53 protein-coding genes and 1 pseudogene are annotated in these 53,625 nt (G+C 70.0%); 35 read left to right on the top strand and 19 right to left on the bottom strand.

Features of this window, described 5'->3' with window-relative positions:
• Positions 1 to 315 (bottom strand): annotated as a pseudogene (locus tag RBXJA2T_RS09970) (hypothetical protein); the annotation flags it as partial.
• A gap of 40 nt (positions 316 to 355) precedes the next feature.
• Positions 356 to 1,297 carry a LysR substrate-binding domain-containing protein gene (locus RBXJA2T_RS09965; protein ID WP_009857234.1) on the bottom strand — a complete coding sequence of 314 codons (942 nt, stop codon included), beginning with the start codon at positions 1,295 to 1,297 and terminating at the stop codon, positions 356 to 358.
• Positions 1,298 to 1,421: 124 nt separating this feature from the next.
• On the opposite strand from RBXJA2T_RS09965, the gene scpC reads away from it, so the two are divergent.
• The 6 genes from scpC to RBXJA2T_RS09935 all read left to right on the top strand — a co-directional run bounded on the left by scpC (position 1,422) and on the right by RBXJA2T_RS09935 (position 8,018).
• Positions 1,422 to 2,936 (top strand): succinyl-CoA:acetate CoA-transferase ScpC, encoded by a 1,515-nt coding sequence (gene scpC / locus RBXJA2T_RS09960; protein ID WP_029718979.1) that lies wholly within the window; start codon positions 1,422 to 1,424, stop codon positions 2,934 to 2,936.
• 182 nt (positions 2,937 to 3,118) lie between these two features.
• On the top strand, positions 3,119 to 4,885 hold the full coding sequence (locus RBXJA2T_RS09955; protein WP_029718980.1) for a S8 family serine peptidase: 1,767 nt from the start codon (positions 3,119 to 3,121) through the stop codon (positions 4,883 to 4,885).
• Positions 4,886 to 5,031: 146 nt separating this feature from the next.
• Positions 5,032 to 5,796, top strand: coding sequence for an XDD4 family exosortase-dependent surface protein (locus RBXJA2T_RS09950; protein WP_009857231.1), 765 nt, complete (start codon positions 5,032 to 5,034; stop codon positions 5,794 to 5,796).
• A gap of 160 nt (positions 5,797 to 5,956) precedes the next feature.
• The gene (locus RBXJA2T_RS09945) at positions 5,957 to 7,090 is read left to right on the top strand and encodes an aminotransferase class V-fold PLP-dependent enzyme (RefSeq protein WP_029718981.1); all 1,134 of its coding nucleotides are present in this window, start codon (positions 5,957 to 5,959) and stop codon (positions 7,088 to 7,090) included.
• A gap of 77 nt (positions 7,091 to 7,167) precedes the next feature.
• Positions 7,168 to 7,638, top strand: a complete 471-nt coding sequence (locus RBXJA2T_RS09940) for a hypothetical protein (RefSeq protein WP_009857229.1) — start codon at positions 7,168 to 7,170, stop codon at positions 7,636 to 7,638.
• 38 nt (positions 7,639 to 7,676) lie between these two features.
• Entirely contained in the window at positions 7,677 to 8,018 is a 342-nt protein-coding gene (locus tag RBXJA2T_RS09935; RefSeq protein ID WP_009857228.1) for an ArsC family reductase, read from the top strand.
• Here RBXJA2T_RS09935 and RBXJA2T_RS09930 read toward each other — a convergent pair.
• The gene (locus RBXJA2T_RS09930; protein ID WP_009857227.1) at positions 8,015 to 9,106 is read right to left on the bottom strand and encodes a DNA alkylation repair protein; all 1,092 of its coding nucleotides are present in this window, start codon (positions 9,104 to 9,106) and stop codon (positions 8,015 to 8,017) included. The genes RBXJA2T_RS09935 and RBXJA2T_RS09930 overlap by 4 nt on opposite strands.
• Positions 9,107 to 9,186: 80 nt before the next feature.
• On the opposite strand from RBXJA2T_RS09930, the gene RBXJA2T_RS09925 reads away from it, so the two are divergent.
• Both RBXJA2T_RS09925 and argG read left to right on the top strand, forming a co-directional pair.
• Positions 9,187 to 9,894 (top strand): riboflavin synthase, encoded by a 708-nt coding sequence (locus tag RBXJA2T_RS09925; RefSeq protein WP_009857226.1) that lies wholly within the window; start codon positions 9,187 to 9,189, stop codon positions 9,892 to 9,894.
• Positions 9,895 to 10,261: 367 nt separating this feature from the next.
• Positions 10,262 to 11,605, top strand: a complete 1,344-nt coding sequence (argG, locus tag RBXJA2T_RS09920; protein WP_009857225.1) for an argininosuccinate synthase — start codon at positions 10,262 to 10,264, stop codon at positions 11,603 to 11,605.
• 169 nt (positions 11,606 to 11,774) lie between these two features.
• Here argG and RBXJA2T_RS09915 read toward each other — a convergent pair whose 3' ends face one another.
• On the bottom strand, positions 11,775 to 12,224 hold the full coding sequence (locus RBXJA2T_RS09915) for an OmpA family protein (protein WP_009857224.1): 450 nt from the start codon (positions 12,222 to 12,224) through the stop codon (positions 11,775 to 11,777).
• A 269-nt stretch (positions 12,225 to 12,493) separates the two neighbouring features.
• Here RBXJA2T_RS09915 and RBXJA2T_RS09910 point away from each other — a divergent pair, with 269 nt between their 5' ends.
• Positions 12,494 to 12,964 (top strand): hypothetical protein, encoded by a 471-nt coding sequence (locus tag RBXJA2T_RS09910; protein ID WP_009857223.1) that lies wholly within the window; start codon positions 12,494 to 12,496, stop codon positions 12,962 to 12,964.
• 34 nt (positions 12,965 to 12,998) lie between these two features.
• Here the strand turns inward: RBXJA2T_RS09910 and serC are convergent, their stop codons facing one another.
• Entirely contained in the window at positions 12,999 to 14,081 is a 1,083-nt protein-coding gene (gene serC, locus RBXJA2T_RS09905; protein ID WP_009857222.1) for a 3-phosphoserine/phosphohydroxythreonine transaminase, read from the bottom strand.
• Positions 14,082 to 14,278: 197 nt separating this feature from the next.
• On the opposite strand from serC, the gene RBXJA2T_RS09900 reads away from it, so the two are divergent.
• The gene (locus RBXJA2T_RS09900) at positions 14,279 to 14,722 is read left to right on the top strand and encodes a universal stress protein (protein ID WP_009857221.1); all 444 of its coding nucleotides are present in this window, start codon (positions 14,279 to 14,281) and stop codon (positions 14,720 to 14,722) included.
• 35 nt (positions 14,723 to 14,757) lie between these two features.
• Here RBXJA2T_RS09900 and RBXJA2T_RS09895 read toward each other — a convergent pair whose 3' ends face one another.
• On the bottom strand, positions 14,758 to 15,831 hold the full coding sequence (locus tag RBXJA2T_RS09895; RefSeq protein ID WP_237704877.1) for an integron integrase: 1,074 nt from the start codon (positions 15,829 to 15,831) through the stop codon (positions 14,758 to 14,760).
• Positions 15,832 to 16,043: 212 nt separating this feature from the next.
• On the opposite strand from RBXJA2T_RS09895, the gene RBXJA2T_RS09890 reads away from it, so the two are divergent.
• Entirely contained in the window at positions 16,044 to 16,478 is a 435-nt protein-coding gene (locus tag RBXJA2T_RS09890; RefSeq protein ID WP_009857219.1) for a hypothetical protein, read from the top strand.
• Between the two features lie 164 nt (positions 16,479 to 16,642).
• Positions 16,643 to 17,095 (top strand): hypothetical protein, encoded by a 453-nt coding sequence (locus tag RBXJA2T_RS20135; protein WP_138938833.1) that lies wholly within the window; start codon positions 16,643 to 16,645, stop codon positions 17,093 to 17,095.
• A gap of 412 nt (positions 17,096 to 17,507) precedes the next feature.
• On the opposite strand, the gene RBXJA2T_RS09885 is transcribed toward RBXJA2T_RS20135, so the two are convergent.
• Positions 17,508 to 18,524 (bottom strand): IS110 family RNA-guided transposase, encoded by a 1,017-nt coding sequence (locus tag RBXJA2T_RS09885; RefSeq protein ID WP_009857218.1) that lies wholly within the window; start codon positions 18,522 to 18,524, stop codon positions 17,508 to 17,510.
• Between the two features lie 238 nt (positions 18,525 to 18,762).
• Here RBXJA2T_RS09885 and RBXJA2T_RS20125 point away from each other — a divergent pair, with 238 nt between their 5' ends.
• Together RBXJA2T_RS20125 and RBXJA2T_RS20120 are read left to right on the top strand one after the other, a co-directional pair.
• Positions 18,763 to 19,335 (top strand): hypothetical protein, encoded by a 573-nt coding sequence (locus RBXJA2T_RS20125; protein ID WP_138938832.1) that lies wholly within the window; start codon positions 18,763 to 18,765, stop codon positions 19,333 to 19,335.
• Positions 19,328 to 19,861: a hypothetical protein gene (locus RBXJA2T_RS20120; protein ID WP_138938831.1), complete on the top strand. Its 534-nt coding sequence runs from the start codon at positions 19,328 to 19,330 to the stop codon at positions 19,859 to 19,861. Before RBXJA2T_RS20125 ends, RBXJA2T_RS20120 begins: the two co-directional genes overlap by 8 nt.
• A gap of 82 nt (positions 19,862 to 19,943) precedes the next feature.
• Here RBXJA2T_RS20120 and RBXJA2T_RS20365 read toward each other — a convergent pair whose 3' ends face one another.
• The gene (locus RBXJA2T_RS20365; RefSeq protein WP_009857217.1) at positions 19,944 to 20,117 is read right to left on the bottom strand and encodes a hypothetical protein; all 174 of its coding nucleotides are present in this window, start codon (positions 20,115 to 20,117) and stop codon (positions 19,944 to 19,946) included.
• A gap of 124 nt (positions 20,118 to 20,241) precedes the next feature.
• Between RBXJA2T_RS20365 and RBXJA2T_RS09880 the strand changes: the two genes are divergently transcribed.
• The 7 genes from RBXJA2T_RS09880 (at position 20,242) to RBXJA2T_RS09850 (ending at position 24,684) form a co-directional block, all read left to right on the top strand.
• On the top strand, positions 20,242 to 20,832 hold the full coding sequence (locus RBXJA2T_RS09880) for a lysophospholipid acyltransferase family protein (protein ID WP_009857216.1): 591 nt from the start codon (positions 20,242 to 20,244) through the stop codon (positions 20,830 to 20,832).
• Between the two features lie 112 nt (positions 20,833 to 20,944).
• Positions 20,945 to 21,412, top strand: a complete 468-nt coding sequence (locus RBXJA2T_RS09875) for a hypothetical protein (protein ID WP_009857215.1) — start codon at positions 20,945 to 20,947, stop codon at positions 21,410 to 21,412.
• Positions 21,413 to 21,525: 113 nt separating this feature from the next.
• Positions 21,526 to 21,735 (top strand): hypothetical protein, encoded by a 210-nt coding sequence (locus RBXJA2T_RS09870; protein ID WP_009857214.1) that lies wholly within the window; start codon positions 21,526 to 21,528, stop codon positions 21,733 to 21,735.
• 123 nt (positions 21,736 to 21,858) lie between these two features.
• Complete coding sequence (locus RBXJA2T_RS09865) at positions 21,859 to 22,119, top strand: hypothetical protein (RefSeq protein ID WP_138938830.1); 261 nt, start codon at positions 21,859 to 21,861, stop codon at positions 22,117 to 22,119.
• An 88-nt stretch (positions 22,120 to 22,207) separates the two neighbouring features.
• Positions 22,208 to 22,987, top strand: coding sequence for an SAM-dependent methyltransferase (locus RBXJA2T_RS09860; RefSeq protein ID WP_009857212.1), 780 nt, complete (start codon positions 22,208 to 22,210; stop codon positions 22,985 to 22,987).
• A 63-nt stretch (positions 22,988 to 23,050) separates the two neighbouring features.
• Entirely contained in the window at positions 23,051 to 24,037 is a 987-nt protein-coding gene (locus RBXJA2T_RS20360; RefSeq protein WP_155983605.1) for a hypothetical protein, read from the top strand.
• A gap of 167 nt (positions 24,038 to 24,204) precedes the next feature.
• A complete protein-coding gene (locus tag RBXJA2T_RS09850) occupies positions 24,205 to 24,684 on the top strand; it encodes a DUF1648 domain-containing protein (protein ID WP_050801754.1) in 480 nt (159 codons plus the stop codon).
• 22 nt (positions 24,685 to 24,706) lie between these two features.
• On the opposite strand, the gene RBXJA2T_RS09845 is transcribed toward RBXJA2T_RS09850, so the two are convergent.
• The 4 genes from RBXJA2T_RS09845 to RBXJA2T_RS09830 all read right to left on the bottom strand — a co-directional run bounded on the left by RBXJA2T_RS09845 (position 24,707) and on the right by RBXJA2T_RS09830 (position 27,972).
• A complete protein-coding gene (locus RBXJA2T_RS09845) occupies positions 24,707 to 25,414 on the bottom strand; it encodes an EAL domain-containing protein (protein WP_009857209.1) in 708 nt (235 codons plus the stop codon).
• 17 nt (positions 25,415 to 25,431) lie between these two features.
• Entirely contained in the window at positions 25,432 to 25,887 is a 456-nt protein-coding gene (locus RBXJA2T_RS09840) for a BLUF domain-containing protein (protein ID WP_037291058.1), read from the bottom strand.
• Positions 25,888 to 26,159: 272 nt separating this feature from the next.
• A complete protein-coding gene (gene gstA / locus RBXJA2T_RS09835; protein ID WP_009857207.1) occupies positions 26,160 to 26,774 on the bottom strand; it encodes a glutathione transferase GstA in 615 nt (204 codons plus the stop codon).
• A 106-nt stretch (positions 26,775 to 26,880) separates the two neighbouring features.
• Positions 26,881 to 27,972, bottom strand: a complete 1,092-nt coding sequence (locus RBXJA2T_RS09830) for an Acg family FMN-binding oxidoreductase (protein WP_029719078.1) — start codon at positions 27,970 to 27,972, stop codon at positions 26,881 to 26,883.
• 145 nt (positions 27,973 to 28,117) lie between these two features.
• Between RBXJA2T_RS09830 and RBXJA2T_RS09825 the strand changes: the two genes are divergently transcribed.
• The 3 genes from RBXJA2T_RS09825 (at position 28,118) to RBXJA2T_RS09815 (ending at position 31,322) form a co-directional block, all read left to right on the top strand.
• Positions 28,118 to 28,831 (top strand): DUF6781 family protein, encoded by a 714-nt coding sequence (locus RBXJA2T_RS09825; RefSeq protein ID WP_009857205.1) that lies wholly within the window; start codon positions 28,118 to 28,120, stop codon positions 28,829 to 28,831.
• A gap of 56 nt (positions 28,832 to 28,887) precedes the next feature.
• Entirely contained in the window at positions 28,888 to 30,327 is a 1,440-nt protein-coding gene (gene sbcB, locus RBXJA2T_RS09820; RefSeq protein ID WP_029719077.1) for an exodeoxyribonuclease I, read from the top strand.
• A 266-nt stretch (positions 30,328 to 30,593) separates the two neighbouring features.
• Positions 30,594 to 31,322 carry a P-loop NTPase family protein gene (locus tag RBXJA2T_RS09815; RefSeq protein ID WP_009857203.1) on the top strand — a complete coding sequence of 243 codons (729 nt, stop codon included), beginning with the start codon at positions 30,594 to 30,596 and terminating at the stop codon, positions 31,320 to 31,322.
• A 16-nt stretch (positions 31,323 to 31,338) separates the two neighbouring features.
• Here the strand turns inward: RBXJA2T_RS09815 and RBXJA2T_RS09810 are convergent, their stop codons facing one another.
• The 4 genes from RBXJA2T_RS09810 to RBXJA2T_RS09795 all read right to left on the bottom strand — a co-directional run bounded on the left by RBXJA2T_RS09810 (position 31,339) and on the right by RBXJA2T_RS09795 (position 38,780).
• A complete protein-coding gene (locus tag RBXJA2T_RS09810; RefSeq protein ID WP_009857202.1) occupies positions 31,339 to 33,675 on the bottom strand; it encodes a penicillin-binding protein 1A in 2,337 nt (778 codons plus the stop codon).
• A gap of 307 nt (positions 33,676 to 33,982) precedes the next feature.
• Positions 33,983 to 36,574, bottom strand: a complete 2,592-nt coding sequence (acnB, locus tag RBXJA2T_RS09805) for a bifunctional aconitate hydratase 2/2-methylisocitrate dehydratase (RefSeq protein ID WP_009857201.1) — start codon at positions 36,572 to 36,574, stop codon at positions 33,983 to 33,985.
• A gap of 107 nt (positions 36,575 to 36,681) precedes the next feature.
• A complete protein-coding gene (locus tag RBXJA2T_RS09800) occupies positions 36,682 to 37,695 on the bottom strand; it encodes an HpcH/HpaI aldolase/citrate lyase family protein (protein WP_009857200.1) in 1,014 nt (337 codons plus the stop codon).
• A gap of 98 nt (positions 37,696 to 37,793) precedes the next feature.
• Complete coding sequence (locus RBXJA2T_RS09795; protein ID WP_009857199.1) at positions 37,794 to 38,780, bottom strand: malate dehydrogenase; 987 nt, start codon at positions 38,778 to 38,780, stop codon at positions 37,794 to 37,796.
• Between the two features lie 96 nt (positions 38,781 to 38,876).
• Between RBXJA2T_RS09795 and RBXJA2T_RS09790 the strand changes: the two genes are divergently transcribed.
• The 8 genes from RBXJA2T_RS09790 (at position 38,877) to RBXJA2T_RS09755 (ending at position 45,590) form a co-directional block, all read left to right on the top strand.
• Positions 38,877 to 39,623, top strand: coding sequence for a GntR family transcriptional regulator (locus RBXJA2T_RS09790; protein WP_009857198.1), 747 nt, complete (start codon positions 38,877 to 38,879; stop codon positions 39,621 to 39,623).
• Positions 39,624 to 39,718: 95 nt separating this feature from the next.
• Entirely contained in the window at positions 39,719 to 40,141 is a 423-nt protein-coding gene (gene sdhC, locus RBXJA2T_RS09785) for a succinate dehydrogenase, cytochrome b556 subunit (protein WP_009857197.1), read from the top strand.
• Between the two features lie 10 nt (positions 40,142 to 40,151).
• The gene (sdhD, locus tag RBXJA2T_RS09780) at positions 40,152 to 40,514 is read left to right on the top strand and encodes a succinate dehydrogenase, hydrophobic membrane anchor protein (RefSeq protein WP_009857196.1); all 363 of its coding nucleotides are present in this window, start codon (positions 40,152 to 40,154) and stop codon (positions 40,512 to 40,514) included.
• A 2-nt stretch (positions 40,515 to 40,516) separates the two neighbouring features.
• The gene (gene sdhA, locus RBXJA2T_RS09775; protein WP_009857195.1) at positions 40,517 to 42,310 is read left to right on the top strand and encodes a succinate dehydrogenase flavoprotein subunit; all 1,794 of its coding nucleotides are present in this window, start codon (positions 40,517 to 40,519) and stop codon (positions 42,308 to 42,310) included.
• Positions 42,311 to 42,325: 15 nt separating this feature from the next.
• Positions 42,326 to 43,030, top strand: a complete 705-nt coding sequence (locus RBXJA2T_RS09770; RefSeq protein ID WP_009857194.1) for a succinate dehydrogenase iron-sulfur subunit — start codon at positions 42,326 to 42,328, stop codon at positions 43,028 to 43,030.
• A 23-nt stretch (positions 43,031 to 43,053) separates the two neighbouring features.
• Complete coding sequence (locus tag RBXJA2T_RS09765) at positions 43,054 to 43,335, top strand: FAD assembly factor SdhE (protein ID WP_009857193.1); 282 nt, start codon at positions 43,054 to 43,056, stop codon at positions 43,333 to 43,335.
• Positions 43,336 to 43,354: 19 nt separating this feature from the next.
• Positions 43,355 to 44,665, top strand: a complete 1,311-nt coding sequence (gene gltA / locus RBXJA2T_RS09760; RefSeq protein WP_009857192.1) for a citrate synthase — start codon at positions 43,355 to 43,357, stop codon at positions 44,663 to 44,665.
• A gap of 10 nt (positions 44,666 to 44,675) precedes the next feature.
• Complete coding sequence (locus RBXJA2T_RS09755) at positions 44,676 to 45,590, top strand: HDOD domain-containing protein (RefSeq protein ID WP_009857191.1); 915 nt, start codon at positions 44,676 to 44,678, stop codon at positions 45,588 to 45,590.
• Between the two features lie 51 nt (positions 45,591 to 45,641).
• Here the strand turns inward: RBXJA2T_RS09755 and sucD are convergent, their stop codons facing one another.
• From sucD to RBXJA2T_RS09740, 3 genes are all read right to left on the bottom strand, one after another.
• Positions 45,642 to 46,535: a succinate--CoA ligase subunit alpha gene (gene sucD, locus RBXJA2T_RS09750; RefSeq protein ID WP_009857190.1), complete on the bottom strand. Its 894-nt coding sequence runs from the start codon at positions 46,533 to 46,535 to the stop codon at positions 45,642 to 45,644.
• Positions 46,536 to 46,556: 21 nt separating this feature from the next.
• Positions 46,557 to 47,717 (bottom strand): ADP-forming succinate--CoA ligase subunit beta, encoded by a 1,161-nt coding sequence (gene sucC, locus RBXJA2T_RS09745; protein WP_009857189.1) that lies wholly within the window; start codon positions 47,715 to 47,717, stop codon positions 46,557 to 46,559.
• Positions 47,718 to 47,784: 67 nt separating this feature from the next.
• Positions 47,785 to 48,441, bottom strand: coding sequence for a GntR family transcriptional regulator (locus tag RBXJA2T_RS09740; RefSeq protein ID WP_009857188.1), 657 nt, complete (start codon positions 48,439 to 48,441; stop codon positions 47,785 to 47,787).
• Between the two features lie 391 nt (positions 48,442 to 48,832).
• Here RBXJA2T_RS09740 and scpA point away from each other — a divergent pair, with 391 nt between their 5' ends.
• From scpA to RBXJA2T_RS09725, 3 genes are read left to right on the top strand one after another with little or no spacing between them, the layout of a single operon-like run.
• Positions 48,833 to 51,004: a methylmalonyl-CoA mutase gene (gene scpA / locus RBXJA2T_RS09735; RefSeq protein ID WP_009857187.1), complete on the top strand. Its 2,172-nt coding sequence runs from the start codon at positions 48,833 to 48,835 to the stop codon at positions 51,002 to 51,004.
• Between the two features lie 27 nt (positions 51,005 to 51,031).
• Positions 51,032 to 52,012, top strand: a complete 981-nt coding sequence (gene meaB, locus RBXJA2T_RS09730) for a methylmalonyl Co-A mutase-associated GTPase MeaB (protein ID WP_009857186.1) — start codon at positions 51,032 to 51,034, stop codon at positions 52,010 to 52,012.
• Positions 52,013 to 52,029: 17 nt separating this feature from the next.
• Positions 52,030 to 53,562, top strand: coding sequence for an acyl-CoA carboxylase subunit beta (locus tag RBXJA2T_RS09725; RefSeq protein ID WP_009857185.1), 1,533 nt, complete (start codon positions 52,030 to 52,032; stop codon positions 53,560 to 53,562).
• Positions 53,563 to 53,625: the final 63 nt, after the last annotated feature.

Here is a 53,625-nt window from a genome sequence, read left to right as displayed (position 1 = left end):
CGGCAGCGCCGGCGGCAGCGGCTCGGCGTGGGCGAGCTGGTCGTAGAGCCGGCAGTCGGCGCTGCCGTCGTCGTGGCCGGCGAACAGCGCCGCCAGACCGTGACGGTGTTCGTGTGCCGGCGCAGCGTCGTGCGCGGGGTGCGGCGACGGCGGATGGCCGGACGCCTGCACGGCCGACGGCGCTGGCGCCGTGCCGTGCAGCACCGTGTGCGCCAGCCCCAGCCATTGCGCTGCCAGCAGCGCGAAGACGACGGCGAACGTCAGCCCCAGCCGCGAGGCAGGGTGTCGGTCGTCAGGGTGGCGGCGGCGGCGCATCGGGCGCGAGCATAACCAGCCGGCGCGGCCGAGCCCCGGCTCAGGTCTCCCGGCGCGAGGCCTCGACCAGCCAGTGGCGGAACGCCGCGACCGCCGGCCGCTCGGCGCTGTGGCGGCGGCCGACCAGGCAGTAGGTGCAGGGCGAGGCGATGGCCAGCGCGAAGGGCGCGACCAGCGCGCCGCTGGCCAGGTGGCCGGCGACGATGGGCCGCGCCGCCAGCGCGACACCCTGGCCGGCCAGCGCCGCCTCGATCGCCAGCACCGCGTTGGAGAAGTGGCGGCCACTGCCGGCGGCCTGGCGGTCCAGGCCGGCGGCCTGCAGCCAGCGGTGCCAGCCCCAGGCCTCGTCGCCGCCGTGGTTCAGCGTGTCGTCGTGGATCAGCGTGTGCTGCACGACGTCGGCCGGCACCGCCAGCGGCGTCGCGCCGCGTGCCAGCGCCGGGGCGCAGACCGGCAGGTACTCGGGCGTCAGCAGCGGGTCGACACGCCAGCCCGGGTAGCGCCCGGTGCCGAAGACGACGGCCAGCTCGCTGCGGCCGTCACCCGGCGCGCGCGCCAGCGCCGCGAGCACGTTCGCGGCACCGGCGTGGTCGACGGTCTCGGAGCTGCTCGCCAGCCGGATCTCGACCTCCGGATGGCGTGCGTAGAAGCCGGGCAGGCGCGGCAGCAGCCAGTGGCTGGCCCAGGACGGCGGCGCGATGACGCGCAGCAGCTCGGTGGCCGCCGGCGCGCAGGCCAGATCCACCGCGTCGGCCAGCAGCGCCAGGCCCTCGCGCACCTTGGGCAGCAGGGCCTCGCCGCGCGGGCTCAGGCGCACCGCGCGTGTCAGGCGCTCGAACAGCACGACGCCGAGCTCGGCCTCGAGGCTGCGGATCTGCTGGCTGACGGCCGCCGGCGTGACGTGCAGCTCGGCCGCGGCCTGCTTGAAGCTGAGGTGGCGCGCGGCGACCTCGAAGGTGCGCAACAGTGCCAGTGCGGGCATGCGGCGGGTCATCGACAGTTAAGCGCAGCTTGTGCGTCGAATCATAAATGCTTGTTTGCCTCGGTTCTGGGCGGGCTCTACATTGCCGCGCTCGCGTAACCGCCTTGTAACCCGTTCCCGACGTATGACCCAAGCCGAAAGCCGCGTCCTCTGTCCCGCCTTGCGCAACCGCATCATGTCTGCCGACGAAGCGGCCGCCTTGATCCGAAAAGGCGACAACATCGGCATGAGCGGCTTCACCGGGGCGGGTTACCCGAAGGCGATCCCGGGCGCGCTGGCGCGCCGCATCCACCAGGCCAACTCCGAGGGCGACCGCTTCAAGGTCGGCATCTGGACCGGCGCGTCGACCGCGCCCGAGCTCGACGGCGCGCTGGCCAGCGTGGCCGGCGTCGAGATGCGCCTGCCCTACCAGAGCGACCCGGTGTGCCGCCAGCGCATCAACGCCGGCGAGATGGAGTACATCGACATCCACCTCTCGCACGTCGCGCAGTTCGTCTGGTTCGGCTTCCTCGGCCACCTGGACGTCGCGGTCGTCGAGGTCACCGGCATCACCGAGGACGGCCGGCTGATCCCGTCGACCTCGATCGGCAACAACAAGACCTGGCTGGACGAGGCCGACAAGATCATCCTCGAGGTGAACTCGGCGCAGGACATGAACCTGCTGGGCATGCACGACATCTATTACGGCACCCAGCGCCCGCCGCACCGCAAGCCGATCCCGCTGGTCGCGCCCGGCGACCGCATCGGCGAGCCGACCTTCCGCGTCAACCCGGACAAGATCGTCGCCATCGTCGAGACCCACGCCGGCGACCGCAACACGCAGTTCAGCGCGCCCGACGAGAACTCGCGCCGCATCGCCGGCCACATCCTCGACTTCCTGCAGCACGAGGTGAAGAAGGGCCGCCTGCCCAAGGACCTGCTGCCGCTGCAGTCGGGCGTCGGCAACATCGCCAACGCCGTGCTCGCCGGGCTCGAGGACGGGCCGTTCGAGAACCTCACCGCCTACACCGAGGTGCTGCAGGACGGCATGCTGCAGCTGATCAAGAGCGGCAAGCTGGCGTTCGCGTCGGCCACCGCGGTGTCGCTGTCGACCGATGCGCTGAAGGAGTTCCGCGAGAACCTGGCCTTCTACCGCGAGCGCATCCTGCTGCGCCCGCAGGAGATCAGCAACCACCCCGAGGTCATCCGCCGCCTGGGCATCATCGCGATGAACGGCATGATCGAGGCCGACATCTACGGCAACGTCAATTCGACGCACGTGATGGGCTCGCAGATCATGAACGGCATCGGCGGCTCGGGCGACTTCGCGCGCAACGCCTACCTGTCGATGTTCATGACGCCGTCCACCGCCAAGGGCGGCACGATCTCGTGCATCGTGCCGATGGTGCCGCACGTCGACCACACCGAGCACGACGTGCAGGTGCTGGTCACCGAACAGGGCCTGGCCGACCTGCGCGGCCTGTCGCCCAAGCAGCGCGCCGAGACGATCATCGAACGCTGCGCCCATCCCGACTTCAAGCCCGCGCTGCGCGACTACTACCGCCGCGCGCTGAAGGGCTCGCCGGGCCAGCACACGCCGCACCTGCTCGACGAAGCCTTCTCCTGGCATCTGCGCGCGCTCGCCGGGCGCGGCATGTGAGGCCCCGGCGGGCGCCGCGGGAGGCGCCCGCCACCAGCGGGCCGTGCTGCCGCGCAGGCGGTTGAACCCGGCCGCGGGTTTACCGCTTGAAACGACGGCGTGCTCAAGACGCCCGTCCCGGCAGTCGATGCTCCGGGGTCCGCGCCATCCGGCCGCGGGCCCGGACCACCGAGACGACTGCCATGAGACAACTCCCGCCTGCCTGCCTTCCCCGTGCCGTCGCCGCCGCCGTGTTGCTGGCCACTTCAGGCCTCGCCGCCGGCCCGTCGGCCGCGGCCGACGACTGGGCCGAGCGCCGGGTGCTCGTGTCGCCGCGTGCCGGCCTGCCGGCGGGCGACTTCCGCGCGCTGCTGGCGGTGCACGGCGGCAAGGCGCGCAAGATGGGCCAGAGCGAGTTGTACGTCGTCGACCTGCCGGCCGGCGTCTCCGAACGCGCCGTGCAGCAGCGCCTGGCGCGCCACCGGCTGCTGAAGTTCGCCGAGCTCGACCGCCGCATCGCGCCGGCCTATGCCGCCAACGACCCCTACCTCGGCAGCCAGTGGCACCTGGGCACGATCGGTGCCGCCACCGCCTGGGACCAGTCGCAGGGGGCCGGCGTGACGATCGCCATCCTCGACAGCGGCATCGACGCCAGCCACCCCGACCTGGCCGCGCGCATGGTCGCCGGCTGGAACTTCTACGACGGCAACTCCGACACCCGCGACGTCCACGGCCACGGCACCGCGGTGGCCGGCGCGGCCGCCGCGACCAGCGACAACGCCACCGGCGTCGCCGCCGTCGCCGGCAAAGCCAACCTGATGCCGGTGCGCATCGCCGACGCCAACGCCTACGCCTACTGGAGCACCGTCGCCCAGGGCCTGACCTGGGCCGCCGACCACGGCGCACGCATCGCCAACATCAGCTACAACGGCGTCGCCGGCAGCTCCACCGTCGCCAGTGCCGCGAACTACCTGCGCGGCAAGGGCGGGCTGGTCGTCGTCGCCGCCGGCAACGACGGCACCGACCCGGGTTTCGCGGCGACGACGGCGATGATCCCGGTGTCCGCCACCAACAGCGCCGACCAGCGCACCGGCTGGTCCAACTACGGCGCCTTCGTCGCGCTGGCCGCGCCGGGCGAAGGCATCTGGACCACCAACCGCGGCGGCGGCTACTCGGCCTGGAGCGGCACCTCGTTCGCCAGCCCGGTCACCGCCGGCGTCGTCGCGCTGATGATGGCCCGGCGGCCCGACCTGCCGAACACGACGATCGAGAGCCTGCTCTACGCCAGCGCCCGCGACCTGGGCACGGCCGGGCGCGACGCGAACTTCGGCCACGGCCGCGTCGACGCCGCCGCGGCGGTGGCGGCCGCAGCGGCCGCGGCCCCCGCCGCCGACACCACGCCGCCGACGGTGGCGATCGGCTCGCCGGCCGGCGGCAGCACGGTGTCCGGCACGGTGACGGTCGACGTCGCGGCCAGCGACAACGTCGGCGTCGCACGCGTCGAGCTGAGCGTCGGCGGCACGGTGGTCGGCATCGACTCCGCCGCGCCCTTCGCCTTCGCCTGGGACAGCACCGGCGCCGCCAACGGCAGCCGCTCGCTGGTGGCCACCGCCTACGACGCCGCGGGCAACCGCACGAACTCGGCGGCCGTCAGTGTCAACGTCGCCAACACGCTGCCGCCGGTGGCCGCCGACACGACGCCGCCGCTGGTCGCGCTGGTCAACCCGGTGGCCGGCGCCGTCAGCGGCACGGTGACGGTCAGCACCAGCGCCAGCGACGACCGTGGCGCGGCCGGCATCCGCCAGCAGCTCTACGTCGACGGCAAGCTCGCCGCCAGTGGCAGCGGGGCGACGCTGTCCTATGCCTGGAACACCCGGCGAGTGCGCGCCGGCACGCACACGCTGAAGGTCGTGGCCACGGACGCCAGCGGCAACAGCGCGGCGGCCTCGGTGAGCGTCAGCGTGCGTTGAACCGCCGCGGGGTGTCGGCTGGCTTGACAGTCGGCGCCCCGTGCCCGGCGGCTTCGCCGGCCCCCACGTTTCAAATCAAGGTCTTGGCGCTTCTGGCGCAGCGTTTGCTTCGTGTTGCCGAAACTCACGCTTCCGGGAGTCCCTCGGTGAAAAAGCATCTCGTCTGCCTCGCGATCGCGGCCCTGGGCAGCACCGCCGCCGTCGCGGCTCCGGTGAGCTTTGCCGGCAGCAACGATCCGCTGTCGGCGTCGGTCAGCTTCGACGTCGTCAACGGCCAGCTGCAGGTCGTGCTGTCGAACACCAGCCAGAACGACGTGCGCATCGGCGACCACGTGCTGACCGCGGTGTTCTTCGACATCGCCGGCGTGACGCTGTCGCCGCTGGCGGCGATTTCCGGTGGCGCCACCTACCAGGGCACGGACTGGATCAGCGGCGCCGGCACCAACGTCGGCGGCGAGTGGGCCTTCAAGAGCGACCTCAACCAGTACGGCGCCTCGCTGGGCATCTCCAGCTCCGGCCTGGGCCTCTTCGGCCCGTTTGCCCGCTTCGACACCAGCACCAACCTCGCGGGCCCTGCTACGCCCGACGGCCTGCAGTACGGCATCACCTCGACGGCCGACGACCGCACGACCGGCACCGGCCAGCACCACAGCGAGGGCGGCGTCATCAACAGCCCGCTGACCGTCGGCTCGGTGACCTTCCTGTTCAACGTCCGCGGCACGGTGGATCTGGCCTCGATCTCCAAGGTCACCTTCCAGTACGGCACGGGGCTCGACGAGCCGCATTTCGCCGGCACCCCGGTCGATGGCGGCGGGGGTTCCGGCAGTGCCGTGCCCGAACCGGCGACGCTGGCGCTGGCCGGTGCCGCGCTGCTGGGTCTGGCCGCATCGCGCCGCCGCCGCGCCGGCTGAACCGGCCGCCGTTTCCTGCCCCGCGCAAGCTGCACGGCCCGCTTCGGCGGGCCGTGTCGTTGCTGCGCCGGCCCCTGACTTCCCTCAGCCGGCCCCTGCCGAGGGCGGTGCTAAGCTGCCCGGCTCGTTCATGCGCCGCCTGGCGCCGCAAGGAAGTTCCATGCCCGGATTGCTGCCCGACCTCGATCCCGACGGTCTGCTCGAGTACTCGGTGGTGTTCACCGACCGCGCCGTCAACCACATGTCGCAGAAGTTCCAGCGTGTGATGCGCGACCTGACGGCGACGCTGAAAGAGGTCTACGGCGCGCACGCCGTCGCCATCGTGCCCGGCAGCGGCACCTTCGGCATGGAAGCGGTGGCGCGCCAGTTCGCCACCGGGCGCAAGGCGCTGGTCATCCGCAACGGCTGGTTCAGCTACCGCTGGACGCAGATCTTCGAGACGGGCGCGATCCCGGCCGAACACACGGTGCTGAAGGCGCGCCCGGTCGCCGAAGGCGCCAAGCAGCCGTTCGCCCCGGCGCCGATCGCCGAGGTGGTGGCCACGATCCGCGCCCAGCGCCCCGACGTCGTCTTCGCGCCGCACGTCGAGACCGCCGCCGGCATCCTGCTGCCCGACGACTACCTGAAGGCCGTGGCCGACGCGGTGCACGAAGTCGGCGGCCTGTTCGTGCTCGACTGCATCGCCTCGGGCGCCGCCTGGGTCGACATGCGCGCCACCGGCGTCGACATCCTGATCAGCGCGCCGCAGAAGGGCTGGAGCGGCTCGCCGTGCTGCGCCTTCGTGATGTTCAGCGAGCGTGCGCGCGAGGCCATCGGCGCGACCACCAGCACCAGCTTCGCCGCCGACCTGAAGAAGTGGCTGCAGATCGCCGACGCCTACGAGGCCGGCGGCCACGCCTACCACGCGACGATGCCGACCGACGCGCTGACGCGCACGCGCGACGTGATGCTCGAGACGCGCGAGATCGGCTTCGCCAAGCTGCGCGATGCCCAGTTCGAGCTCGGACAGCGCGTGCGCGCGCTGCTCGCCGAACGCGGCCTGCCCAGCGTCGCTGCGCCGGGCTTCGAGGCCCCGGGCGTGGTCGTCGCCTACACCGACGACGACGCCATCCAGACCGGCAAGGCCTTCATCGCCCAGGGCCTGCAGACGGCCTCCGGCGTGCCGCTGATGTGCGACGAGCCGGCCGGCTTCAAGACCTTCCGCATCGGCCTGTTCGGCCTGGACAAGCTGGCCGACGTCGACGCCGCTGTGGCGCGTCTGGTGAAGGCGCTGGATACCGTCAAGCCGGCCTGAGCGGCGGGTGACGGCGGCGGGCGTAAGCTCGGCCCACCGGTTGCCCGCCCGCCGCCATGCGTCAAACGCTCGCCCTGTTGATCGTCACCGCCGCCCTGAGCGGCTGCGCGGCGATGAAGCCGCCGCAACCCGGCTGGACCGAACCGCAGACGCTGGCCCACTGGGGCCCGCCGACCTCGCGCTACACGCTGGCCGGCGGGCTGACGCGGCTGGAGTACGCCACCGGCCCCTTCGGCCGCACGACCTGGATGATCGACGTCGCGCCCGGCGGCCGTGTCGTCGCGGCGAAGCAAGTGCTGACCGAAGAGAACCTGATGGCGGTTCAGGGCCGCCTGCCCGGCATGTCGCGCGACGAGCTGCTGCGCACGCTCGGCCGCCCGGGCGAGCGCCGCGGCGGCGGCTGGCAGGGCGGCGAGGTCTGGTCCTGGCGCTACGCGACCCACGAATGCTGGTGGTTCCAGGTCTCGATCGGCGACGACGGCGTCGTGCGCGACGGCGCCTTCGGCCCGGACTGGCGCTGCGAACATCCCTTCGATCCGCGAAACTGAGCGCCCGTCATCGTCTTCCGGCCGCGCGCCGCCCGCCCATGATCGTCTACGGCATCCCGAACTGCGACACCGTCAAACGCGCCCGCGCCTGGCTCGCCGAGCAGGGCCACGACTACCGCTTCCACGACTTCAAGAAGGCCGGCGTGCCCGACACGCGGCTCGATGCCTGGATCGCCGCGCTCGGCTGGGAGCCGCTGGTCAACCGCCAGGGCACGACCTGGCGCAAGCTCGACGAGACCGTGCGCGCCGGCGTCGTCGACGCCGCCTCGGCGCGTGCGCTGATGCTGGCCCAGGCCAGCGTCATCAAGCGCCCGGTCGTCGAATGGGACGACGGCCGCATCACCGTCGGCTTCGACGCCGCGCGCTGGGCAGCGGCCTAGAGTTCCAGCTCGAACTCCGCGCCCGCCACGACGCGGCCGTTGACCTGGATGTCGACGCGGTGCGCGCCGGCGAAGTAACGCCGCGTCGTCACGAGCTTCATCGAATGGCGCTTGGCCAGCGCCAGCGTCGCGCCCGCGGGCAGTTCGAGCTGCCAGCCCTTGAACACCTTGGGCGTGCGCCGGCCGTCGGCCTTGACGTGGTGCACCAGGTAGTCGACGACCAGGCGCTGCGCCACCGCGGCGCGGCTGGCCAGCGTCAGCGACAGCACCAGCGTCTCGCCGACCGCCAGCCGCGGCGGCGCCAGTTCCAGCACCGCGTCGCCGACGAAGTCCTCGCCGTGGCCCCACAGCGCCAGCATCGCGGCGTCGCCCTTCTTCACCAGCGTGCGGCTGGCGTGGCGCAGCAGCGCGCGGCGTTCGCGCGTCGCGCCGGGCAGGTGTTCGCGCACCCAGGCGACGACGATCTCCGGGTGGTCCTTGGCGATGTCGTTGAGGTGGTTGGCGACGCTGCGGCGCACGAACTCGCTGGGGTCGTCCTGCAGCCGGCGCAGCAGCGGCAGGCTGGGTGAGGGGTCGGCCACCAGCGCCGTCAGTCGCAGGCCCCAGGGCAGGCGCGGGCGCGTGCCTTCGCTGACCAGGCGGCGCACCCGTTCGTCGGGGTCCTCGGCCCAGCGTTTGAGCGTCTCGTAGACCCGCGCCGGATGCTCGACGATGAAGGGCCGGATCGCGAACTCGGCGGTGAAACGCCGCGTCAGCCGGTGCAGCGTCGCCAGCGCCCGTTCGGGCTGGTGCAGGCCGCGGCGCGCGACGTATTCGCCCACCGGCCACAGCGCCCAGCCCTCCAGCCCGTCGTCGCCGTCCATCGCGGCGTCCAGCCGGTCGGCGGCAGCGCCGAAGTCCGCGGGCAGCGTCGCTTCCAGCGCGGCGCAGAGCTGCAGCGTGCGCGCCTTCAGCTCCAGTGCCTCCAGGCCGTCGGCGGCCAGGCGCTCGAAGGCGGCGGCGTCGAAACCCGGGCCGGCGGCCGCCAGGCGCGCGGCCATCTGCGCCACCAGCGCCGGGGAGATGAGGTTCTTGAACGGTTCGGCCATGCGCCGACGATAAGCGCCTGCACGCCGTGCGCTAAGCTCGACGGCTTCGCCGCGCTTGCGGCCCCTGCCTCGCATCACCCATGTTCACCGGCATCGTCCAAGGCATCGCCACCGTCGCCGCGCTCGCCGACCGGCCCGGCCTTCGCAGCTTCACGCTGCGCTTTCCGCCCGGTTTCGCCGACGGCCTGGCGATCGGCGCCAGCGTCGCCGTCGACGGCGTCTGCCTGACCGTCACCGAGCTCGAAGGCAGCGACGCCGCACGCTTCGACGTCATGCAGCAGAGCCTGTCGCTGACGACGCTGGGCACGCTGGCCGAAGGCAGCCGCGTCAACGTCGAGCGTGCCGCCAGGGACGGCGCCGAGATCGGCGGCCACCCGCTGTCGGGCCACGTCGACTTCACCGCCACGGTGGCCGAGGTGCGCCGGCCCGAGAACAACCACGTGCTGCGCATCGCCGTGCCGGCGCCGTGGATGCGCTACGTCTTCCCCAAGGGCTACATCGCGATCAACGGCGCCAGCCTGACGGTGGCCGAGGCCGACCGCGAGGCCGGCTGGTTCGAGGTCTGGCTGATCCCCGAGACGCTGCGCCAGACGACCTTCGGCGACAAGGCGCCGGGGGCCGCGCTGAACGTCGAGATCGAGCGTGCGACCCAGGTCTTCGTCGACACCGTGCGCGCGACGCTGGAAGAGCGCCTGGGCCCGCTGCTGCCGGCGCTGGAGTCGCTGCTGCGCGAGCGCGGCCTGAACCCCGAGGCGCTGGCCGGCGGCGCGCCCAGGCTGCCCGGCTGAGGCTGGACACCCGAAGGCCGGGGTCAGGTCTCGAAAGACCTGACCCCTCCCGCCGTGCCGCGCCTAAGGCCGGGGTCAGGTCCTGTGGGACCTGACCCCTTCGTCCTTCTGAGACCGCCGCAGGGGTCAGGTCTCGAAAGACCTGACCCCTCCCGCCGTGCCTGACCCCTCCCGCCGTGCCGCGCCTAGGGTCGGGGTCAGGTCCTGTGGGACCTGACCCCTTCGTCCTTCGGTCTGCGGCCTTCGGTCGCGCTGCGCCCGCGTCGCCCGCGGCCACCGCCGCAAACCTTGCGACAATCACGGGTTCGCGCGCGCGACCGCCCGGCGTCGCCGCGTCACCGTCCGTCCCACCTTCCGAGCCCGCACCATGTCTGCCACGATCCTCCAAAACCTGCCCGTCGGCGAGCGCGTCGGCATCGCCTTCTCCGGTGGCCTGGACACCAGCGCCGCGGTGCACTGGATGCGCGCCAAGGGCGCCATCCCCTGCGCCTACACCGCCAACCTCGGCCAGCCCGACGAGAGCGACTACGACGCGATCCCGAAGAAGGCGCTGGAGTACGGTGCCGAGAAGGCGCGCCTGGTCGACTGCCGCGCGCTGCTGGTGTCCGAAGGCATCGCCGCGATCCAGTGCTCGGCCTTCCACATCAGCACCGGCGGCGCGACCTACTTCAACACCACGCCGCTGGGCCGTGCCGTCACCGGCACCGCGCTGGTCGTGGCGATGAAGGAGGACGACGTCAACATCTGGGGCGACGGCAGCACCTACAAGGGCAACGACATCGAGCGCTTCTACCGCTACGGCCTGCTCGCCAACCCGGCGCTGCGCATCTACAAGCCGTGGCTGGACCAGACCTTCATCGACGAGCTCGGCGGCCGCAAGGAGATGAGCGAGTACCTCGTCGCCAACGGCTTCGACTACAAGATGAGCGTCGAGAAGGCCTACAGCACCGACAGCAACATGCTGGGCGCGACGCACGAGGCCAAGGACCTGGAGTTCCTGAACAAGGGCCTGACGATCGTCAACCCGATCATGGGCGTGGCCTTCTGGCGCGAGGACGTCGAGGTCAAGTCCGAGACCGTCAGCGTGCGTTTCGAGGAAGGCGTGCCGGTGGCGATCAACGGCCGCACGTTCGCCAATGCCGTCGAACTGTTCGAGGAAGCCAACCGCATCGGCGGCCGCCACGGCCTGGGCATGTGCGACCAGATCGAGAACCGCATCATCGAGGCCAAGAGCCGCGGCATCTACGAAGCCCCGGGCATGGCGCTGCTGCACATCGCCTACGAGCGCCTCGTCACCGGCATCCACAACGAGGACACGATCGAGCAGTACCGCCTGAACGGCCGCAAGCTCGGCCGCCTGCTCTACCAGGGCCGCTGGTTCGACCCGCAGTGCCTGATGCTGCGCGAGACCGCGCAGCGCTGGGTGGCGCGCGCCATCACCGGCGAGGTCTGGATCGAGCTGCGCCGCGGCAACGACTGGTCGCTGCTGGACACGCAGAGCCCGAACCTGACCTACGCGCCCGAGCGCCTGTCGATGGAGAAGGTCGAGGACGCCGCGTTCACGCCGGCCGACCGCATCGGCCAGCTGACGATGCGCAACCTGGACATCTCCGACACGCGCGAGAAGCTCGGCGTCTACAGCCGCACCGGGCTGCTGGGCAGCACCAGCGGCGGCGCGATCCCGCTGCTGTCTTCGCCCGAAGGCGAGTGACCACGGCCCGCGCACGATGAACAAAGCCGCCCTCGGGCGGCTTTTTCTTTGCCGTGGCGAACGTCTCAGTCCTTCACGGCGTGAACGGACGATGCCGTCCGCTGCGCGCCCGGCGCGTCAGTCGTTCACGGCATGAACGGACGATGCCGTCCGCCACGCGCCCGGCGCGTCAGTCCTGCTGCGGCCGTCCGACGATTTGCACGTCCAGGCGGGGTTCGGCGAGTTTCTGGTCGATGCGGCTCTCGACGAAGATGTGTTTCGGGTCGATGCCGCGGTCGGCGAGGAACCGTTTGACGGCGTCCAGACGCGCCGGCGTCAGCGCACGTTCGTCGCGGTGGCTGCCGTCGATCTTCCACGGGCCGGTGGGCACCAGCAGCGCCACCTCGACCTGCAGCCCCAGCGCGTCGAGCACCAGCTCGGCCAGGCGCTGGCGGCCGTCGGCCGACAGCTTGTCGCCGTCGAACAGCCCGCGTGCCGGCAGCGACGCGGTCTGCGTCTTCACCTCGCTCTTCTGCGTGCTGGGCACGAGCGGCGGCACGGGCTCGTCGCCCGGCGCCGGCATCGCGGCACCGGCGGCCAGCAGGCACAGCAGGGCGAGGGACAGGCGGGGGGCTTGCATCGGCTCTTCTCTCGGATGGAACGTCTTCGCCCCATTCTGCACGCGCGGCGCGCGCTTGCGCAGCGTTGCAGGCGAAACGGCGGTACCGCCGCGTGGACGGGGCTGCCGTTCGCGCCGTCCCGGCTCGCCGCCCGGTCGACCGGCCGGCCGCAGCGCGCTGATCGCAACACCTTGTTGCAGCTGGGTGGAGTTTCTTGACCAGCGGCGACGGGGGCGTCACGACACGCCGGTGAAATGCGGCCGTTGCCGAATCTTCAGGAGAACCCGCGATGAAGAACTCGTCCCTCGTGAGCCTGGCGGCCGTGCTGGCGCTGGCCGGCCTGGCCGGCACCGCCCAGGCGCGTGAGCGCGCCGTGCAGCGCGACGTCGTGCGCGAACGCGGCCACGTGCAGACCCGTGTCACCGGGCCCGAGGGCCGCAGCTTCAGCCGCGACACCACGCGTGCCGGCGGCGACAAGTCCACCACGATCACCGGCCCCGACGGCAAGACCGTCAGCCGCGAGGTCGACCGCGACGGCAACGACAAGACCGTCACGCTGACCGGCGCCGACGGCAAGACCGCCACGCGCGACGTGACGCGCGAGGGCGGCGACAAGACCGGCACCGTCACCGGCCCGGACGGCCAGAGCGCCACGCGCGTGGTGGACCGCAGCGCCGACGGCCGCACGGTCACCGTGACCGGGCCCGACGGCCAGACCCACACCCGCACCGTGCCGCGCCGTCGCCTGCACCAGCCCTGACCGGGCGGGCGGCCAGCCGGCCGGCCGCGTGCGTTCAGCCGTGCGCGGCCTCGAATTCCTTCATGTAGGCCACCAGCGCCTGCACGCCCTCGATCGGCATCGCGTTGTAGATCGACGCGCGCATGCCGCCGACGATGCGGTGGCCCTTCAGCTGCACCAGCCCGCGTTCGTCGGCACCCTTCAGGAAGGCGGCGTCGAGCGCGCTGTCGTGCAGGCGGAACGGCACGTTCATCCACGAGCGGCAGTCGCGCGCGATCGGGCTCGAGTAGAACGAGGTCGAGTCCAGGAAGTCGTACAGCAGCGCGGCCTTGGCGCGGTTGTGCTCGGCCATCGCGGCCAGGCCGCCGCGCGCCTTGAGCCAGTTGAACACCAGGCCGGCGATGTAGATCGCGTAGGTGGGCGGGGTGTTGTACATCGAGCCGTGCTCGGCGACGACCTGGTAGTCGAAGGCCGTCGGCGTGCAGGGCAGGGCGCCGCCGAGCAGGTCCTCGCGCACGATGACGATCGTCAGCCCCGAGGGGCCGATGTTCTTCTGCGCGCCGGCGTAGATCAGGCCGTAGCGCGAGACGTCGATCGGGCGCGACAGGATGTCGCTGGACATGTCGCCGACCAGCGGCACGTCGCCGACCTCGGGCGTCCAGTGGTACTGCACGCCGCCGATGGTCTCGTTGGTGCAGATGTGCACGTAAGCGGCGTTCGGGTCGAGCTTCCAGCTGTCGCGCGGCGGGATCGACACCGAGCCGCCGTCGGCGTTGCTGGCGACGACGTTGACCTGGCCGTAGCGGCGCGCCTCGGCGATCGAGCGCCGGCTCCATTCACCGGTGTCGACGTAGTCGGCGCCGGCGCGGCCGCGCAGCAGGTTCATCGGCACGATCGCGTTCTCGGCGATCGCGCCGCCCTGCATGAACAGGATCTTGTAGTTGGCGGGCACCGCGAGCAGCTCGCGCAGCAGCGTCTCGGCTTCCTCGGCGATGGCCGTGAAGTGCTTGCCGCGGTGGCTCATCTCCATGACCGACATGCCGCTGCCGTGCCAGTCCAGCATTTCCTCCGCGGCCTGGCGCAGCACCGGTTCGGGCAAGGCGGCGGGGCCGGCGCTGAAGTTGTGGACGCGGCGCATCGGAAGCATCTCCTGGGCAGTGGCTCGAAGCGCCGATTATCCCGGGCGCGACGCGTGCCAGTTCTGATCCGGTCGGGGCCGGCCCGGGGCGCGGCCCCGGTGGTTGTCCTGCGTCTTGAGGTTGGTCAATATCCCGGGGGCGCACGCACCTAGACTGGGTTGCAAGCCCCGCCCCCGGGGCGCCAAGAGGAAGCGAGATGTTCCAGCACCTGCTCGTGCCGGTCGACGGCACCGAACTCTCCGAGAAGGCCGCGCAGACCGCGATCGACCTGGCTGCCAAGCTGGGCGCGTCGCTGACGGCCTTCGTCGCCGAGCCGATGCCGCCGCTGCCCAACATGGGCAGCAGCCCGTCGGTCTACAAGCGCGACGCCGACGCGCACATGGCGCGCACCGAGCAGCACGCGCGCCAGGTGCTGGCGCGCATCGGCGAGCGGGCGCGGGACCAGGGCGTGCAGTACCAGGGCAAGTTCCTGCGCACCGACGCCATCGACGAGGCCATCGTCGACGCGGCCAAGGAGTTCGGCTGCGACCTGATCGTGATGGCCACGCACGGGCGCGGCGTCTTCGGCGAGCTGCTGTTCGGCTCGCACACCAAGAACGTGATGACGCGCTGCAAGCTGCCGGTGCTGGTGCTGCACTGAGCGCCGCCTGACGGCCCGCGGCGCCGGGCGGGCGATCAGCGCGCCGGCGCCAGCCGGTCGAGCGGGCTCTGCACCGCGAAGCCGCCCAGCCGCAGCACGTGGGTGTAGATCATCGTCGTCGCGACATCCGCGTGGCCCAGCAGCTCCTGCACGGTGCGGATGTCGCTGCCCGACTGCAGCAGGTGCGTGGCGAAGCTGTGGCGCAGCGTGTGCGGCGTGGCCGGCTTGGCGACGCCGGCGGCCTGCAGCGCGCGGGCGAACGCACGCTGGAAGCTGCCCGGCACCAGGTGATGGCGGCGCACGACGCCGCTGCGCGGGTCCGCCGAATGGCGGCCCTGCGGGAAGACCCAGAACCAGGCCCAGCTCGCGCCGGCGCGCGGGTATTTGCGCTCCAGCGCGTCGGGCAGCTGCACGCCGGCGCGGCCTGCTGCCGCGTCCTCGGCCCAGACCGCGTGCACGGCGCGCAACTGATCGCGCAGCGGCGCCTCCAGCGCGGCCGGCAACATCACGACGCGGTCCTTGCCGCCCTTGCCGGCGCGCACGAGGATCGCGCGCTGGGCGAAGTCGACGTCCTTCACGCGCAGCTGCAGCGCTTCGGTGATGCGCAGGCCGGTGCCGTACAGCAGCTCGCCGAGCAGGCGGCAGGTGCCGTCCAGCCGGGCCAGCACGGCGGCCACCTCGGCGGGTGACAGCACCACCGGCAGCCGGCGCTTGGGCACCGGGCGGCCGATCTCGTCCATCCACGGCAGCGACTGGCCGAGCACCTTGCCGTAGAGGAACAGCAGCGCCGACAGCGCCTGGCGGTGGCTGGACACCGACAGCCCACGCTCGGCGGCCAGGTGGCAGAGAAAGGCCGCGACCTCCGGCCCGGCCATCGTCGCCGGGTGGCGCAGGCCGTGGAAGCGGATGAAGGCCTTGGTCCAGTGCACATAGGCCTGCTCGGTGCGCAGGCTGTAGTGGCAGCTGCGCAGGGCGTCGCGGAGCTGGTCGAGCAGGCGGCGAGGGGCCGGGGCCCGGGTTGCGGGGGCCGTGGCGGCTGCGTTGGCCGCCGGCGGATCAGCGGCCGGGGTGGTGGCTGCGGGTGCAGTACAAGCGGTGGACGACACCATGGCGGCCTCCCTTGGCAAGCCGGCGGACGCCGCCCAGAATGAGCTGTAACCGACGCCGCTTTTGTCGTCACTTTTACGCCGCTGTCAGGGTCGGTCAACAGGGAGAAAAGTGTGATCCGACAAGCACTTGAGGCGCCCCGGCTGGGGGCTGTTACGCAGGCGTTGGGTGTGATAAACGGCGTTGGTACGCCGCATACAACACGTTAGGCCTCATGAACAACGAATTCCTCCGCCGCTTCGTCCTTTGGCTCATCTCTGGCTTCGGCCTCACACTCGGCGTGCTGCTGGCCATGTTGGTGTCGGAGTTCGTCAAGCCATCGCTTCGCCCAGGTCCAGACTACGTCGCGAAGAACGAAGGTGAACTCAAGGTAACGCGAGTCGAACCTTTGGGCATCACAACTGTCGCCGGGGCACTGGTCACAATCTCTAACGTGGGGACGCGTGGCTCGCTTCGGCCCTCCGACGTCGAGCTCGTCTTCAAGCACGACGGAAAAGTGCTCTTCTGGTGTGCTCAGTATGTTTCGCGAGAGGTCGCTCAAGGAGCGCAGATCGTTGAGCAAATGCTTTGCGACAAAGTCGAACGTACTCTGCTTCCACAGGGGACGGAGTACGTGGTCAACATCAACAGATTCGAACACTGGAAGTGAGTCCACATGCTGGCATGTTCCCACATGAGGCCTAACCCCTCGCTCGAGCTGACTCCCTCCGGCGTAGCACTTGGCCCGCTTCCCGGAGTGGCTCATCATCCGTTCAGCGGGCCAAGGGCTACACCTGCGCTCGCAGCTCAGCTCAAACGTTAGCCCTCAGAGCCATGCCCAACGCACTGCGCCTTTGGTTCGAGCCTGATACCGATGGTACCGGTGAGCTATTTGCCGAAGTTCACTCGGGAGGCTTTGCCGGCGTCAGCTCAGCCTGGTTCGATGCGGGGCAACTAGTTGCCTTTGCTCGCAGGCTTGGCAGCTCTTTCCCCTTGCCCTCCACTGAGCCCTTGTCCATTGAGGGTGGCTTCTGGAGTAAATCTGGCTCGGTCATTGAGCAACTCCACGTCGGCCTCAAGTTCTATCCAATCGGCTCTACGGGAAAGGTTGGCTGTCGAGTATCGTTGGCCACACACATTCATGCAAACCAAGATAGGCCTGAGAGTCAGTCGCTAGTTGCGGTAGAGCTAAATACCAAGTACGAGCAGCTTCGCAACTTCTCTCGTGCACTTGAATTGCTCGTGACAGGTCACATTGATGAAGTCCACTTGCAGGTTGAGGGCTAACCTCTCCGTCAAGGGGACGTCCCGCAAGCGGGCCGCCCCTTACGTCGAACTACAAGGGCATCCCCGCCTGTCAAGCAAAACGAGGCCTTGATGAATCGATCATCGATTCATCAAGGCACTTCGACGGTGTTCTGCCATTGCGCCGCCTGACGGCAAAAGAACCAAGGTGCGGACTGCGCAACTACAACCGGCCTTTGATGCAGCGTTCGATGCTGCGGGCCCTGATGAAAGACGCGCGCGGGGGCTCCATTCGTTAGCCGCGGTCGCCATCACTGGCGCCGCCTGGAGTTAAACGAGCACTCCCCGCGCAGGTCCAACCTTGATCCATCAACGCAGGTGTCACGCGGTGGCAAAGACGGATTCGAGGTCGCCTTTCTTCGAAGAAGTTGGCAAGGGGTCGCGCGCCGGGCGCTCAGGCCATGGGCTTGAACTCTTCGCCCTTGGCGAGCATCGCCCAGGCCATGCGCACGTTCTTGGCGGCGATGGCGACCACGGCCTTCCAGTAGCCGCGGCGCTCGGCCAGTGCGGTGGCCCAGCGGCTCAGCCGGTCGTGCTTGTTGGCCGCGGCGGCCAGCACGGCGCGCGCTCCCATGATGAACAGCGTGCGCAGATAGGCGTCGCCGGCCTTGGTGATGCGCCCGAGCCGGTTCTTGCCGCCCGAGCTGTACTGGCCGGGCGCCAGGCCCATCCAGGCGGCGAGCTGGCGGCCGTTGGCGAAGTCGTGGCCGTAGCCGATGCTCGCCAGCAGCGCGCTGGCGGTGGTCGGGCCGATGCCGGGCATGGCCATGAGCGCGCGGGCGCGGTCGTCGGCCTGGGCCATCAGCCGGATGTGCTCGTCGTACGCGGCCACGCGCTCGTCCAGGCGCTGCAGTTCGGCCAGGAGGTCGCGGCACACGGTCTGCACCCAGCCGGGCACGGTGTCGAGCTGCTCCCCAGCGCGGCTGCGTACCGTGGCGGCCTTGAGCGGCAGCACGGTGCCGAACTCGCTGAGCACGCCGCGCAGGCGGTTGATGACGGCCGTGCGCGCGCTCACCCAGCCTTGGCGCGCGGTATGCACGGCCAGGCGCGACTGCGCCTGCGTCGACTTGACCGGCACGAAGCGCATCGCCGGACGCTGCAGCGCTTCGCAGATTGCTACCGCGTCGGCCGCGTCGTTCTTGCCGCGGCGCCCGCTCATGCGGTAGGGCACGACGAACTTGGGTGCCATCAGCCGCACCGTGTGGCCGAACTCCTGGAAGCGGCGCGCCCAGTGGTGCGCGCCCGAGCAGGCTTCCATGCCGATGGTGCAGGGCGGCAGCTTGGCGATCGCTTCGAGCAACTGGTCGCGACGCACGACCGGGCGCACCAGCGCAGGTTTGCCGCGCTCGTCGACACCGTGCAGGGCAAACACGTTCTTGGCCAGATCGATGCCGAGAAACAGAATCGTCACGGACATCTCCTTGCGTCAGCCGGGTGGAGGATGAGATTTCGCAATCCCATCGTCGTGCCGGGCGGCCGTCTGTGCTTGAGGGATAACCTCGGGCGGGTGGGACGCTATGGGGATGTCCCTTTCATTCGTAAGCCCCACAAGAGGAAACCACCACACACCTACTGCCGGGACTTCCGGGGACCGCGCTCTCTCAGCGCGGGGTCAGGCGCGGCAATGGGCTCAGCTATGATCTTTCGACATGGCAGCAGTCAACCTTCGGCGCGGGAGCCAAGATATGTCCAAGAAATTTGCAGACTTCATAAAGACTCAGCAAGTATCGAAAGCTGATGATTCCATCGACTGGAAGAAGCAACGCGATGAATGGCTGAAGTATCTTGACGACTTCTATGCACTTGTTGAAAGTTCACTGAAGCCATACGTTGAGAAGCGGCAGATCTCGATTAGCTTTGAGTCGAAGCAAATTTTTGAAGAAGAGATCGGCTCATACGAAGTGAAATCTGCGCGTATCAAGATTGGGCACTCAGAGGCAAAACTAGATCCAATCGGCACGCTCCTTGTAGGAGCAAAGGGGCGCGTAGATCTTGTCGGTCCACGTGGAACGGCGCGATTCGTTCTAGTGGATGCCGACTCGACTGGACCGAGGATTACCGTTCGAAGTTCTGTGGTGGGCCAAGACCTGCCTCCGGAACCGCCACGAAAGAAGGTTGAAAGGTGGGCTTGGAGAAGGACCACGCTGCCTCCTCGAATTACTTATCTGCCACTCACCGACGAGTCATTTCAAGACTCCCTGCTTGAGGTGATGAATGGGTGAGCGTGTGGCGTTTTCTGGTGAGCAACTTGGCATTGCACAGATTGCCGAGCACTACAATGTCATTGAGAAAGCCCTCAGAAGTCACTACCTCACTTCTCCCGCGTCCAACCCGAACTTCTTCGGGTACACGTATCACGAGCTCCGTGAAGAGCTTACTGCGCGCCTTGAAGAAGAGGGGCGGATGATGGCAATGTCCGTACTTGCTGCGATTGAGGCGGCTTTTCGAGTTGACTACTTGCAACGTGTCTACGAAAGAAAGAAGGATCCGCTTTCCAGAGAGTTTCGGCGCATTTACAAGAAGAAGGGCCCTCGCGCGGGTCTGGAAGAGGAAATTCTAGAAGGCTGGAAGAACGAAACTCAGATCCCGCCTCGCCTGATCTCAGATCTCCGAAGCGCCTTTCGCTTTCGACATTGGCTTGCGCACGGTCGCTACTGGAATCCAAAACTTGGTCGCAAGTTCGATTACTTCGGCGTTCAAACCCTGGCGCAACAGGCCGCAGGTGTCGTACCTGCGCTAGCCCAATAGGTCCGCTCGGAGGCGCATTACCGTCGCGGCAAGTGGGGTCTCTCAAGAAACTCCTCCCAAGTGATTGATCCAGGCGGAGTTTCTAGGCGGTGGCTGAGTCAGGCGTGACCGGAACGAGTGCCATGCCGAGCCGCTGCGCCTTGCGCAGCAGTTTGTGCAGCACACGCTGGCGGTATCGCTCCTCGTAGTAGGCCTGACCTTGATCGGTCGCGACACTGCAGGATCCGTCGGCAATGAACTTCAAATCGTTCAGCACCCCGCCGGGGCCTGAACCTCGACGGGTTTCGCCGCGGCAAGCCGGTTCAAGCCCCCGTCTCCCACGCGATGCAACAGATCCATGCCCGGGCGCCGCGCGTGCTGGACAATGCCGGCCTCAGCCCATGCACCACACCCTCTTCGACACCCCGGGTGTCAACCATCTGCTCCGCGGCCTCTCCCGTCTGATCCTGCGTCTGCAGGGCTGGACGGTCGAGGGCGCTCTTCCCAAGGAAGCGAGCAAGTGCGTCCTCATCGCGGCGCCGCACACCAGCAACTGGGATCTGCCGTACACGCTCATGGTGGCGTTCTGCCTGCGCCTGCGCATCTACTGGCTGGGCAAGGCGAGCCTGTTTCGCTGGCCCTTCGGGCCGGTGATGCGCTGGCTGGGCGGCGTGCCGGTCGATCGCAGCAAGAGCAATAACCTCGTCGCCTCGGCCGCGGCGTCGATCGTCGCGGCACAGGGCCCTCTGCAACTCGTCGTGCCGCCCGAAGGCACACGAGGCAAGACCCGTCACTGGAAGACCGGCTTCTACTACATCGCGCTCGAAGCGAAGGTCCCGATCGTCCTGGCCTACATGGACTACGCGCGCAAGGTCAGCGGCTTGGGGCCGGTGTTCGAGCCGACGGGCGACGTCGAGAAGGACATGCAGGAGATCAAGCGTTTCTACGCCGGGGTCCGGGGCCGCAATCAGGACCAGTTCGCGCCGGACTGACGCCATGGCCACCAACAGGCCCGCAGGGCTCCCCGATTTCGGCTTGTTTCGCGGTGACGCGCCTCGGGCTGCCACCTCGTCAGGTTCCCGGGTTCACACGCCAGCTCACGCAATGCGTCTGTCGCTGTCTCTTGCCGCCGCCGCGCTTCTGGCCTCCTGCGCTTGGGGGCCGGTGCTGGAGCCTTACGCGGTCGGCGCCGCCGAGCGCATGCCCGTCGCCGAATCTGCCACCGTGTGGGGCGTCCGCCAGGGCGCCAGGCTGCACTTCACCCACGTCGACGGCGCCTCGCTGCCGTCCCGTGGCGGCGGCGGGTACCCGGTCTCGCTGGTGCTGGCGCCGGGCCAGCACACGCTTCGCGCCTACTTCGTCACGCCGGACCACCGGTCCACCGAGCAGTCGCTCACGGCCGTCTTGGAGGCGGGGCACACCTATGTGGTCGAGTACCTCCTCATACCCGGAACCCCTGCAGTTCTCATGAAGCTCGTCGACCAGGGCAAGAACCAGCAGTGCAGCTACAGACGCACGGACGAACTGCGTGGCACCGCCGTGTTGCACTGCACGGCCCGCGCGGCCTCCTGAGCCCAGCCTGCATGGAGGTCCGGCCGGGTCATCACGCCATCGCTCCGACGAGGCGTCTTCCGGCCGGGGCCGGTTTCCGTCGGATCTCGGTGTAGCCGCCTCTCGAGCAGGCGATGACCTCCTCCGTGGCGCTCAAGCTGATGCTGGCACTGGCGATCGTGCCGGCCGTCTGCCTGCTGATGGAGCTGGTGAAAGGACGCTGGCCTGACGCCGGTCCGGCGCGCCGATGGCTCGAACGGCAGGGCTGCCTGCGGATCGCGACCTGCGCGGTCCTGGTGGTCCTGGTGGTGGGGGGCCTCGGCTTGACGGTCGCCTATTCGTGAACTGTCCGGCTGCGGTCAACCCGGCCGGCCTCGGCCAGGACGTAGCATCACCGACGATCGGTCGGCCCCGCGTCGGGCCGGATGTGCAACGGCGCCGCCGCGGCGCTCTCCAGGAGACAGACCTTGAGACGACGTGCCCCCTTGTCGCGAGATCAGCGCATCGTCTGGTACGTGGCCTCGCTGGTGTTCGGCCTGTGCGTGGCCTGGGTCGCGGCCCAGTCGGGCGCTTTCGCCGATGGGGCGCCGACGCTGGTCCCGGCGGCGATCTTCGCGGTGTCGTGGCTGGCGGGGGTGCTGGTCATTCGGGTCTACGTCATGTCGCTCGGCGAACCCCCGACGCTGCGCGATCTCGTGCGTCTGCCCGCCTGGCTGCGCCGCAGGTAGGCAGCCGGTGCGCGGCTCCGTCCGCAGCCACCGGCCCGCGCCGCCGTCAGCCCGACGTCCGCCTCGCTTTGTCCACCCGCCCCGCACCATGCCCGCCACCGAGCTCGACATCCCGCGCATCTTCAACGTCATGGAGAGCGCGCACCGCATCCACAACCCGTTCACGCCCGACAAGTTCGCCACCCTCGGCGTCGCGCTGCGCCTGGCGCCCGGCATGCGGGTGCTCGACCTCGGCTGCGGCTCGGGCGAGATGCTGTGCACCTGGGCGCGCGACCACGGCATCGGCGGCATCGGCGTCGACATGAGCCGGCTGTTCAGTGCCCAGGCCGTGCACCGCGCCGCGGAGCTGGGGGTCGCCGAGCGCGTGCGCTTCGTGCATGCCGACGCCGCCGGCTACGTCGCCGACGAGCCGGTCGACGTCGCCGCCTGTGTCGGCGCGACCTGGATCGCCGGCGGTGTTGCCGGCACCGTCGAGCTGCTGCTGCGCAGCCTGCGCCCGGGCGGCATCGTGCTCGTCGGCGAGCCGTACTGGCGACGGCTGCCGCCGACCGAGGACGTGGCCCGGGGCTGCCTGGCGCACGCGATCTCCGACTACCTGCCGCTGCCCGAGCTGCTGGCGTCCTTCGGCCGGCAGGGCTGCGACGTCGTCGAGATGGTGCTCGCCGACCAGGACGGCTGGGACCGCTACGAAGCCGCCAAGTGGCTCACGATGCGCCGCTGGCTCGAGGCCAACCCCGGCGACGAACTGGCGCCCGAGGTGCGCGCCCGGCTGTCCACCGAGCCGGTGTGCCACGCCACCTACACCCGCGAGTACATGGGCTGGGGAGTGTTCGCGCTGATGCCGCGGCAGGGTGCGGTGCCGGCCTGAGCCGGGACGCCGGTCAACTATCCTGCTGCCGTCCGTCTGCCGATGCGTCTGCCGATGCCCGCCATGTTCCCGAGATCCCTTGCCGCGCTCGCGCTGTCCTCGTTCGTCGCCGGCTGCGCCGGCGCGGCCGGGCTGCAGCCCTTCGAGTTTTCGCCCGAGGCCGAGCCGGCGGCGTCTGCCGCCGCCCGGCCCGTCTGCGCCCTGGCCGGGCTGCAGCTGCCGGAGAACGTCGCCGTCTTCGCAGCCGGGGCCTACAGCGGCCGCAAGCTGGCGTTCCAGATCGACCAGAGCGGCCACGAGGGCACGCAGATCGACGTCGCGGTCAACAGCCCCGCGCGGCCGGTGGTGCTGATGCTGGGGGCCTACGAGCCGACGATCTGGAACATCGGCTGGTCGCCCGGCACGCGCATCCTCGCGGTGCTCGTCAGCGGCTATCACCGCCAGGCGGTCGCCGGGCTGCAGGCGCAGGTGCCGCAGCTCAACAGCTCCTACGACAACCGCGGCCCCTGCGGCTACTTCTACATCGGCTCCGACAACCTGGCGGCGCTGAACCCGATGGCGCGGCGCGTGTTCGGCCGGCCGGTCGACATGGTGTTCCCGGCGGAGAACGGGCGTGTGGTGGTCGGCGACGCGCTGCGTGCCGGCACGCGCCTGCTCACCTCGCCGGAGGTGGCGCCGGCCTCGTTCCGCGACCCCGGCGCGCCGCTGGCCGGCCCGGCGGGCCTGGAGGACGCGGTTCGCCGCGGCGTGCTGCGCCGGGCCACCGCCGCGGACGCCGACGCCTGGGCCGACGCGGTGATGCGCAGCAGCCCGCCGCGCGACCTTCCGCCGGTGGCCGGCCAGGGCGTGCCGCGGCCGCCGCGGCCGTCGCTGCACAACGCCTACGTCGTGCTCAAGCCGTTCACGCTGCCCGCCGGGCTGTTCGGCGCCCACGCCGCCACCTTGCTGGTGCCCGTCGGCGTGCCGCGCCCGGAGGGCAACGCCGGCCACTCGACGATCTACGACTTCAACACGCTCCAGTGCCGGGGCACGGCCTGCAGCGGGCGCTGAACGGCCGCGACGTCACCTCGACTCCGGATGCGCCGGCGGCGCCGTATGACCGCCGCGTGCCCCCCGCGTGATAGAACGCCTGCACCCGCCCGGCGTGCCCGCCTCTGTCGCCAGTGCCCGCCGACTCCGCGCCATCGCGCTGTCCCCGCCTTGCCGTCGACGCCGCCATGCCCGGACTCCTCGTTCTCGCCGGTTCCGCCCTCGGGGTGGCCTTCGTGCTGGCGCTCGGCGCCGGGCTGCCGGACGTGGTGGCCTCGCACTTCGACGCCTCGGGCCGGCCCGACGGCCACCTGCCGCGGCCGGTGTTCGTCACGCTGATGGCCACGCTGGTCGGCGGCGTGCCGCTGCTGACCTGGTGGATGCAGCTGCGCGGCCTGGGGGCGGCCCGGGTGGCGCTGCCGAGTCCCGACGTCATGCCGGCGCAGGCCGCGCGCGCCGCGACGCGGCGCTGGCTGCAGCAGCACGCCGCGGTGTTCAGCCTCGTGACGACGGCCTTCCTGGCCGGCCTGTACGGCCTGGTCGTCCAGGCCAACCACGACCCCGAGCGCACGCTGGCGGGCAGCGCGCTGTGGTCGGCGCTGGCCGCCTACATGGTCTTTCTCGGGCTGTGGACGCTGCGCCTGCACCGGCGCTTCAGCCGCCGCTGAGCGGCAGCGCCGGCCGCGCGGCTCAGCCTTCGGGCAGCGTCGGCTGCGGCAGCGTCTCGAAACCCGGCCGCGCGAACAGATAACCCTGGAACAGGCGCACGCCGCGGGCGCGCAGCCAGCGGTAGTCGGCGGCCGACTCGACGCCTTCGGCGACGACGTCGATGCCCAGCAGCTCGCAGGTCAGCAGCAGGCCGCGCAGGATGGCCTGGCGCGGGCCGTGGGCGTCGACGCCGTGGATCAGGTGGCGGTCGACCTTGATCATGTCGGGCTGGAAGTCGGCCAGCAGGTTGAGCCCCGACTGGCCGGCGCCGAAGTCGTCGATGGCCAGCAGCAGGCCGTCGCTCTTGTGGCGGTTGACCAGCGCGGCGAACGCGGCGCGGTCGGCGATGGCGTCGCTCTCGGTGATCTCGAAGACCAGGCGTTCAGGCGGCAGGCCGGCGTCGCGTGCGGCGCGCAGCGTGGCGTCGATCGCGTCGCCGTCGGCCAGCAGGCCGTGCGGCAGCAGGTTGAGGTTCAGCAGGCAGGGCAGGCCGAGCTGCGCGGCCAGTGCCAGCGCATGGGCGCGGCTGAGGCGATCGAACGCGGCGAGCTGCGCTTCGGGCACCCGCCCCAGCACCTCGGCCGCCGGCTCGCCGCCCGGGCCGCGCACCAGCGCCTCGTAGGACACGACGCGGCGCTCGACCGCGTCGATGATGGGCTGGAACGCGTAGCTGAACGGTGGCGTCGCCATCGCCTCGGGCACGGCGCTCAGGCGGCCAGCGGGGCGAAGTCCGACAGGCGCTGGCGCCAGCGCCCGGCGCCGAACGCCTCCAGCAGCTTGCGCGCGCGGCCGACGTCCAGCCGCGCGAGGCAGCCGCCGTGGCCGAAGAAGTCGTTGAAGCCGGGCAGTGCCGACAGGTCGTCGCAGACGCCGGGGAAGCCCATCGACCAGTCGGCGAACCGGCGGCGCGCGATCGGCTCCTCGATGATGCGTGTGACCTGCTCGTGGCGCGGGTCGGCGGCGATGCGCGCGAACAGCGCGCTCACCGCCTCGGCCGGGCCCTCGATGACCTGGAAGAAGCTGCCGTCGGCGTAGAGCAGCATGCCGGTGATGCCGGCCTGCTCGTTGTGGGCGCGAGAGTTCTCGAGCAGGCCGCGCAATGCCGCGCCGTCGAAAGGTTGGCAGGCGGCGCTGGCGTAGATGCAGTGCGTCAAATGGGTCATCGGCTCGTCTCCGGTCGGCGCGGAGGGCCGCGCCTGCGGCGCCCGGACGCTGGCGGCCCCGTTGCGGGCCGCCGCGGCCGACAGCTCGACGCCGTCCCCGCTCGCCACTCGATGCGAACAGGTTGCGGCCATTGTTCCCGCGGTCTTGCCTTCTGTCATGCGGTGGAGCACCGGATTTCGGGTCCACTTCGTTTGCCTTGACATTGCACAAGCCGGGGCGTGGGCCGGCGCCGCCGGGCCGGATGCGCGCCGCGACGAGGCCGGTCGCGGCTTCAGCCGCCCTTGATCAGGCCTTCGGCGCGCATCGCCTGCTGCACCGCCGGGCGCGCGCCGACACGCTCGATGAAGCGCGCCAGATGGGTGAAGCGCGACAGGTCGACGCCGACCAGGCGCGCCCAGCCGCTGACGACGAAGAGGTAGGCGTCGGCGACGCTGAAGTCCTCGCCGAGCAGGTGGGGCTTGTCCGCCAGCGCCGCGTCGACGTGGGCGAAACGGTCGCCGAGCTTGCTGCGGAACAGCGCCTTGGCTTCTTCGGGCATGCCCGGCGTGAACAGCGGCGAGAAGCCCTTGTGCAGCTCGGTCGAGATGAAGTTCAGCCACTCGACGAGGCGGTAGCGCGCCATCGTGCCGGCCGGCGGCGCGAGCTTCTTCTCGGGCACCTGGTCGGCGATCCACTGCACGATGGCCGGGCCTTCGCTGAGGCGCTCGCCGCTGTCGAGCTCGAGCAGCGGCACGTAGCCCTTGGGGTTGATCGTGTAGAAGTCGGTGCCGTCAGCCAGGCGGTGGGTCTTGGTGCTGGCCATCACCGCCTGGAAGGGCAGGCCGGACTCGAGCAGCACGATGTGCGGCGACAGCGAACACGCGCCGGGGCTGTAATAGAGCTTCATGGGGTCTCCGTCTGAAGGGGATGCCGATGCTGCCGCGGCGCGCGGCGGCATCGTGACGGCGCGATTGAATGCCGGATTCGAAAACGCTGCACGCGCCGGGGCCGTGTCAGGCCAGGACGGCGGCCGGCGGCCGGCGCAGCGAGTCCGGCAGGCGCTCGCCGCGGCCGATGCGCACCACCAGGTCCGGCCGCAGCGTGCCCAGCCCGAAGGCCGCGGCGAAGGGCGCGCGCAGCGCGGCCACCTCCACCGGAGGGTTCAGCAGCGAGAGCTGCAGCCCGGCGGCGGTGGCCTCCAGTGCCAGGCGCTGGAACGCGCGGCCGACGCCGACCCAGCCCGCCGGCCCCGCCGCGGCGTCGGAGGCGAGGATCAGCACGCCGGCGCTGCTGCGCAGCTGTTCGGCGGCGAGGTCGGTCTCGGCTCTGGCACCGAGGAAACGGCGCACCAGCCGCCGCGCCAGCCAGGGCGGCAGGCTGGGGCGGCCGCTGCAGCCGACGAACAGCCCGTCGCCGCTGGCCGCGGCTTCGTCGGCGTCGAACCGCAGCCACTGCACCAGCTCGTCGACGAAGGCGGCGTCGGAGAACTGCGCGCGGTGGCCGGCGGCCACGGCGTCGAGCAGGCGTTCGAGGCCCGCGGTGTCGCTGACCAGGTGCGTGTTCACGCCGTTGCCGGCCGCGGCGTCCTCCAGCTGGCGCCAGGTGGCGGCGGGCAGCGGATGGCCGTCGAACGGGCCGCGGGTGGTCTGGCGCTGCGGGATGGCGGCATAACGCGTGGCGAGCTGCGGCCGTGTCGGCGCCAGCGCCACCTCGATCCGCCCGTCGCGGCCGACCTGCGGCTCGGCCTGCAGCCCGTGCGCGAGCGCGGCCAGCACCAGGTTCTCGGTGGCGCAGCCCAGCGAGACGAAGAGGTGGTGGTCGTCGGGGTCGACGGCGGGGCAGCGCCGCGTGAAGTCGGGCTCGATGCGGATCGAGTCGCGGCCGAGCACGAAGCGCCAGCACTGCGTGTTGTGGCTGGACGGGGCCAGCGTCGCCGCGTGCACCAGCGCGCGCAGGCGCTCGTGGCCGTCGACGCTGCCGGGCAGTGCCAGGCGGCGCTGCAGCAGCGCCGTGGCCTGCTGCACGTCGCCGTCGTCGCAGCCGGCGAGCGGGGCGCCGCCGGCCAGCAGCGCGCCGTAGGTCATCACGCGTCGACGAGTCGGCATCGCACCCTCCCGCAGCGGTTTCGTCGGTGACCTTAGGCCGCGCCCCCGGCCGGGCGCTTGAGCCGCGTCAGCGCCCGCGTGTCGCCCCGTCTTGCCGCTGCCGTTGGCCGGTGCCAGCATCGGCGCTCCACCACAGGAGCAGACGATGGCCAAGCCGATGTTCGACGCCGAAGCGCTGATCGCGATGTTCGAGACCGCCACCGCCCAGCAGGGCGAACAGCTGCGCCAGGCGGTGACGCAGACCGCGTTGACCGCGCTGCAGGGCCGCGAGCTGACGCTGAAGAATCTGCGTGCGACGGTCAAGGCCGTCGGCGACGCTGCCAGCCTCGGCGTGGCGCGCAACACGGGGGCCGGCGTCGACCCGACGGCGCTGCTCGACAGCGCCGTCGCCGGGCTCGACGCCGCGGTGCTGAAGGCCGTGGAAGCCAACCGCGTCGCGCTGCAGCGCCTGGTGCAGCAGGGCGCCGACCTGCGCGAGAAGCATCTGCAGAAGGCGCTCGACGACCTCGACAAGATGGAGGACACGCTGTTCGCGGCGTTGAAGAAGAGCGCCGCCGGCACCGGCGGCGGTGTCGCCGCGGCCTGGGGGCCGGTGCTCGAACGGCTGCAGGCCGGCGGCACGCTGTCGGGCGTGCAGGCCTCGCTGACTGCCGAGCAGGTGGCCGAGCAGATGCAGGCCGCGATGCGCAGCACGCGCCACGCCTCGGTGCGCGCCGCGCAGGCGCTGGCCGACAGCTACACGGCGATGGTCAGCGGCGTGCTGATCGGCCTGGCCGAGGCGCTGCAGGCGGCGCCGGCCACCCCGCCGGCGGCCGAGGCGCCGGCACGCAAGACCGCGGCGCGCAAGCGCACGGCCTGAGCGGCCGCCGGGGCGCCGTGGGCGCCCCGGCGCAGGCGATGCGCTATCGTGCCGCGATGGCTGAGACCACCTTCTTCTGGCACGACTACGAGACCTTCGGCCGCGTGCCGCGGCGCGACCGGCCGGCGCAGTTCGCCGGCATCCGCACCGACGCCGAACTCAACGAGATCGGCGCGCCGGCGATGTGGTTCTGCCAGCCGCCGACCGACACGCTGCCCGACCCCGAGAGCTGCCTGCTGACCGGCATCCTGCCGCAGCAGGCGCTGGCCGAAGGCGTCGCCGAGCGCGAGTTCGCCGCGCGCATCGAGGCCGCGCTGGCCGCGCCCGGCACGATCGGCGTCGGCTACAACAGCATCCGCTTCGACGACGAGGTCACGCGCTTCCTCTTCTGGCGCAACCTGATCGACCCCTACGCGCGCGAATGGCAGAACGGCTGCGGCCGCTGGGACCTGCTGGACGTCGTGCGCTGCTGCTGGGCGCTGCGCCCCGAGGGCATCGAGTGGCCCAAGCACGAGGACGGCCGGCCCTCGTTCAAGCTCGAGCACCTGACGGCGGCCAACGGCCTGGCGCACGAGGCGGCGCACGATGCGCTGTCCGACGTGCGCGCGACGATCGCGCTGGCGCGGCTGATCCGCCAGCGCCAGCCGCGGCTCTGGGACTTCTGCCTGAAGCTGCGCCACAAGGACGCGGTGCGCACCGAGATCGGCGTCGGCCGGCCGTTCCTGCACCTGTCGGGCATGTACGGCGTCGAGAACGGCTGCATGGCCGTCGTCTGGCCGCTGGCGCCGCACCCGACGAACCGCAACGAGCTGATCGTCTGGGACCTGGCGCAGGACCCGGCCGAACTGGCGTCGCTGGACGCCGAGACCGTGCGCCGGCGGATGTACACCAAGACCGAGGAACTGGCCGCCGCCGGCGAGACCCGGCTGCCGATCAAGACCGTCCACCTGAACAAGTCGCCGGTCGTCATCGGCAACCTGAAGACGCTGGGCCCGGCGCGCGAGCGCTGGGGCCTGGACCTGGAGCGCGCGCTGGTGCACGCCGAGCGTGCTGCCGCGCTGGGCCGCACGCTGGAGCCGCTGTGGGCCCAGGTCTTCGTGAAACCGGCGGCTGGCGGGCCGGTGGACGTCGACGAAGACCTGTACGGCGGCTTCCTCGGCGACGAGGACCGGCGCCAGCTGCAGCGCCTGCGCGGGCTGGACGGCGCGGCGCTGGCCTCGCGCCGCCCGGCTTTCGACGACCCGCGGCTGGACGAGCTGCTGTTCCGCTACCGCGCGCGCAACTTCGCCGACACGCTGGACGCCGACGAGCGCGAGCGCTGGGCGGCGCACCGCCACGCGCGCCTGATAGCCGGCGCCGGCGGCGTGCTGACGCTGCAGGCCTATGCCGAGCGCATCGACGAGCTGGCCGAGGCCGCCGCCGAGCGCGACGACGAGCGCGCGCAGTCGATCCTGGAGGCGCTGTACGACTGGGCGGAGCAGGTGGCGCCGGACTGAGGCTGCGACGGCGAGGATCGGCGAAGTCCGGAAGTCTGGGGTCAGAAGTCTGGGGTCAGGTCTCACAAGACCTGACCCCTCCTGACCCCTCCCGCCCAAGACCTGACCCCGCCGTCAGCCGCGGAAGCCTGGGGTCAGGTCTCGCAAGACCTGACCCCGCCAGCCGCAAGTCTGGGGTCAGGTCTCACAAGACCTGACCCCGCCACCCGCCGCCGTTTCACCCCGAAACATCGTGCCGCGGCAGGCCCGGCGGCACAATCGGTGGCATGGAAGACGTGCCCACCCTGCAGACCCAACAGGTCTCGAAGATCCACCTCATCGGCGGCGAGAAGGGCGGCGTCGGCAAGTCGATGGTCTCGCGGCTGCTGGCGCAGTACTTCATCGACCACGAACTGCCGTTCGTCGGCTTCGACACCGACCGCTCGCACGGCGCGCTGCTGCGCTTCTATGCCGAGTTCGCGTCGCCGGCGCTGATCGACCGCTACGAGGCGCTGGACCGCATCGTCGAGACTGCCGTCGAGCAGCCCGGCCGGCGTGTGCTCGTCGACCTGGCGGCGCAGACCCAGGAGCCGCTGGTGCGCTGGATGGACGAATCCGGCGTGCTCGACATGGCCGACCTGTCGGGCATCGCGCTCCACGCCTGGCACGTGATGGACAGCGGCCGCGACTCGGTCGACCTGCTGGCGCGGCTGCTGGAGCGTTTCGGCCAGCGTGTGCAGTACGTGATCGTCAAGAACGAGCTGCGCGGCGACGACTTCGGCCAGCTCGAACGTTCAGGTCAGCTCGAACGTGCGCTGGGCCTGGGCGCCAAGGTGATCTCGCTGCGCCGGCTGCACGACGCCGTGGTGCAGAAGATCGACGCCCGCAACGCCAGCTTCTGGGCGGCGAAGAACGTCTCGACGATCGACGGCCCGGGCCTGGGCATGATGGAGCGCCAGCGCCTGAAGCTCTGGATGGCGCACGCCTACGGGCAGCTCGACAGCGTCGAGCCCTGAGCCCTGACCCCGGCGCTCAGCGCGCCGCCGCCGAGCCCGGCACGGAGGCCGCGGCCGCGGCCGGCGGCGCTGCCGACGCGGCGGCCGATGCCGCCGGTGCCGCCGGTTCGGCTTCGGCGGCGTCGAGCAGGCGCTCCACCGGCGCGTGTTCGGCCCATTCGGCATAACGCCAGTCCTGTGCGCCGTGCACCACGCCTTCGGGCGGCTCGGGCGTCGCCACCGGCACGCCGCGCAGCATGACCTGCATCGCGTCGATCCACATCGGCAGCGCCAGGCCGCCGCCGGACTCGCCGCTGCCCAGGCTGCGCGGTTCGTCGTAGCCCATCCAGGCGACCGCGACGACACCCGGCTGGAAGCCGGCGAACCAGGCGTCGACGGCGTCGTTGGTGGTGCCGGTCTTGCCGTAGAGGTCCGGGCGCTTGAGACTGGCCTGGGCGCGTGCCGCAGTGCCCGCGCGCGTCACGTCGCTCAGCAGGCTGTTGACGAGGAAGACGTTGCGGGCCGGCACGGCGCGCGAGTCCTCGTCCAGCGCGGGCGGCGGCGGCGCCTGCCAGATCGTCTTGCCGTCGGCGTCGGTGATGCGTTCGATGACGGTGGGGGTCACGCGCCAGCCGCCGTTGGCGAACACCGCGTAGGCCGACGCGAGCTGCATCGGCGTCGTGCTGCCGGCGCCCAGCGCCAGCGTCAGGTTGTCGGGCTGGCGCTTGGGGTCGAAGCCGAAGCGGGCGGTCCACTGCAGCGCCTCGGCGATGCCCAGCTGGCGCACGACGCGGATGCTGACCATGTTCTTCGACCGCGTCAGCGCCTCGCGCAGCGTGATCGGGCCGTCGTAGCGGCCGTCGGAGTTCTTCGGGTCCCAGCCGCCGGGGTTGCCGTTGGCGTCGCTGCCCGACCAGGGCGCGTCGTCGACGACGGTGTCGGGCATCAGCCCGGCCTCGAAGGCCGCCGAGTACAGGAAGGGCTTGAACGACGAACCCGGCTGGCGCCAGGCCTGCGTCACGTGGTTGAACTGCTGGGTGCCGAAGTCGAAGCCGCCGACCAGCGCGCGCACGCGGCCGGTCTTCGGGTCGAGCGCGACGAAAGCGCCTTCGGCGCGCGGCCACTGGGCGATGCTCCAGTCGGTGCGTTCGCCGCGCGTGCGCCCGGCCAGCCGGATCACCGAGCCGCGCGTGATCGCCAGCGCCTCCTTGGCCTTGGGCTGCAGCCCCGGGGCCGCGGCGCGCAGGCCGGCGCCGGTGACGCGCACCGTCTCGCCGCTGGCCAGCACCGCGACCACTTCCTTCGGGCTGGCTTCGGTGACGACGGCCACGCGCAGGTCCTCGTCGTCGTTGTGGTCGCGCAGCGCCTGGGCGGCGGCACGTTCGAGGTCGCCGCCGGCCGGCAGGTCCTCGTGGCCTTCGGGGCCGCGCCAGGGCTGGCGCGTCTCGTGGGCCAGCACCGCGCGGCGCAGCGCCTTGTACGCCGCCTCCTGGTCGGCGGCGTGCAGCGAGGTGTAGACGCGGATGCCCTGGGTGTAGGCCTTGTCGCCGATGCGCTCGACGACCGCCTGGCGCGCCATCTCGGCGACGTGCGCGGCGTGCACCTCGACCTCGCCGGGCTTGCGCACGGCCAGCGGTTCGTCCAGCGCCTGGCGGTAGGCCTTCTCGTCGATGACGCCGGTGTCCAGCATGCGCTGCAGCACGATGGCCTGACGGCGCTTGGCGCGTTCGAGGTTGGTGATCGGGTTGGCGTAACCCGGGTTCTGCGGCAGGCCGGCGAGCATCGCCGCCTCGGCGACGTCGAGCTGGTCGAGCGTCTTGCCGAAGTAGACCTGGGCCGCGGCGCCGAAGCCGTAGGCGCGCTGGCCGAGGTAGATCTGGTTCAGGTAGAGCTCGAGGATCTGGTCCTTGGACAGGCGCCGCTCGATCTCCAGCGCCAGCAGCGCCTCCTTGATCTTGCGTTCGGGCGTGCGCCGGGTCGACAGGAAGAAGGTGCGCGCGACCTGCTGCGTGATCGTGCTCGCGCCCTGTGGCATGCCGCTGGTGAGGTTGGCCCACAGCGCACGCAGCAGCGCGCGGCCGCTGATGCCGCCGTGTTCGCGGAAGCGCCAGTCCTCGACGGCCAGCACCGCGTCCTGCATCAGCTTCGGTGCCTTCTCGATCGGCACGAAGACGCGGCGCTCGGTGCCGAACTGCGCGATCTCGACGCCGTCGGCGGTGAACACCTGCAGGTGCTGGCGCGGGCGGTAGTCCAGCACCTCGTCCAGCGACGGCAGCCGCGTCGAGTACCAGACGACGGCGATGACGAACACCAGGACCAGCGCGCCGACGACGGCGCCCGCGCCGAGCGCGATCTTCTTCACCAGCGGCGACATCAAGGCCTCGGAACGGAGACGCGGGCGGGCAGGGCGGGGCCGGTGGCAGCAGGCGGACGGATCACGGCACGGGGAGCGCCGCGGTGGCAGGCCACGCGACGGCGCGTTGGGGCGAAAGGCGCGAGGGTAGCAAACCGCACGATGCCGTGGGGTCACGATGCCGTGGGGTCAGGTCTTGCCTTTTGCATCCCGGCCCGCGGCACGGGCACCTCGAACGGCCGCGATGCAAAAGGCAAGACCTGACCCCGAGAAGACGAAAAAAAGCCCGCCGGTTGCGGCGGGCTTCGGGTTTGGCGTGGTACGGCGCTCAGACCGTGACCGTCTTCGCCGTCTCCGCGTATTCGGCGATCTGGTCGAAGTTCATGTAGCGGTACACGCTCGCGGCGTCCTGGTTGATGATGCCCATCGCCTCGTGGTACTCGGCCAGCGTCGGGATGCGGCCCAGGCGCGAGCACACCGCGGCCAATTCGGCCGAGCCGAGGAAGACGTTGGTGTTCTTGCCCAGGCGGTTGGGGAAGTTGCGCGTCGAGGTCGACATCACCGTCGCGCCTTCCTTCACCTGCGCCTGGTTGCCCATGCACAGGCTGCAGCCGGGCATCTCGGTGCGCGCGCCGGCGGTGCCGAAGGTGGCGTAGTGGCCTTCCTTGACGAGCTCGTTCTGGTCCATCTTGGTCGGCGGCGCGACCCACAGCTTGACCGGGATGTCGCGCGCCCCGCCCAGCAGCTTGGCCGCGGCGCGGAAGTGGCCGATGTTGGTCATGCACGAGCCGATGAAGGCTTCGTCGATCTTCGTGCCGGAGACCTCGGACATGAACTTCGCGTCGTCCGGGTCGTTCGGGCAGCAGACGATCGGCTCCTTGATGTCGGCGAGGTCGATCTCGATGACCGCGGCGTACTCGGCGTCGGCGTCGGCCTCCAGCAGCTGCGGATTCGCCAGCCAGGCCTCGACGGCCTGGATGCGGCGCTCCAGCGTGCGCTTGTCCTGGTAGCCGTCGGCGATCATGTTCTTCATCAGCACGACGTTGCTCTTCAGGTACTCGATGACCGGTGCCTGGTCGAGCTTGATCGTGCAGCCGGCGGCCGAACGTTCGGCCGAGGCGTCGGAGAGTTCGAACGCCTGTTCGACCTTCAGCTGCGGCAGGCCTTCGATCTCGAGCACGCGGCCGCTGAAGATGTTCTTCTTGCCCTTCTTCTCGACGGTCAGCAGGCCGGCCTTGATGGCGTACAGCGGGATCGCGTGCACCAGGTCGCGCAGCGTGACGCCGGGCTGCATCTGCCCCTTGAAGCGCACCAGCACCGACTCCGGCATGTCCAGCGGCATCACGCCGGTGGCGGCGCCGAAGGCGACGAGGCCCGAGCCCGCCGGGAACGAGATGCCGATCGGGAAACGCGTGTGGCTGTCGCCGCCGGTGCCGACGGTGTCGGGCAGCAGCAGGCGGTTCAGCCAGCTGTGGATGACGCCGTCACCCGGGCGCAGCGCGACGCCGCCGCGGCTGGAGATGAATTGCGGCAGCTCGCGGTGCATCTTCACGTCGACCGCCTTCGGGTAGGCGGCGGTGTGGCAGAAGCTCTGCATCACGAGGTCGGCGCTGAAGCCCAGGCAGGCCAGATCCTTCAGCTCGTCACGCGTCATCGGGCCGGTGGTGTCCTGGCTGCCGACGGTGGTCATTCGCGGCTCGCAGTAGGTGCCCGGGCGGATGCCCCGGCCTTCGGGCAGGCCGCAGGCGCGGCCGACCATCTTCTGCGCCAGCGTGAAGCCGCGGCCGCTGTCCTGCGGCGCGACCGGCAGGCGGAAGGTGGTCGACGCAGGCAGGCCGAGGAACTCGCGCGCCTTGGCGGTCAGCGAGCGGCCGATGATCAGGTTGATGCGGCCGCCGGCACGCACCTCGTCGAGCAGGACCTCGCTCTTGAGCTGGAACTCGGCGACGGTCTCGCCGTTCTTCAGCAGCTTGCCGTCGTAGGGCAGGACTTCGATGACGTCGCCCATCTCGAGCTTGGAGACGTCGACCTCGATCGGCAGCGAACCCGAGTCTTCCTGGGTGTTGAAGAAGATCGGCGCGATCTTGCCGCCCAGTGTGACGCCGCCGAAACGTTTGTTCGGCACGAACGGGATGTCCTGGCCGGTGGCCCAGATGACGCTGTTGGTCGCGCTCTTGCGCGACGAGCCGGTGCCGACGACGTCGCCGACGTAGGCCACGAGGTGGCCCTTGGCCTTCAGCTCGTCGATGAACCTCATCGGGCCACGCTTGCCGTCTTCCTCGGGCTTGAAGGCCGCGTCGGGGCGCGTGTTCTTCAGCATCGCCAGGTAGTGCAGCGGGATGTCCGGGCGGCTCCAAGCGTCGGGCGCCGGCGACAGGTCGTCGGTGTTGGTCTCGCCGGGCACCTTGAAGACGCTGACGGTGATCGACTTCGGCACCTCGGGGCGCGAGGTGAACCACTCGGCGTCGGCCCAGGACTGGATGACTTCCTTGGCCCGGGCGTTGCCGGCGCGCGCCTTCTCGGCGACGTCGTGGAAGTAGTCGAACATCAGCAGGGTCTTCTTCAGGCCCGCGGCGGCGACATCGGCGACCTCGGCGTCGTCCAGCAGTTCGATCAGCGGATGCACGTTGTAGCCGCCGACCATCGTGCCCAGCAGCTCGGTGGCCTTGGCCTTGGAGACGAGGCCGACCTTCAGGTCGCCGTGCGCGACGGCGGCCAGGAACGAGGCCTTGACCTTGGCGGCGTCGTCGACGCCCGGCGGCACGCGGTGGGTCAGCAGATCCAGCAGGAAGGTCTCCTCGCCGGCGGGCGGGTTCTGGATCAGCTCGATCAGCGCGGCGGTCTGCGCGGCGTCCAGCGGCAGCGGCGGGATGCCGAGCGCGGCGCGTTCGGCGACATGTTGGCGGTAGGCGGTCAGCACGGGCGTTCTCCTGCGGCAGGGCGGGTTTCGGGGCGGGCCCCCGGCCTCGCCTCCTGTATTTTATGTCTTATATAAGACTTGAGGCGAGCATCGGGGGGATCGACGGCTCAGGCATCGGCGAAGAAGGCGCGGCGCACCTCGGCGGGCAGTTGCGCGCCGTCGCGGGCGGAGGTCTGGTGGGCGCGCTCCAGCACCTGCCAGAAGTAGCGGTAGCTGGCGCGGTCGTGCAGCGTGTCGCGGTGGCGGATCGGCGCCCAGCCGGCGGCCTGGGCGGCGAAGACGATCTCGATCGCCTGGTCGACTTCGGCGGTGGTCGGCGCGAAGGCGTCGACGATCGGCCGGATCTGCGACGGGTGGATGCTCCACATGCGCGTGTAGCCCAGCCGTCGCGCGGCCTTCTCGGCGGCCGCGGCGATCGCCTTCTCGTCCTTGAACTCGGTGACGACACAGTGCGAGGGCACCTTGCCCCAGCCGTGGCAGGCGGCGGCGATGTCGAGCTTGGCGCGCAGGACCAGCGGGTGCTCGAACTGGCCCTCGACGCCCATCGCGCTCTGCGGGATCGCGCCGCGGTGCGCCGAGACGAAGTCCATCAGCCCGAAGGACAGCGACTCGACACGCGGGTGCGCGGCGAGCGCCTGCACCTCGCGCAGCGCGCCGTGGGTCTCGACCATCGCGTGCAGCGGGATCGTGCGCGCCAGGCCGTGGCGGCGCGAGGCCTCGTCGACGACGGCGGCGGCGCGCTCGAAGTCGGCCAGGCCGCGCGGCTTGGGGATCATCAGATAGGCCAGGCGAGCGCCGACGCGGCCGACGACGAGTTCGGCCACCTGCTCGAAACGCGGGTGGTCGACGGCCTGCAGCCGGATGCCGACGCGGCCGTAGCGGTTGTCCGGCCCGGCGACGAGTTCGGCCATCAGCGCCGCGTGCTCGAGTTCGCCGCCGACCGGTGCGCCGTCCTCGCCGTCGAGCGTGACGTCGAAGATCGGGCCGAGCTCGGCCTGCAGCGCCAGGCTCTTGCGCATGCGTGCCTCGACGCCGCTGTAGTGGTCGCAGACCGGCAGCGCCGGGGCGACGAGCTCGTCGGGGTCGAACAGCGCCTGGCGGGGGTGGACAAGCTCGGTCATCGCGTCTTCCGGTCGGGGAAACGAAAACGGCGCCCGTTGCCGGGCGCCGTCGATTGTTGGGGGCGCGGCGCGATCCGCGCAAGCGCCCGCCGCTGCCGTCAGAGCAGGTCCTGGACGGCGTCGCGCTCGCCGATGAGCTCGGCCAGCGTCTTGTCGATGCAGGCTTGCGAGAACTCGTCGATCGGCAGGCCTTCGACGATCTTGTATTCGCCGTTCTCGCAGGTCACCGGGAAGCCGAACATGACGTCCTTCGGGATGCCGTATTCGCCGTTGCTGGGCACGCCCATCGTGACCCATTCGCCGTGGGTGCCCAGGGCCCAGTCGCGCATGTGGTCGATGGCGGCGTTGGCGGCCGAGGCGGCCGAGGACACGCCTCGGGCGGCGATGATCGCCGCGCCGCGCTTGCCGACGGTCGGCAGGAACACGTCCTTGTTCCAGGCCTGGTCGTTGATCGTGTCCTTGACCGAGGCGCCGTCGATGGTCGCGAAGCGGTAGTCGGCGTACATCGTCGGGCTGTGGTTGCCCCAGACGGCCAGCTTCTTGATCGCCGAGACCGGCTTGCCGGTCTTGGCGGCGATCTGGCTGGCGGCGCGGTTGTGGTCCAGGCGCAGCATGGCGGTGAAGTTGCCGGGCTTGAGGTCCGGCGCGCTCTTCATCGCGATGTAGGCGTTGGTGTTGGCCGGGTTGCCGACGACCAGCACCTTGACGTCACGCGAGGCGACGGCGTTCAGCGCCTTGCCCTGGGCGGTGAAGATCTGGGCGTTGGCGGCCAGCAGGTCGGCGCGCTCCATGCCGGGGCCGCGCGGACGGGCGCCGACGAGCAGCGCGTAGTCGGTGTCCTTGAAGGCGGTCATCGGGTCGGAATGGGCTTCCATGCCGGCCAGCAGCGGGAAGGCGCAGTCCTCGAGTTCCATCATCACGCCGCGCAGCGCTTCCTGGGCCTTCTCGATCGGCAGTTCGAGGAGCTGGAGGATGACGGGCTGGTCCTTGCCCAGCATCTCGCCCGAGGCGATACGGAACAGCAGGGCATAACCGATCTGGCCGGCGGCGCCGGTAACGGCCACGCGGACGGGCTTCTTGCTCATGGGGAGGCTCCTCAGGATGGGGTGTTGGTCGAGGCGCTGGACATTTTAGCGACGGCGCTGACACCACTCTTATGTCTTATGTAAGACAATCGAGCCATGCCCGACGCCGCTCCGGTCGCCGACCCCACCCCGTCCTTCAGCCCGTTGTACCAGCAGATCAAGGGTCTGCTCGTGCGCAGCCTCGAAACCGGTGAGTGGAAGCCCGGTGACGCCATCCCCAGCGAGATGGAGCTGGCGGCGCGCTTCAAGGTCAGCCAGGGCACGGTGCGCAAGGCGATCGACGAACTGGCCACCGAGAACCTGCTGATCCGCCGCCAGGGCAAGGGCACCTTCGTCGCCACCCATGCCGAGGAGCGTGTGCAGTACCGCTTCCTGCGCCTGCGCCCCGACGACGGCGGCGCCGGCGGCATGCAGCGCCGGCTGCTGGACTGCCGCCGCATGCGTGCGCCGCAGGACGTCGCGCGTGCGCTCGACCTGAAGGCGGGCGAGACCGCGGTGCAACTGCGCCGCCTGCTGCTGGCCGACGGCCGGCCGGTCGTGCTCGACGACATCTGGCTGCCCGGCACGCCGTTCAAGGGATTGAGCATCGAGCGCCTGCAAGGCTGGCGCGGGCCGATGTACCGTCTGTTCGAAACCGAATTCGGGGTCCGGATGATCCGGGCCGAAGAGAAGATCCGCGCCGTCGGCGCGGCGCAGGAGGAAGCCGAAGCCTTGGCGATGCCCCTGGGTGCGCCGCTGCTGTCGGTCGAGCGTTTGTCCTTCACCTACGGAGACCGGCCCGTCGAACTGCGGCGCGGGCTTTACAACACGTCTTCCCATCACTACCGCAACGAGCTTTCCTGAACCGCCCAGTTCCGTGTAAGCCTGCCGCGCTGGAATTAGACTCTTTGCGTTGCCGCAAAGCAGCGACGCCGGCGCGAACAAACAGGACAACCCCCATGGCAAGTACCCAACGCCCGGTCTATCGCAACATCCACATCTCGCAGATCGCCAGCTACCGGCTGCCGCTCGCCGGCTTCGTGTCGATCCTGCACCGCATCAGCGGCGCCCTGATGTTCGTGTTGCTGCCCTTCGTCATCTGGCTGTTCGACAACAGCCTGACCTCCGAAATCTCGTTCGACACCTTCACCTCGGCCTTCGTCGCCGGCGTCGGCTTCGTGCCCGCGTTCCTGGTGAAGCTCGTCGTGCTGGCGCTGATCTGGGCCTATCTGCACCACCTCATCGCCGGCATCCGCTACCTCTGGATGGACGTCTCGCACGCCTACTCCAAGCAGAGCGGCCGCTCCTCGGCCATCGTGACGCTCGCGCTGAGCCTGCCGCTCACCGCCTTGCTGGGCGCCAAGCTGTTCGGCCTGTACTGAGGTCTTTCCCATGTCCAAGAACTACGGTCCCGAGCGCCTCGTCGTCGGCGCTCACTACGGTGCGCGCGACTGGCTCGCGCAACGCATCACCGCGGCGCTGATCGCGCTGTTCACCTTCGTGCTGCTGGTGCAGCTGCTCGCGCCGGGCCCGCTCGGCTACGACCGCTGGGCAGGCATCTTCTCGGCGCAATGGATGAAGGTCCTGACCTTCGTCGTCATCGTGTCGCTCGCGTGGCATGCCTGGATCGGCATCCGCGACATCTGGATGGATTACGTCAGGCCCGCCGGCATCCGCCTGGCGCTGCAGGTGCTGTCCATCGTCTGGCTCGTCGGCTGCGCCGGCTGGGCCGTGCAAGTGCTCTGGAGACTCTGACGATGGCCCTCGCCCATCTTCCCAAGCGCAAGTTCGACGTCGTCATCGTCGGTGCCGGCGGTTCCGGCATGCGCGCCTCGCTGCAACTGGCCCGCGCCGGCCTCAACGTCGCCGTGCTGTCCAAGGTGTTCCCGACGCGTTCGCACACCGTCGCGGCCCAGGGCGGCATCGGCGCCAGCCTCGGCAACATGTCCGAGGACAACTGGCACTTCCACTTCTACGACACCGTCAAGGGCTCCGACTGGCTCGGCGACCAGGACGCGATCGAGTTCATGTGCCGCGAGGCGCCGAAGGTCGTCTACGAGCTCGAGCACTTCGGCATGCCGTTCGACCGCAACCCGGACGGCACGATCTACCAGCGCCCGTTCGGCGGCCACACCGCCAACTACGGCGAGAAGCCGGTGCAGCGCGCCTGCGCCGCGGCCGACCGCACCGGCCACGCGATGCTGCACACGCTGTACCAGCAGAACGTCAAGGCACGCACCAACTTCTTCGTCGAGTGGATGGCGCTGGACCTGATCCGCGACGCCGACGGCGACGTGCTCGGCGTCACCGCGCTCGAGATGGAGACCGGTGAAGTGCACGTGCTGCAGGCCAAGTGCACGCTGTTCGCGACCGGCGGCGCCGGCCGCATCTACGCCGCCAGCACCAACGCCTTCATCAACACCGGTGACGGCCTGGGCATGGCCGCACGCGCCGGCGTGCCGCTGCAGGACATGGAGTTCTGGCAGTTCCACCCGACCGGCGTGCACAACGCCGGCGTGCTGCTGACCGAAGGCTGCCGCGGCGAAGGCGCGATCCTGCGCAACGCCAACGGCGAGCGCTTCATGGAGCGCTACGCGCCGACGCTGAAGGACCTCGCGCCGCGCGACTTCGTCTCGCGCTGCATGGACCAGGAGATCAAGGAAGGCCGGGGCTGCGGTCCGAACAAGGACTACATCAACCTCGACATGACCCACCTGGGCGGCGAGACGATCCTGAAGCGCCTGCCCTCGGTCTACGAGATCGGCCACAACTTCGCCAACGTCGACATCACGAAGGAGCCGATCCCCGTCGTGCCGACGATCCACTACCAGATGGGCGGCATCCCGACCAACATCCACGGTCAGGTCGTCGTGCCCAAGGGCGACAAGCCCAACGAGGTGGTCAACGGCTTCTACGCGGTGGGCGAGTGCTCCTGCGTCAGCGTGCACGGCGCCAACCGCCTGGGCACGAACTCGCTGCTCGACCTGCTGGTCTTCGGCCGTGCCGCCGGCAACCACATCGTCGCCAGCGCGCTGGCCAGCCGCAACCACAAGGACCTGCCGGCTGACGCTGCCGACCGCTCGCTCGAGCGCCTGGCCCGCCTGGAGGCCTCGACCTCGGGCGAATACGCCCAGGACGTCGCCAACGACATCCGCAAGACGATGCAGCAGCACGCCGGCGTGTTCCGCACGCAGGCCGTGATGGACGAGGGCGTGACGAAGATCGCCGCCATCGCCGAGCGTGTGAAGGCCATCGGCCTGAAGGACAAGAGCAAGGTGTTCAACACCGCGCGCATCGAGGCGCTGGAGGTCGACAACCTGATCGAGGCCGCGCAGGCGACGATCGTCTCGGCCGCCGCCCGCCACGAGAGCCGCGGCGCGCACACCGTCAACGACTACGGCGACACCCCGCAACACCCGAACGGCCGCAACGACGAGGAGTGGCTCAAGCACACGCTGTGGTTCAGCGAAGGCAGCCGGCTGCAATACAAGCCGGTCAACCTCAAGCCGCTGAGCGTCGACAGCGTTCCGCCCAAGGTCCGTTCGTTCTAAGGCACAGGTTCCGACATGACGCTCCGTACGTTCCAGATCTACCGCTACGACCCGGACAAGGACGCCAAGCCCTACATGCAGACGCTGCAGGTCGAGCTCGACGGCAGCGAACGCATGCTGCTGGACGCGCTGATCAAGCTGAAGGCGGTCGACCCGTCGCTCAGCTTCCGCCGCAGCTGCCGCGAAGGCGTGTGCGGGTCCGACGCGATGAACATCAACGGCAAGAACGGCCTCGCGTGCCTGACCAACATGCGCACGCTGCCGGGCACCGTCGTGCTGCGCCCGCTGCCGGGCCTGCCCGTGATCCGCGACCTGATCGTGGACATGACGAACTTCTTCAAGCAGTACCACTCGATCAAGCCGTACCTGATCAACGACGAGCGCCCGCCCGAGACCGAGCGGCTGCAGTCGCCCGAGGAGCGCGACGAGCTCAACGGCCTGTACGAGTGCATCCTGTGCGCCAGCTGCTCGACGGCCTGCCCGAGCTTCTGGTGGAACCCGGACAAGTTCGTCGGCCCGGCCGGCCTGCTGCAGGCCTACCGCTTCATCGCCGACAGCCGCGACCAGGCGACCAGCGAGCGCCTCGACAACCTCGAGGACCCGTATCGCCTGTACCGCTGCCACACGATCATGAACTGCGTCGACGTCTGCCCGAAGGGGCTGAACCCGACGAAGGCGATCGCCAAGATCAAGGAAATGATGGTCCGCCGCGCCATCTGAGACAAGAAAAGCGACTACGGCTCATGGACGAACGTCTGGACCCCACCGATCTCGGCCGGCTGCGCTGGCGCTGCCGCCGAGGCCTGCTGGAGAACGACCTCTTCGTCGAACGTTTCTTCCGTGATCACGAGGCGACGATCACGAAGCGGCAGGCCCAGGGGCTGATGGCCCTGATGGACCTGCCGGACAACGATCTGCTCGACCTGCTGCTCGGCCGTCGTGAGCTGCAGGGCGAGCTGGATCGACCTGAAGTGCACGAGGTGCTGGCGCAACTGCGCCGTCCCACCGTCCCTGCTTCCGCCTGAGCTCAAGAAAGGCCTCGACATGACCCCCTCCGACGTGAAAGCCACCCTGTCGTTCTCGGACGGCAGCCCGAGCATCGACCTGCCCCTGTACAAGGGCAGCATCGGCCCGGATGTCATCGACATCCGCAAGCTCTACGGCCAGACCGGCAAGTTCACCTACGACCCGGGCTTTCTGAGCACCGCGTCGTGCCAGTCGACGATCACCTACATCGACGGTGACAAGGGGGAGCTGCTGTACCGCGGCTATCCGATCGAGCAGCTCGCCACGCAGTGCGACTTCCTCGACACCTGCTACCTGCTGCTCTACGGAGAGCTGCCGAACGAGCAGAAGCAGAAGGACTTCCACAAGCTCGTGTCCGAGCACACGATGGTGCACGAGCAGATGCAGTTCTTCCTGCGCGGCTTCCGTCGTGACGCGCACCCGATGGCGGTGCTGACGGGCCTCGTCGGCGCGCTGTCGGCCTTCTATCACGACAGCACCGACATCACGAACCCGAAGCACCGCGACATCGCGGCGATCCGCCTGATCGCCAAGATGCCGACGCTGGTCGCGATGGCCTACAAGTACGGCGAGGGCCAGCCCTACGTCTACCCGCGCAACAAGCTCTCGTACGCCGGGAACTTCATGCGCATGATGTTCGCGACGCCGTGCGAGGACTACGAGCCCAACGAGGTGCTGGTGCGCGCGATGGACCGCATCTTCATCCTGCACGCCGACCACGAGCAGAACGCCTCGACCTCGACGGTGCGCCTGTGCGGCAGCTCGGGCACCAACCCGTTCGCGGCGATCGCCGCCGGTGTGGCCTGCCTCTGGGGCCCGGCACACGGCGGCGCCAACGAGGCGGCGCTGAACATGCTGGAGGACATCCAGCGCAACGGCGGCGTCGAGAAGATCGGCGAGTTCATCAAGCAGGTGAAGGACAAGAACTCCTCCGTCAAGCTGATGGGCTTCGGCCACCGGGTCTACAAGAACTACGACCCGCGCGCCAAGCTGATGCGCGAGACCTGCCACGAGGTGCTGGGTGCGCTGGGCCTGGAGAACGACCCGCTGTTCAAGCTCGCGATGTCGCTCGAGAAGATCGCGCTGGAAGACGAGTACTTCGTCGCCCGCAAGCTCTACCCGAACGTCGACTTCTACTCGGGCATCGTGCAGCGCGCGATCGGCATCCCGGTCTCGCTGTTCACCGCCATCTTCGCGCTGGCGCGCACGGTGGGCTGGATCGCCCAGCTCAACGAGATGATCGGCGACCCCGAGTACAAGATCGGCCGTCCGCGCCAGCTCTTCGTCGGTTCGCCGCGCCGCGACGTCCCGCCGCTCGCGCAACGCTGACGAACCGGCGATGAGCTGGCTGGCCCGGCTGTTCGCGCCGCGGCGCCGCGAGGCGACGCGTGCGGCAGTCCCGGTGCCGGCCCTGCGGCCCGATGCGGCGGCGCCTGCCGCCGCGATCGGCCAGACGCCCCCTGCGGCGCCCCCGGTTCCGCTGCTGTGCTGGCTGCTCGGTGCCGAGGCGCCGGCCGCCGGCCCGGCGACCGCCGCCGAGGCCCGGGCGCTGGAGGCCATCGACGCAGTGCTCGCCCAGCCCGGCCTGCCCGAGGACCTGCTGCCGCGGGCCGCGGCGCTGGTGCCGCAGCTGCTGGCGATGCTGCGTCAGGGCGACCAGCTGCCGGTCCCGGCGATGGCGCAGCGTGTCTCGCGCGACGTCGTGCTGACCGCCGAGGTGCTCAAGCTGGCCGGCAGCGCCTACTACCGTGGCCGTGGCGAGGCCGCCGACCTGCAGCAATCGATCTCGCTGATCGGCGTGCAGGGGCTGCAGACGGTCATCGCGCGCGTCGTGCTCAAGCCGATCTACGACCATGCGCCCGGCCCCTGGAGCCGCAGCGCCGGCGCCCGCCTGTGGGCTCATTCCGAGGCGCTGGCCGCGGAGTGCGCGCTGCGCGCCGAGGGCGTGCCGGTGTTCGACGCCTACCTCACCGGGCTGCTGCACGACAGCGGCTGGACGGCAGCGCTGAACCTGCTTGACCGCGGTGGCACCGCGCCCGCGCCGCCGAGCGAAGCCTTCTGCGCCGCGCTCGAACGCCGCGCCTACCGGCTTTTCGGCCGCGCCGCCCGGCGCTGGGCGATCACGCCGGCTTTTGCCGAGCTGGGTGCCGACACGCTGCGCCACCCCTTGGCCACCAGCCCGCATCCGCTGGCCGTCGTGCTGCGCCAGGCGATGCCGGCGGCGCTGGAACGCGCGCGCGACGAGACGGCCTGAAACACCGAGGCCCGGACGTGCCGGGCCTCATTCAGTGGCGGCGCGTGCCGCTCAGATCAGCTTCTGCAGCAGCCGCCCCATCTCGGACGGGTTGCGCGTGATCGTGAAGCCGCACTCCTCCATGATCGCCAGCTTGGCATCCGCCGTGTCGGCGCCGCCGGAGATCAGCGCGCCGGCATGGCCCATGCGCTTGCCCGCCGGCGCGGTGACGCCGGCGATGAAGCCGACCACCGGCTTCTTCATGTGCTCCTTGCACCAGCGCGCCGCGTCGGCTTCGTCGGGGCCGCCGATCTCGCCGATCATGATCACCGCGTCGGTGTCCGGGTCCTCGTTGAACAGGCGCATCACGTCGATGTGCTTGAGCCCGTTGATCGGGTCGCCGCCGATGCCCACCGCGCTGCTCTGGCCGATGCCGAGTTCGGAGAGCTGCGCCACCGCTTCATAGGTCAGCGTGCCCGAGCGCGACACGACACCGATGCGGCCCTTCTTGTGGATATGGCCCGGCATGATGCCGATCTTGATCTCCTCGGGCGTGATCGTTCCCGGGCAGTTCGGCCCCAGCAGCAGCGTCTTCTTGCCGCCGGCGGCTTCCTTGGCCTTCATCCGGTTGCGCACCTCGAGCATGTCCTTGATCGGGATGCCTTCGGTGATGCAGATCGCCAGGTCCAGCTCGGCTTCCACCGCTTCCCAGATCGCCGCCGCGGCGCCGGCCGGCGGCACGTAGATGACGCTGACGGTGGCGCCGGTCTGCGCCGCCGCTTCCTTGACGCTGGCGTAGATCGGGATGCCCTCGAAGTCCTCGCCGGCCTTCTTCGGGTTCACGCCGGCGACGAAGCAGTTGCGGCCGTTAGCGTAGTCGCGGCACATGTGGGTGTGGAACTGGCCCGTCTTGCCGGTGATGCCCTGCGTGATGACGCGGGTGTCCTTGTTGATCAGGATGCTCATGGGATCTTCCTGCTTCGCGGATTACTGGACGGCCTTGACGATCGCGGTGGCCGCTTCGGCCATCGTGTCGGCGGCGATGATCGGCAGGCCCGAGTCGGCCAGCATCTTCTTGCCCAGGTCCTCGTTGGTGCCCTTCATGCGCACCACCAGCGGCACCTGCAGGTTCACCGCCTTGCACGCGGCGATGACGCCTTCGGCGATGGTGTCGCACTTCATGATGCCGCCGAAGATGTTGACGAGGATGCCTTTCACCTCGGGGTTCTTCAGCATGATCTTGAAGGCCTCGGTGACCTTCTCGGCGCTCGCGCCGCCGCCGACGTCCAGGAAGTTCGCCGGCTCGCCGCCGAAGAGCTTGATGGTGTCCATCGTCGCCATCGCCAGGCCGGCGCCGTTGACCAGGCAGCCGATGTTGCCGTCCAGGCTGATGTAGCTGAGGTCGAACTTGCTGGCCTCGACCTCGGCCGGGTCCTCTTCGTCCAGATCCCGGTAGGCGACGATCTCCGGATGCCGGAACAGCGCGTTGGCGTCGAAGTTGAACTTCGCGTCCAGCGCCTTGATGCCGCCGTGGCCTTCGAGGATCAGCGGGTTGATCTCGGCGAGGCTGGCGTCGCTGGCCATGTAGCAGGCGTAGAGCTTCTGGAACACGTCGACCGCTTGCGCCTGGCTGGCCTCGGGCACGCCGATGCCCACCGCCAGTTCACGCGCCTGGGCTTCCGTCAGGCCCACCAGCGGGTCGACGAAGACCTTGAGGATCTTCTCCGGCGTGGCGTGCGCCACCTCCTCGATGTCCATGCCGCCTTCGGAGGACGCCATCAGCGCCACCTTCTGCGTCGCGCGGTCGGTGAGCGCGGCGACGTAGTACTCCTTGCGGATGTCGGCGCCTTCCTCGACCAGCAGCCGGCGCACCTTCTGGCCCTCGGGGCCGGTCTGGTGGGTGACGAGCTGCATGCCCAGGATCTGCGAGGCCAGCGTCTCGACCTCGGCCAGCGAACGTGCGAGCTTGACGCCGCCACCCTTGCCGCGCCCGCCGGCGTGGATCTGGGCCTTGACCACCCACACCGAGCCGCCGAGCTTCTGCGCCGCCTCCAGCGCTTCCTGCACCGTGAATGCCGCATAACCTCGCGGCACCGGCACCCCGTGCGCGCGCAGCAGTTCCTTGGCCTGGTATTCGTGGATCTTCATGCCTGGTGGTCCTCGTCGTGAAGTCTTGCCAGTGTGGGCCGCGCGTCTGACCCGAGCCTAACGGCGGTCAAGCCGCGGCCGCGAGCCCGTTGTCGAAGTGCGCGTGCATCAGCCGTCGCGCCGCCTCGCCGTCGCGGGCGAGGATCGCCTCGACCAGCGCACGGTGCTCGGCCAGCGACTCCTCGATGCGCCCGTGCTTGAACAGCGAGTGGTGGCGGTTGAGTTTCATGACCTTGCGCAGGTCGGTCACCACCTGGGTCGCCCAGCGGTTTCCGGCCGCGTCGAGCAGCGCCATGTGGAACTCCTCGTTGGTCGCGAAGAAGACGTCGCGATCGCCGGTCTCGGTCTCCAGCCGCGCATGCAGGCGGCGCAGGCGCTCGCGGTGGGCCTCGTCGGCGCGGGTGGCCACGGTGGCCGCGGCGTCGCTCTCCAGCAGCGCGAGCAGGTGGTAGACCTGGGCGACGTCGGCGGTGGACATCTCGGTGACGTAGGCGCCGCGGCGCACCTTCATCGTCACCAGGCCTTCGGTGGCCAGCACCTTCAGCGCCTCGCGCAGCGGCGTGCGGCTGATGCCGAACTCGGCGCACAGCTTCAGTTCGTCGATCCAGCTGCCGGGTTCGAGCCGGCGGGAGAAAATCTGCTGGCGCAGCCGTTCCGCGACTTCCTCGTAGAGGGCGCGGGGTGACAGCGGGCGGGCATCGGGGCGGTGCGGGACGTCGGCCACAGGCGAGCGGGGCAGGGTGGTCGGCGGGGCCGAGGGTGGATCTGAATTCATAATTTTGCATCACGCATCGGATGTGCCAGGTGCCTTGGTTCTAGGGAAAACCCCAAAATCGCAGCTCCGGCGTGGTGCAAGTCGTCGCCTCGCCTTCGGGTGCCGGGCCGCGAGCCGGGTCCGTTCGGTTGGCGTCGGCGAGGCTAGCGGCCATCGCCTGGGTGTCCCGCCTGCAGCGGGCGAGCGCGGGTGCTCACGAAGCCTGCGAAGGCCCGGGTGGGCGCCGAACCCGGTCTCGGGGGGGCGCCGTTAACCGACGTGTCAGGATCGTGTCGGACGCAGGAATTTATAATTATTCATGACAGCGGGCCCGGCGGCTTGCACAGCAGGAGACATCTCGATGAGCAACAGCCCCGACCCGCGCGAGAGCGGCGAGTTCGCCCCGTCGTCCCTCGAACAATGGCACAAGGCTGCCGCCAAGTCCGCGCCGGGTGGTGACGTCGAGGCGCTGAACTGGCAGACGCCCGAGGGCCTGACCGTCAAGCCGCTGTACACCGCGGCCGACACCGCCGACCTGCCCTACGCCGACACGCTGCCGGGCTTCGAGCCCTTCATCCGCGGCCCGCAGGCGACGATGTACGCGGTGCGCCCGTGGACCATCCGCCAGTACGCCGGCTTCTCCACCGCCGAGGAGTCGAACGCCTTCTACCGCAAGGCGCTGGCCGCCGGCGGCCAGGGCGTGTCGGTGGCCTTCGACCTGGCCACGCACCGCGGTTACGACAGCGACCATCCGCGCGTCACCGGCGACGTCGGCAAGGCCGGCGTGGCGATCGACTCGGTCGAGGACATGAAGATCCTGTTCGACGGCATCCCGCTGGACAAGGTCAGCGTCTCGATGACGATGAACGGCGCGGTGCTGCCGGTGCTCGCCGGTTACGTCGTCGCCGCCGAGGAGCAGGGCGTCGCCCAGGACCAGCTGTCGGGGACCATCCAGAACGACATCCTCAAGGAGTTCATGGTCCGCAACACGTACATCTATCCGCCCGAGCCTTCGATGCGGATCGTCGCGGACATCATCGAGTACACGGCACGCCAGATGCCGAAGTTCAACTCGATCTCGATCTCCGGCTACCACATGCAGGAGGCGGGTGCGAACCAGGCGCTGGAACTCGCCTTCACGCTGGCCGACGGCAAGGAGTACGTGAAGACCGCCATCGCGCGTGGCCTGGACGTCGACGAGTTCGCCGGTCGCCTGAGCTTCTTCTGGGCGATCGGGATGAACTTCTATCTCGAGATCGCCAAGATGCGCGCCGCGCGCCTGCTGTGGTGCCGCATCATGAAGGGCTTCAACGCGAAGAAGCCCAAGAGCCTGATGCTGCGCACGCACTGCCAGACCTCGGGCTGGAGCCTCACCGAGCAGGACCCGTACAACAACATCGTGCGCACGACGGTCGAGGCGATGGCCGCGGTCTTCGGCGGCACGCAGAGCCTGCACACCAACAGCTTCGACGAGGCGATCGCGCTGCCCACCGAGTTCAGCTCGCGCATCGCCCGCAACACCCAGCTGATCATCCAGGAAGAGACCCAGATCACGAAGGTTGTCGACCCGTGGGCCGGCAGCTACCTGATGGAGAAGCTGACCCAGGACATGGCCGACAAGGCCTGGGCGATCATCGAGGAAGTCGAGGCCATGGGCGGCATGACCCGCGCCGTCGACTCGGGCTGGGCCAAGCTGAAGATCGAGGCCAGCGCCGCCGAGAAGCAGGCGCGCATCGACTCCGGCCAGGACGTCATCGTCGGCGTCAACAAGTACCGCAACACCAAGCAGGACAAGGTCGAGATCCTCGAGGTCGACAACGTCAAGGTGCGCGACGCGCAGATCGCCCGCCTGACGCAGGTGCGCGCCGCACGCGACGGCGCCAAGGTGCAGGCCGCGCTGGAAGCGCTGACCGCCGCCGCGCACAGCGGCGAAGGCAACCTGCTCGGCCTGGCCATCGACGCGATGCGCGTGCGCGCCACCGTCGGCGAGGTCAGCGACGCGCTGGAGAAGGTCTACGGGCGCCACCGCGCCGACATCCAGAAGGTGACCGGGGTGTACGCAGCCGCCTACGACAGCGCCGAGGGCTGGGACAAGCTCAAGGCCGAGATCGACGAGTTCGCCGAACAGCAGGGCCGCCGCCCGCGCGTGATGATCGCCAAGCTGGGCCAGGACGGCCACGACCGCGGCGCCAAGGTCGTGGCCACGGCCTTCGCCGACCTGGGCTTCGACGTCGACATCGGCGCGCTGTTCCAGACGCCCGAGGAATGCGCGCGCCAGGCGATCGAGAACGACGTGCACGCGGTCGGCGTCAGCACGCTGGCCGCCGGCCACAAGACGCTGGTGCCGGCGATCATCAACGCGCTGAAGGCCCAGGGCGGCGACGACATCGTCGTCTTCGCCGGCGGCGTGATCCCGCAGCAGGACTACGACTTCCTCTTCGAGGCCGGCGTCAAGGGCATCTACGGCCCCGGCACGCCGATCCCGGCCAGCGCCAAGGACGTGCTCGAGCAGATCAAGAAGGCGCTGGGCTGAGCCCGTCGCCGCCGTCTCGAGAAGTCCATGCCTGACCCCGACCAGGCGCTGCTCGCGTCCTTGCTCGGCCCCGCGGGGCCGATGCAGCGGCGCGCGCTGGCCAAGACCATCACGCTGCTGGAGTCCACGCGCGCCGACCACCGCCTGCGCGCCGACGAACTCCTCAACGCCGTGCTGCCGCACACCGGGCGCGCCTTGCGCCTGGGCATCAGCGGCGTGCCCGGTGTGGGCAAGAGCACCTTCATCGAAGCGCTGGGCCTGCACCTGATCGGCCGCGGCCACCGCGTCGCGGTGCTCGCCGTCGACCCCTCGTCCAGCGTCTCCGGCGGCTCGATCCTCGGCGACAAGACGCGCATGGAGCGGCTGTCCTCCGACGAGCGCGCCTTCATCCGCCCCAGCCCGGCCGGCCGCACGCTGGGCGGCGTGGCCGAGAAGACGCGCGAGGCGATGCTGGTCTGCGAGGCCGCCGGCCACGACGTCGTCATCGTCGAGACCGTCGGCGTCGGCCAGAGCGAGACCGCGGTCGCCAACATGACCGACATGTTCGTGCTGCTGCAGCTGCCCAACGCCGGCGACGACCTGCAGGCGATCAAGAAGGGCGTGATGGAGCTGGCCGACCTGGTGGTCATCAACAAGGCCGACCTCGACCCCGACGCCGCGACGCGCGCCCGGGCCCAGATCACCAGCGCGCTGCGTTTCCTGGGGCCGCACGCCGCCGCCCCGGCGCAGGTGCTGCAGCTCAGCGCGCTGAAGGGCAGCGGGCTCGACGAATTCTGGGCCGCGGTCTCGGGCTTCAACGAGCGCCAGCGCACCAGCGGCCGGCTCGCCGCACGCCGCCGCGCGCAGGACGAAGCCTGGATGTGGGACCGCATCGAAGCCGGCCTGCGCCAGCGCTTCAAGCAACACCCGGCGGTGCGCGACGCGCTGCCGGCGATCACCGACGACGTGCTCTCCGGGCGGCTGGCCGCCTCGGTGGCGGCGCGCCGCCTGCTCGACCTGATGGACTGACCGAGGAGACAGACTTCATGCACGACATCATCGAACAACTCGAGAAGAAGCGCGCCGCCGCCCGCCTGGGCGGGGGCCAGAAGCGCATCGACTCGCAGCATGCCAAGGGCAAGCTGACGGCACGCGAGCGCATCGAGCTGCTGCTCGACGAAGGCACGTTCGAGGAATGGGACATGTTCGTCGAACACCGCTGCACGGAGTTCGGCATGGCCGGCAAGACGATCCCGGGCGACGGCGTCGTCACCGGCTACGGCATGATCAACGGCCGCCTGGTGTTCGTCTTCAGCCAGGACTTCACCGTCTTCGGCGGCGCGCTGTCGGAAGCGCACGCCGAGAAGATCTGCAAGATCATGGACCAGGCGATGAAGGTCGGTGCCCCGGTCATCGGCCTGAACGACTCGGGCGGCGCACGCATCCAGGAAGGCGTGGCCTCGCTGGGCGGTTATGCCGAGGTCTTCCAGCGCAACGTGATGGCCTCCGGCGTCGTGCCGCAGATCAGCCTGATCATGGGCCCCTGCGCCGGCGGCGCCGTGTACTCGCCGGCGATGACCGACTTCATCTTCATGGTGAAGGACAGCTCGTACATGTTCGTCACCGGCCCGGACGTCGTGAAGACCGTGACGCACGAGGAAGTCACCGCCGAGGAGCTGGGCGGCGCGATCACCCACACGACCAAGAGCGGCGTCGCCGACCTCGCCTTCGACAACGACGTCGAGGCGATCCTGATGCTGCGCCGCTTCTTCAACTACATCCCGCTGAACAACCGCGAGCGCGCCCCGGTGCGCCCCAGCGGCGACCCGGCGGAGCGCATCGACGAGTCGCTGGACACGCTGGTTCCGGACAACCCGAACAAGCCCTACGACATGAAGGAGCTGATCACGAAGGTGGTCGACGACCGCGAGTTCTTCGAGATCCAGCCCGACAACGCCAAGAACATCGTCGTCGGCTTCGGCCGCATGAACGGCGAGGCCGTCGGCATCGTCGCCAACAACCCGATGGTCCTGGCCGGCTGCCTGGACATCAAGAGCAGCATCAAGGCGGCGCGCTTCGTGCGCTTCTGCGACGCCTTCAACATCCCGGTCGTGACCTTCGTCGACGTGCCCGGCTTCATGCCCGGCACCTCGCAGGAGTACGGCGGCATCATCAAGCACGGCGCCAAGCTGCTGTACGCGTATGCCGAGTGCACGGTGCCCAAGATCACCGTCATCACGCGCAAGGCCTACGGCGGCGCCTACGACGTGATGAGCTCCAAGCACCTGCGCGGCGACGTCAACTTCGCCTGGCCCAACGCCGAGATCGCGGTGATGGGCGCCAAGGGCGCGGTCGAGATCATCTTCCGCGAAGACAAGGCCGACCCGGCCAAGCTCGCCGCGCGCGAAGCCGAATACAAGGCGCGTTTCGCCAACCCCTTCGTGGCCGGCGCCCGCGGCTACATCGACGACGTCATCCAGCCGCACGAGACGCGCAAGCGCATCTGCCGCTCGCTGGCGATGCTCAAGGACAAGAAGCTGGAAAACCCGTGGCGCAAGCACGGGAACATCCCTCTTTGATGCATTCCTCCCTCTCCCGCGGCTGCGGGAGAGGGCAGGGGGTGAGGGTGACCGCGTACCAAG

This window comes from Rubrivivax benzoatilyticus JA2 = ATCC BAA-35, assembly GCF_000190375.1.
GTDB classification, from domain to species: domain Bacteria; phylum Pseudomonadota; class Gammaproteobacteria; order Burkholderiales; family Burkholderiaceae_C; genus Rubrivivax; species Rubrivivax benzoatilyticus.
Note: the sequence above shows the minus strand (reverse complement) of the source record. Positions and strands in the feature narration are given on the sequence as shown.

Bases quoted from the DNA above. Each gene is read 5' to 3' on its own strand.
- scpC (WP_029718979.1), top strand. From the start codon at position 1,422: ATGACCCAAGCCGAAAGCCGCGTCCTCTGTCCCGCCTTGCGCAACCGC.
- RBXJA2T_RS09845 (WP_009857209.1), bottom strand. From the start codon at position 25,414: ATGGCGACGCCACCGTTCAGCTACGCGTTCCAGCCCATCATCGACGCG.
- RBXJA2T_RS09890 (WP_009857219.1), top strand. From the start codon at position 16,044: ATGAACAACGAATTCCTCCGCCGCTTCGTCCTTTGGCTCATCTCTGGC.
- RBXJA2T_RS09795 (WP_009857199.1), bottom strand. From the start codon at position 38,780: ATGAGCAAGAAGCCCGTCCGCGTGGCCGTTACCGGCGCCGCCGGCCAG.
- RBXJA2T_RS09955 (WP_029718980.1), top strand. From the start codon at position 3,119: ATGAGACAACTCCCGCCTGCCTGCCTTCCCCGTGCCGTCGCCGCCGCC.
- sdhD (WP_009857196.1), top strand. From the start codon at position 40,152: ATGTCCAAGAACTACGGTCCCGAGCGCCTCGTCGTCGGCGCTCACTAC.
- RBXJA2T_RS09815 (WP_009857203.1), top strand. From the start codon at position 30,594: ATGGAAGACGTGCCCACCCTGCAGACCCAACAGGTCTCGAAGATCCAC.
- sucD (WP_009857190.1), bottom strand. From the start codon at position 46,535: ATGAGCATCCTGATCAACAAGGACACCCGCGTCATCACGCAGGGCATC.
- RBXJA2T_RS09895 (WP_237704877.1), bottom strand. From the start codon at position 15,831: ATGGTGTCGTCCACCGCTTGTACTGCACCCGCAGCCACCACCCCGGCC.
- meaB (WP_009857186.1), top strand. From the start codon at position 51,032: ATGCCTGACCCCGACCAGGCGCTGCTCGCGTCCTTGCTCGGCCCCGCG.
- RBXJA2T_RS09860 (WP_009857212.1), top strand. From the start codon at position 22,208: ATGCCCGCCACCGAGCTCGACATCCCGCGCATCTTCAACGTCATGGAG.
- RBXJA2T_RS09840 (WP_037291058.1), bottom strand. From the start codon at position 25,887: ATGACCCATTTGACGCACTGCATCTACGCCAGCGCCGCCTGCCAACCT.
- RBXJA2T_RS09935 (WP_009857228.1), top strand. From the start codon at position 7,677: ATGATCGTCTACGGCATCCCGAACTGCGACACCGTCAAACGCGCCCGC.
- sdhA (WP_009857195.1), top strand. From the start codon at position 40,517: ATGGCCCTCGCCCATCTTCCCAAGCGCAAGTTCGACGTCGTCATCGTC.
- sucC (WP_009857189.1), bottom strand. From the start codon at position 47,717: ATGAAGATCCACGAATACCAGGCCAAGGAACTGCTGCGCGCGCACGGG.
- RBXJA2T_RS09965 (WP_009857234.1), bottom strand. From the start codon at position 1,297: ATGCCCGCACTGGCACTGTTGCGCACCTTCGAGGTCGCCGCGCGCCAC.
- RBXJA2T_RS09900 (WP_009857221.1), top strand. From the start codon at position 14,279: ATGTTCCAGCACCTGCTCGTGCCGGTCGACGGCACCGAACTCTCCGAG.
- RBXJA2T_RS09790 (WP_009857198.1), top strand. From the start codon at position 38,877: ATGCCCGACGCCGCTCCGGTCGCCGACCCCACCCCGTCCTTCAGCCCG.
- RBXJA2T_RS09880 (WP_009857216.1), top strand. From the start codon at position 20,242: ATGCACCACACCCTCTTCGACACCCCGGGTGTCAACCATCTGCTCCGC.
- RBXJA2T_RS09945 (WP_029718981.1), top strand. From the start codon at position 5,957: ATGCCCGGATTGCTGCCCGACCTCGATCCCGACGGTCTGCTCGAGTAC.
- RBXJA2T_RS20120 (WP_138938831.1), top strand. From the start codon at position 19,328: ATGGGTGAGCGTGTGGCGTTTTCTGGTGAGCAACTTGGCATTGCACAG.
- gltA (WP_009857192.1), top strand. From the start codon at position 43,355: ATGACCCCCTCCGACGTGAAAGCCACCCTGTCGTTCTCGGACGGCAGC.
- argG (WP_009857225.1), top strand. From the start codon at position 10,262: ATGTCTGCCACGATCCTCCAAAACCTGCCCGTCGGCGAGCGCGTCGGC.
- scpA (WP_009857187.1), top strand. From the start codon at position 48,833: ATGAGCAACAGCCCCGACCCGCGCGAGAGCGGCGAGTTCGCCCCGTCG.
- RBXJA2T_RS20360 (WP_155983605.1), top strand. From the start codon at position 23,051: ATGTTCCCGAGATCCCTTGCCGCGCTCGCGCTGTCCTCGTTCGTCGCC.
- RBXJA2T_RS09850 (WP_050801754.1), top strand. From the start codon at position 24,205: ATGCCCGGACTCCTCGTTCTCGCCGGTTCCGCCCTCGGGGTGGCCTTC.
- RBXJA2T_RS09870 (WP_009857214.1), top strand. From the start codon at position 21,526: ATGACCTCCTCCGTGGCGCTCAAGCTGATGCTGGCACTGGCGATCGTG.
- RBXJA2T_RS09875 (WP_009857215.1), top strand. From the start codon at position 20,945: ATGCGTCTGTCGCTGTCTCTTGCCGCCGCCGCGCTTCTGGCCTCCTGC.
- RBXJA2T_RS09830 (WP_029719078.1), bottom strand. From the start codon at position 27,972: ATGCCGACTCGTCGACGCGTGATGACCTACGGCGCGCTGCTGGCCGGC.
- RBXJA2T_RS20135 (WP_138938833.1), top strand. From the start codon at position 16,643: ATGCCCAACGCACTGCGCCTTTGGTTCGAGCCTGATACCGATGGTACC.
- RBXJA2T_RS09725 (WP_009857185.1), top strand. From the start codon at position 52,030: ATGCACGACATCATCGAACAACTCGAGAAGAAGCGCGCCGCCGCCCGC.
- RBXJA2T_RS09755 (WP_009857191.1), top strand. From the start codon at position 44,676: ATGAGCTGGCTGGCCCGGCTGTTCGCGCCGCGGCGCCGCGAGGCGACG.
- RBXJA2T_RS09930 (WP_009857227.1), bottom strand. From the start codon at position 9,106: ATGGCCGAACCGTTCAAGAACCTCATCTCCCCGGCGCTGGTGGCGCAG.
- RBXJA2T_RS20125 (WP_138938832.1), top strand. From the start codon at position 18,763: ATGGCAGCAGTCAACCTTCGGCGCGGGAGCCAAGATATGTCCAAGAAA.
- RBXJA2T_RS09765 (WP_009857193.1), top strand. From the start codon at position 43,054: ATGGACGAACGTCTGGACCCCACCGATCTCGGCCGGCTGCGCTGGCGC.
- RBXJA2T_RS09925 (WP_009857226.1), top strand. From the start codon at position 9,187: ATGTTCACCGGCATCGTCCAAGGCATCGCCACCGTCGCCGCGCTCGCC.
- RBXJA2T_RS09915 (WP_009857224.1), bottom strand. From the start codon at position 12,224: ATGCAAGCCCCCCGCCTGTCCCTCGCCCTGCTGTGCCTGCTGGCCGCC.
- serC (WP_009857222.1), bottom strand. From the start codon at position 14,081: ATGCGCCGCGTCCACAACTTCAGCGCCGGCCCCGCCGCCTTGCCCGAA.
- RBXJA2T_RS09800 (WP_009857200.1), bottom strand. From the start codon at position 37,695: ATGACCGAGCTTGTCCACCCCCGCCAGGCGCTGTTCGACCCCGACGAG.
- RBXJA2T_RS09810 (WP_009857202.1), bottom strand. From the start codon at position 33,675: ATGTCGCCGCTGGTGAAGAAGATCGCGCTCGGCGCGGGCGCCGTCGTC.
- sbcB (WP_029719077.1), top strand. From the start codon at position 28,888: ATGGCTGAGACCACCTTCTTCTGGCACGACTACGAGACCTTCGGCCGC.
- RBXJA2T_RS09910 (WP_009857223.1), top strand. From the start codon at position 12,494: ATGAAGAACTCGTCCCTCGTGAGCCTGGCGGCCGTGCTGGCGCTGGCC.
- sdhC (WP_009857197.1), top strand. From the start codon at position 39,719: ATGGCAAGTACCCAACGCCCGGTCTATCGCAACATCCACATCTCGCAG.
- RBXJA2T_RS09825 (WP_009857205.1), top strand. From the start codon at position 28,118: ATGGCCAAGCCGATGTTCGACGCCGAAGCGCTGATCGCGATGTTCGAG.
- gstA (WP_009857207.1), bottom strand. From the start codon at position 26,774: ATGAAGCTCTATTACAGCCCCGGCGCGTGTTCGCTGTCGCCGCACATC.
- RBXJA2T_RS09770 (WP_009857194.1), top strand. From the start codon at position 42,326: ATGACGCTCCGTACGTTCCAGATCTACCGCTACGACCCGGACAAGGAC.